The sequence below is a fragment of the Alicyclobacillus tolerans genome (assembly GCF_900142255.1).
Classification (GTDB): Bacteria; Bacillota; Bacilli; order Alicyclobacillales; family Alicyclobacillaceae; genus Alicyclobacillus_I; species Alicyclobacillus_I tolerans.
The window spans coordinates 57,672-114,651 of record NZ_FRAF01000008.1 but is presented as its reverse complement, the minus strand read 5'-3'; the positions used below and the strand labels follow the sequence as shown (position 1 = coordinate 114,651).

General features: G+C 44.6%; 59 protein-coding genes, 1 tRNA gene and 1 other RNA gene (2 of these 61 only partly in view). 44 read left to right on the top strand and 17 right to left on the bottom strand.

Annotated elements, in window-relative coordinates; genetic code table 11:
- From BUA75_RS06155 to BUA75_RS06120, 8 genes are all read left to right on the top strand, one after another.
- Positions 1-713: the 3' portion of a respiratory chain complex I subunit 1 family protein gene (locus BUA75_RS06155; RefSeq protein WP_072873713.1), read on the top strand. The gene continues 226 nt to the left of window position 1, outside the view; only the last 713 of its 939 coding nucleotides appear in the window; the start codon falls outside the window, past its left edge; its stop codon occupies positions 711-713.
- 15 nt (positions 714-728) lie between these two features.
- The gene (locus BUA75_RS06150; protein ID WP_072873738.1) at positions 729-1,367 is read left to right on the top strand and encodes a hypothetical protein; all 639 of its coding nucleotides are present in this window, start codon (positions 729-731) and stop codon (positions 1,365-1,367) included.
- A 4-nt stretch (positions 1,368-1,371) separates the two neighbouring features.
- A complete protein-coding gene (locus BUA75_RS06145; protein WP_072873712.1) occupies positions 1,372-2,850 on the top strand; it encodes a hydrogenase 4 subunit F in 1,479 nt (492 codons plus the stop codon).
- Positions 2,847-4,358 carry a hydrogenase large subunit gene (locus tag BUA75_RS06140; RefSeq protein ID WP_165611958.1) on the top strand — a complete coding sequence of 504 codons (1,512 nt, stop codon included), beginning with the start codon at positions 2,847-2,849 and terminating at the stop codon, positions 4,356-4,358. The genes BUA75_RS06145 and BUA75_RS06140 overlap by 4 nt, the downstream gene beginning before the upstream one ends.
- A 30-nt stretch (positions 4,359-4,388) precedes the next feature.
- Complete coding sequence (locus tag BUA75_RS16515) at positions 4,389-4,793, top strand: 4Fe-4S binding protein (RefSeq protein WP_083574127.1); 405 nt, start codon at positions 4,389-4,391, stop codon at positions 4,791-4,793.
- Complete coding sequence (locus tag BUA75_RS06130; protein WP_072873710.1) at positions 4,756-5,253, top strand: NADH-quinone oxidoreductase subunit B family protein; 498 nt, start codon at positions 4,756-4,758, stop codon at positions 5,251-5,253. Before BUA75_RS16515 ends, BUA75_RS06130 begins: the two co-directional genes overlap by 38 nt.
- Positions 5,228-5,557: an ArsR/SmtB family transcription factor gene (locus tag BUA75_RS06125; protein WP_072873709.1), complete on the top strand. Its 330-nt coding sequence runs from the start codon at positions 5,228-5,230 to the stop codon at positions 5,555-5,557. The genes BUA75_RS06130 and BUA75_RS06125 overlap by 26 nt, the downstream gene beginning before the upstream one ends.
- Positions 5,558-5,736: 179 nt before the next feature.
- Positions 5,737-6,075, top strand: a complete 339-nt coding sequence (locus BUA75_RS06120) for a CHY zinc finger protein (protein WP_072873708.1) — start codon at positions 5,737-5,739, stop codon at positions 6,073-6,075.
- A 10-nt stretch (positions 6,076-6,085) separates the two neighbouring features.
- Here BUA75_RS06120 and BUA75_RS06115 read toward each other — a convergent pair whose 3' ends face one another.
- The gene (locus tag BUA75_RS06115) at positions 6,086-6,991 is read right to left on the bottom strand and encodes a LysR substrate-binding domain-containing protein (protein WP_072873707.1); all 906 of its coding nucleotides are present in this window, start codon (positions 6,989-6,991) and stop codon (positions 6,086-6,088) included.
- Between the two features lie 125 nt (positions 6,992-7,116).
- Here BUA75_RS06115 and BUA75_RS06110 point away from each other — a divergent pair, with 125 nt between their 5' ends.
- On the top strand, positions 7,117-8,232 hold the full coding sequence (locus tag BUA75_RS06110; RefSeq protein ID WP_072873706.1) for a TDT family transporter: 1,116 nt from the start codon (positions 7,117-7,119) through the stop codon (positions 8,230-8,232).
- A 105-nt stretch (positions 8,233-8,337) separates the two neighbouring features.
- On the opposite strand, the gene BUA75_RS06105 is transcribed toward BUA75_RS06110, so the two are convergent.
- From BUA75_RS06105 to BUA75_RS06090, 4 genes are all read right to left on the bottom strand, one after another.
- On the bottom strand, positions 8,338-9,486 hold the full coding sequence (locus BUA75_RS06105) for an MFS transporter (protein ID WP_072873705.1): 1,149 nt from the start codon (positions 9,484-9,486) through the stop codon (positions 8,338-8,340).
- A 6-nt stretch (positions 9,487-9,492) separates the two neighbouring features.
- Entirely contained in the window at positions 9,493-10,365 is an 873-nt protein-coding gene (locus tag BUA75_RS06100; protein ID WP_072873704.1) for a proline iminopeptidase-family hydrolase, read from the bottom strand.
- A 25-nt stretch (positions 10,366-10,390) separates the two neighbouring features.
- The gene (locus tag BUA75_RS06095; RefSeq protein WP_165611957.1) at positions 10,391-11,596 is read right to left on the bottom strand and encodes a glycosyltransferase family 87 protein; all 1,206 of its coding nucleotides are present in this window, start codon (positions 11,594-11,596) and stop codon (positions 10,391-10,393) included.
- 292 nt (positions 11,597-11,888) lie between these two features.
- Positions 11,889-13,115 (bottom strand): MFS transporter, encoded by a 1,227-nt coding sequence (locus BUA75_RS06090; protein WP_072873736.1) that lies wholly within the window; start codon positions 13,113-13,115, stop codon positions 11,889-11,891.
- A 210-nt stretch (positions 13,116-13,325) separates the two neighbouring features.
- Here BUA75_RS06090 and BUA75_RS06085 point away from each other — a divergent pair, with 210 nt between their 5' ends.
- The 4 genes from BUA75_RS06085 to BUA75_RS06070 all read left to right on the top strand — a co-directional run bounded on the left by BUA75_RS06085 (position 13,326) and on the right by BUA75_RS06070 (position 17,484).
- Positions 13,326-14,486: an acyl-CoA dehydrogenase family protein gene (locus BUA75_RS06085; protein WP_072873702.1), complete on the top strand. Its 1,161-nt coding sequence runs from the start codon at positions 13,326-13,328 to the stop codon at positions 14,484-14,486.
- A gap of 15 nt (positions 14,487-14,501) precedes the next feature.
- On the top strand, positions 14,502-15,695 hold the full coding sequence (locus tag BUA75_RS06080; RefSeq protein ID WP_072873701.1) for a thiolase family protein: 1,194 nt from the start codon (positions 14,502-14,504) through the stop codon (positions 15,693-15,695).
- A gap of 2 nt (positions 15,696-15,697) precedes the next feature.
- On the top strand, positions 15,698-16,516 hold the full coding sequence (locus BUA75_RS06075) for an IclR family transcriptional regulator (RefSeq protein ID WP_129583536.1): 819 nt from the start codon (positions 15,698-15,700) through the stop codon (positions 16,514-16,516).
- 122 nt (positions 16,517-16,638) lie between these two features.
- Positions 16,639-17,484 (top strand): alpha/beta hydrolase, encoded by an 846-nt coding sequence (locus BUA75_RS06070; protein WP_083574124.1) that lies wholly within the window; start codon positions 16,639-16,641, stop codon positions 17,482-17,484.
- Here the strand turns inward: BUA75_RS06070 and BUA75_RS06065 are convergent.
- Positions 17,481-19,034, bottom strand: a complete 1,554-nt coding sequence (locus tag BUA75_RS06065) for a M20/M25/M40 family metallo-hydrolase (protein WP_072873700.1) — start codon at positions 19,032-19,034, stop codon at positions 17,481-17,483. The two genes, BUA75_RS06070 and BUA75_RS06065, sit on opposite strands and share 4 nt — an antisense overlap.
- A gap of 178 nt (positions 19,035-19,212) precedes the next feature.
- Here BUA75_RS06065 and BUA75_RS06060 point away from each other — a divergent pair, with 178 nt between their 5' ends.
- The gene (locus tag BUA75_RS06060; protein WP_072873699.1) at positions 19,213-20,199 is read left to right on the top strand and encodes an aldo/keto reductase; all 987 of its coding nucleotides are present in this window, start codon (positions 19,213-19,215) and stop codon (positions 20,197-20,199) included.
- On the top strand, positions 20,196-20,729 hold the full coding sequence (locus BUA75_RS06055) for a cupin domain-containing protein (protein ID WP_072873698.1): 534 nt from the start codon (positions 20,196-20,198) through the stop codon (positions 20,727-20,729). Before BUA75_RS06060 ends, BUA75_RS06055 begins: the two co-directional genes overlap by 4 nt.
- A 52-nt stretch (positions 20,730-20,781) precedes the next feature.
- Here the strand turns inward: BUA75_RS06055 and BUA75_RS06050 are convergent, their stop codons facing one another.
- Positions 20,782-21,162, bottom strand: coding sequence for a carboxymuconolactone decarboxylase family protein (locus BUA75_RS06050; RefSeq protein WP_072873697.1), 381 nt, complete (start codon positions 21,160-21,162; stop codon positions 20,782-20,784).
- Positions 21,163-21,413: 251 nt separating this feature from the next.
- Between BUA75_RS06050 and BUA75_RS06045 the strand changes: the two genes are divergently transcribed.
- A complete protein-coding gene (locus tag BUA75_RS06045; protein WP_207549717.1) occupies positions 21,414-21,737 on the top strand; it encodes a hypothetical protein in 324 nt (107 codons plus the stop codon).
- A 172-nt stretch (positions 21,738-21,909) separates the two neighbouring features.
- Here the strand turns inward: BUA75_RS06045 and BUA75_RS06040 are convergent, their stop codons facing one another.
- Positions 21,910-22,797 carry a proline iminopeptidase-family hydrolase gene (locus BUA75_RS06040; RefSeq protein WP_072873695.1) on the bottom strand — a complete coding sequence of 296 codons (888 nt, stop codon included), beginning with the start codon at positions 22,795-22,797 and terminating at the stop codon, positions 21,910-21,912.
- 333 nt (positions 22,798-23,130) lie between these two features.
- Between BUA75_RS06040 and BUA75_RS15855 the strand changes: the two genes are divergently transcribed.
- On the top strand, positions 23,131-23,304 hold the full coding sequence (locus BUA75_RS15855; protein WP_165611956.1) for a hypothetical protein: 174 nt from the start codon (positions 23,131-23,133) through the stop codon (positions 23,302-23,304).
- A gap of 17 nt (positions 23,305-23,321) precedes the next feature.
- On the opposite strand, the gene BUA75_RS06035 is transcribed toward BUA75_RS15855, so the two are convergent.
- Entirely contained in the window at positions 23,322-24,542 is a 1,221-nt protein-coding gene (locus tag BUA75_RS06035) for a cytochrome P450 (RefSeq protein ID WP_072873694.1), read from the bottom strand.
- Between the two features lie 514 nt (positions 24,543-25,056).
- Here BUA75_RS06035 and BUA75_RS06030 point away from each other — a divergent pair.
- Positions 25,057-26,331, top strand: a complete 1,275-nt coding sequence (locus BUA75_RS06030) for a glucose-6-phosphate isomerase (RefSeq protein WP_072873693.1) — start codon at positions 25,057-25,059, stop codon at positions 26,329-26,331.
- A 42-nt stretch (positions 26,332-26,373) separates the two neighbouring features.
- Positions 26,374-27,327, top strand: a complete 954-nt coding sequence (locus BUA75_RS06025) for an ROK family protein (RefSeq protein WP_072873692.1) — start codon at positions 26,374-26,376, stop codon at positions 27,325-27,327.
- 115 nt (positions 27,328-27,442) lie between these two features.
- Here the strand turns inward: BUA75_RS06025 and BUA75_RS06020 are convergent, their stop codons facing one another.
- Positions 27,443-27,685, bottom strand: coding sequence for a YkuS family protein (locus BUA75_RS06020; protein WP_072873691.1), 243 nt, complete (start codon positions 27,683-27,685; stop codon positions 27,443-27,445).
- A gap of 168 nt (positions 27,686-27,853) precedes the next feature.
- Here BUA75_RS06020 and BUA75_RS06015 point away from each other — a divergent pair, with 168 nt between their 5' ends.
- Positions 27,854-28,036 carry a hypothetical protein gene (locus tag BUA75_RS06015; RefSeq protein ID WP_072873690.1) on the top strand — a complete coding sequence of 61 codons (183 nt, stop codon included), beginning with the start codon at positions 27,854-27,856 and terminating at the stop codon, positions 28,034-28,036.
- Between the two features lie 101 nt (positions 28,037-28,137).
- Here BUA75_RS06015 and BUA75_RS06010 read toward each other — a convergent pair whose 3' ends face one another.
- Positions 28,138-29,358: a class I SAM-dependent rRNA methyltransferase gene (locus BUA75_RS06010; RefSeq protein WP_072873689.1), complete on the bottom strand. Its 1,221-nt coding sequence runs from the start codon at positions 29,356-29,358 to the stop codon at positions 28,138-28,140.
- Positions 29,359-29,531: 173 nt separating this feature from the next.
- Here BUA75_RS06010 and BUA75_RS06005 point away from each other — a divergent pair, with 173 nt between their 5' ends.
- The 8 genes from BUA75_RS06005 (at position 29,532) to BUA75_RS05970 (ending at position 35,266) form a co-directional block, all read left to right on the top strand.
- On the top strand, positions 29,532-29,864 hold the full coding sequence (locus BUA75_RS06005) for a hypothetical protein (protein ID WP_072873688.1): 333 nt from the start codon (positions 29,532-29,534) through the stop codon (positions 29,862-29,864).
- Between the two features lie 157 nt (positions 29,865-30,021).
- Positions 30,022-30,351, top strand: coding sequence for a hypothetical protein (locus BUA75_RS06000; protein ID WP_072873687.1), 330 nt, complete (start codon positions 30,022-30,024; stop codon positions 30,349-30,351).
- Between the two features lie 36 nt (positions 30,352-30,387).
- Complete coding sequence (locus BUA75_RS05995) at positions 30,388-30,591, top strand: hypothetical protein (protein ID WP_072873686.1); 204 nt, start codon at positions 30,388-30,390, stop codon at positions 30,589-30,591.
- Between the two features lie 302 nt (positions 30,592-30,893).
- Positions 30,894-31,460: a Fur family transcriptional regulator gene (locus BUA75_RS05990; RefSeq protein WP_238413595.1), complete on the top strand. Its 567-nt coding sequence runs from the start codon at positions 30,894-30,896 to the stop codon at positions 31,458-31,460.
- Between the two features lie 207 nt (positions 31,461-31,667).
- Positions 31,668-32,648 (top strand): metal ABC transporter solute-binding protein, Zn/Mn family, encoded by a 981-nt coding sequence (locus BUA75_RS05985; protein ID WP_242650253.1) that lies wholly within the window; start codon positions 31,668-31,670, stop codon positions 32,646-32,648.
- A 14-nt stretch (positions 32,649-32,662) separates the two neighbouring features.
- Positions 32,663-33,514: a metal ABC transporter ATP-binding protein gene (locus tag BUA75_RS05980; RefSeq protein ID WP_072873685.1), complete on the top strand. Its 852-nt coding sequence runs from the start codon at positions 32,663-32,665 to the stop codon at positions 33,512-33,514.
- Positions 33,504-34,397 carry a metal ABC transporter permease gene (locus tag BUA75_RS05975; protein ID WP_072873684.1) on the top strand — a complete coding sequence of 298 codons (894 nt, stop codon included), beginning with the start codon at positions 33,504-33,506 and terminating at the stop codon, positions 34,395-34,397. The genes BUA75_RS05980 and BUA75_RS05975 overlap by 11 nt, the downstream gene beginning before the upstream one ends.
- A gap of 5 nt (positions 34,398-34,402) precedes the next feature.
- Positions 34,403-35,266, top strand: a complete 864-nt coding sequence (locus tag BUA75_RS05970; RefSeq protein ID WP_238413597.1) for a metal ABC transporter permease — start codon at positions 34,403-34,405, stop codon at positions 35,264-35,266.
- Between the two features lie 158 nt (positions 35,267-35,424).
- Here BUA75_RS05970 and BUA75_RS05965 read toward each other — a convergent pair whose 3' ends face one another.
- A complete protein-coding gene (locus BUA75_RS05965; RefSeq protein ID WP_072873683.1) occupies positions 35,425-35,967 on the bottom strand; it encodes a cupin domain-containing protein in 543 nt (180 codons plus the stop codon).
- Between the two features lie 309 nt (positions 35,968-36,276).
- Between BUA75_RS05965 and BUA75_RS05960 the strand changes: the two genes are divergently transcribed.
- From BUA75_RS05960 to BUA75_RS05945, 4 genes are all read left to right on the top strand, one after another.
- Positions 36,277-37,611 (top strand): ABC transporter substrate-binding protein, encoded by a 1,335-nt coding sequence (locus BUA75_RS05960; RefSeq protein ID WP_072873682.1) that lies wholly within the window; start codon positions 36,277-36,279, stop codon positions 37,609-37,611.
- A gap of 116 nt (positions 37,612-37,727) precedes the next feature.
- On the top strand, positions 37,728-38,642 hold the full coding sequence (locus BUA75_RS05955) for a carbohydrate ABC transporter permease (protein ID WP_238413598.1): 915 nt from the start codon (positions 37,728-37,730) through the stop codon (positions 38,640-38,642).
- Entirely contained in the window at positions 38,639-39,469 is an 831-nt protein-coding gene (locus BUA75_RS05950; protein ID WP_207549716.1) for a carbohydrate ABC transporter permease, read from the top strand. Before BUA75_RS05955 ends, BUA75_RS05950 begins: the two co-directional genes overlap by 4 nt.
- 53 nt (positions 39,470-39,522) lie before the next feature.
- Positions 39,523-41,928: a glycoside hydrolase family 2 gene (locus tag BUA75_RS05945; RefSeq protein ID WP_072873681.1), complete on the top strand. Its 2,406-nt coding sequence runs from the start codon at positions 39,523-39,525 to the stop codon at positions 41,926-41,928.
- 127 nt (positions 41,929-42,055) lie between these two features.
- On the opposite strand, the gene BUA75_RS05940 is transcribed toward BUA75_RS05945, so the two are convergent.
- Positions 42,056-43,756 (bottom strand): glycerol-3-phosphate dehydrogenase/oxidase, encoded by a 1,701-nt coding sequence (locus BUA75_RS05940; RefSeq protein ID WP_072873680.1) that lies wholly within the window; start codon positions 43,754-43,756, stop codon positions 42,056-42,058.
- 303 nt (positions 43,757-44,059) lie between these two features.
- On the opposite strand from BUA75_RS05940, the gene lipP1 reads away from it, so the two are divergent.
- Positions 44,060-44,998, top strand: coding sequence for a LipP1 family hormone-sensitive lipase (gene lipP1, locus BUA75_RS05935; RefSeq protein ID WP_072873728.1), 939 nt, complete (start codon positions 44,060-44,062; stop codon positions 44,996-44,998).
- A 15-nt stretch (positions 44,999-45,013) separates the two neighbouring features.
- Here lipP1 and BUA75_RS05930 read toward each other — a convergent pair whose 3' ends face one another.
- Positions 45,014-45,568, bottom strand: coding sequence for a glycerol-3-phosphate responsive antiterminator (locus BUA75_RS05930; RefSeq protein WP_129583532.1), 555 nt, complete (start codon positions 45,566-45,568; stop codon positions 45,014-45,016).
- Positions 45,569-45,715: 147 nt separating this feature from the next.
- Here BUA75_RS05930 and BUA75_RS05925 point away from each other — a divergent pair, with 147 nt between their 5' ends.
- From BUA75_RS05925 to mtnB, 3 genes are read left to right on the top strand one after another with little or no spacing between them, the layout of a single operon-like run.
- A complete protein-coding gene (locus tag BUA75_RS05925; protein WP_072873678.1) occupies positions 45,716-46,933 on the top strand; it encodes a 2,3-diketo-5-methylthiopentyl-1-phosphate enolase in 1,218 nt (405 codons plus the stop codon).
- On the top strand, positions 46,930-47,622 hold the full coding sequence (locus BUA75_RS05920; protein WP_072873677.1) for an MtnX-like HAD-IB family phosphatase: 693 nt from the start codon (positions 46,930-46,932) through the stop codon (positions 47,620-47,622). Before BUA75_RS05925 ends, BUA75_RS05920 begins: the two co-directional genes overlap by 4 nt.
- On the top strand, positions 47,597-48,229 hold the full coding sequence (gene mtnB / locus BUA75_RS05915; RefSeq protein WP_072873675.1) for a methylthioribulose 1-phosphate dehydratase: 633 nt from the start codon (positions 47,597-47,599) through the stop codon (positions 48,227-48,229). The genes BUA75_RS05920 and mtnB overlap by 26 nt, the downstream gene beginning before the upstream one ends.
- A 9-nt stretch (positions 48,230-48,238) precedes the next feature.
- On the opposite strand, the gene asnB is transcribed toward mtnB, so the two are convergent.
- Together asnB and BUA75_RS05905 are read right to left on the bottom strand one after the other, a co-directional pair.
- Positions 48,239-50,086 (bottom strand): asparagine synthase (glutamine-hydrolyzing), encoded by a 1,848-nt coding sequence (gene asnB / locus BUA75_RS05910; RefSeq protein ID WP_072873674.1) that lies wholly within the window; start codon positions 50,084-50,086, stop codon positions 48,239-48,241.
- A 118-nt stretch (positions 50,087-50,204) separates the two neighbouring features.
- Positions 50,205-51,071, bottom strand: a complete 867-nt coding sequence (locus tag BUA75_RS05905) for a YheC/YheD family protein (RefSeq protein WP_072873672.1) — start codon at positions 51,069-51,071, stop codon at positions 50,205-50,207.
- A gap of 123 nt (positions 51,072-51,194) precedes the next feature.
- On the opposite strand from BUA75_RS05905, the gene BUA75_RS05900 reads away from it, so the two are divergent.
- The 4 genes from BUA75_RS05900 to ffs all read left to right on the top strand — a co-directional run bounded on the left by BUA75_RS05900 (position 51,195) and on the right by ffs (position 52,187).
- Positions 51,195-51,464 carry a late competence development ComFB family protein gene (locus BUA75_RS05900; protein ID WP_072873671.1) on the top strand — a complete coding sequence of 90 codons (270 nt, stop codon included), beginning with the start codon at positions 51,195-51,197 and terminating at the stop codon, positions 51,462-51,464.
- Complete coding sequence (gene tadA, locus BUA75_RS05895) at positions 51,461-51,967, top strand: tRNA adenosine(34) deaminase TadA (protein ID WP_072873669.1); 507 nt, start codon at positions 51,461-51,463, stop codon at positions 51,965-51,967. The genes BUA75_RS05900 and tadA overlap by 4 nt, the downstream gene beginning before the upstream one ends.
- Positions 51,954-52,043: transfer RNA gene (locus tag BUA75_RS05890), tRNA-Ser, on the top strand. The genes tadA and BUA75_RS05890 overlap by 14 nt, the downstream gene beginning before the upstream one ends.
- A 44-nt stretch (positions 52,044-52,087) precedes the next feature.
- An RNA gene (gene ffs, locus BUA75_RS05885) (signal recognition particle sRNA small type) lies at positions 52,088-52,187 on the top strand.
- A 60-nt stretch (positions 52,188-52,247) separates the two neighbouring features.
- On the opposite strand, the gene BUA75_RS05880 is transcribed toward ffs, so the two are convergent.
- A complete protein-coding gene (locus BUA75_RS05880) occupies positions 52,248-53,996 on the bottom strand; it encodes a chloride channel protein (RefSeq protein ID WP_072873667.1) in 1,749 nt (582 codons plus the stop codon).
- A 119-nt stretch (positions 53,997-54,115) separates the two neighbouring features.
- Here BUA75_RS05880 and BUA75_RS05875 point away from each other — a divergent pair, with 119 nt between their 5' ends.
- The 4 genes from BUA75_RS05875 to dnaX form a co-directional block, all read left to right on the top strand.
- A complete protein-coding gene (locus BUA75_RS05875; RefSeq protein ID WP_072873665.1) occupies positions 54,116-54,532 on the top strand; it encodes a MarR family winged helix-turn-helix transcriptional regulator in 417 nt (138 codons plus the stop codon).
- Positions 54,533-54,917: 385 nt separating this feature from the next.
- A complete protein-coding gene (locus BUA75_RS15595) occupies positions 54,918-55,268 on the top strand; it encodes a hypothetical protein (protein WP_072873664.1) in 351 nt (116 codons plus the stop codon).
- A gap of 208 nt (positions 55,269-55,476) precedes the next feature.
- The gene (locus BUA75_RS05865) at positions 55,477-56,562 is read left to right on the top strand and encodes a two-component system sensor histidine kinase NtrB (RefSeq protein ID WP_072873727.1); all 1,086 of its coding nucleotides are present in this window, start codon (positions 55,477-55,479) and stop codon (positions 56,560-56,562) included.
- A 50-nt stretch (positions 56,563-56,612) separates the two neighbouring features.
- On the top strand, positions 56,613-56,980 hold the 5' portion of the coding sequence (dnaX, locus tag BUA75_RS05860) for a DNA polymerase III subunit gamma/tau (protein ID WP_072873662.1). Its footprint extends 1,354 nt past the window's final position; the window shows 368 of its 1,722 coding nt (coding positions 1-368); its start codon is at positions 56,613-56,615; the stop codon falls past the right edge of the window.

The window sequence follows — 56,980 nt, the reverse complement described above, 5'->3', positions numbered from 1 at the left end:
TGATTGCTGTTGTGGCGATGATCCCGGTGTTTATTACTCATACACTTTTATCTTTTACGGGACAGTTAATGCTTGTGGTCTATTTGTTTGGCTTGTCTCGATTTTTTACAGCACTTGCGGGAATTGATACTGGAAGTTCATTTGGAGCCATGGGCTCGAGCCGAGATATGTTTGTATCTGCATTGGCAGAACCCGTTCTTTTTATAACGTTACTTGCTATCGCCTTGCCAATGAAAACCACTAATCTTACGTTGATAACTAGCCGAGCAGTCACAGGTCATTCACCACTTTTATCACCGACATTTTATTTGGCCTTTTTGGCGTTTTTGATTTTAGTGATTACAGAAACCGGTAGAATTCCAATCGATAACCCAGATACACATTTGGAATTAACCATGATTCACGAAGGAATGATTCTCGAATATTCTGGGAAACGTTTGGGGTTGATGATGTGGAGTGCATGGATAAAGCAAGCAATCATGTTTACTTTGTTGTTAGATTTTTGTTTTCCTTGGGGGATTTCGTTGGTAGTCCATGGATCCATGCTTATAGCAAGTTTCATCATGGTTTTCTTGAAGCTCACTGTTATTGCAATTGTTATTGCGTTTGTAGAGATGTCATACGCAAAAATACGATTCTTTCGTATTCCAAGACTGTTATCAGCAGCATTTGCCCTATCTATAATTTCAATTTTAACTAATTTTTTACTCTAAGGAGAATGTATATTGATGCTTTTACAAGTATTTACGATTGTGTTAATAATGAGTACCCTAGCGTTGCTCTGGATAAAACCAATCGGAACCGCCATCAAGATTTTGTCAGTTCAATCCCTAATTCTTGGTCTTATGGCCATACTTATCGCAGTGCGAACAGATACTCCAGATTTATATATTATGGGGGGATTAACCATCCTTATGAAGTCCATCGGTATCCCATGGATTCTCTGGTATACCCTTAAAAAAATCGGAATGAAGCGGGAAACTGAAAAGCTAATCGGGCGTGAACTTTCCATACTTTGCGGGGGACTAATATTGGCCATCAGTTACATCGTGACAGGGAAATTGCATCTGTCTTCCATCAGCTTAGGTCAACAGTATTTACCCATTTCAATTGCGATGTTACTTATGGGTCTATTGATAATGATGACGCATCAAAAAGCCATTATGCAGGGAATAGGACTGGTTGTAATGGAGAACGGTTTGTTTCTAGTCGCGCTTGTCACCACATACGGGATGCCGTTTCTCGTAGATATTGGAGTCTTCCTGGATGTGTTCGTTGCTGTGATTCTCATAAGCATGCTGACTTACCGGATCGATAAAACGTTCCAAAGTACACACACAGAAAATTTGCGCAGACTTCGGGGGTGAGGAAATGGTAACCATTTTATCTTTGGTCGTACCTACAGTAACAGGGGTTCTCTCCATCTTCATCCGTCGAGCTTGGTTGCGTGAAACGATTCATTTGATTGGCAGTATTGCTACATCATTTATAGGGCTCCTATTAGTGGGCACAGTAATCATTCAAGGACCCATCACGAACTCAAATCAATTTTTTCACATTGATGCGCTCAGTGCCGTTATTTTAGCCATCATTTCGATTGTGAATTTAACCACTTCCATACATTCTATCGGCTACATAAGGCATGAACAAAAGGAAGGTCTTTTGAATGTTAGACAGACCAGGCAGTATTACATGTTGTATCACTTCTTTATTGCAACAATGGTATTTGTAGCCGTTGTCAATAATATGGGGCTTCTCTGGGTCAGTATAGAAGCAACCACAATAGTTTCGGCGTTTTTAGTGGCCATTTATCAAAAAGGAGAAGCGCTAGAGGCAACATGGAAGTATCTGATGATTTGTAGTGCGGGCATCGCTTTTGCGCTATTGGGAGTCATTATTCTCTATGCGTCGTCCATTGCTAAACTTGGAGCAAGTAATCAAGTCTTGAATTGGACAGTTTTGTCTAATTCTCATTTTGTGTTACAGCCCGATCTCGTTGCCCTGTCATTTGTTTTTATCATGGTTGGCTTCGGAACGAAAGTTGGATTGGCACCAATGCATTTTTGGCTTCCTGATGCCCATAGCCAAGCCCCTTCCCCTGTCAGTGCTCTGTTATCAGGCGTTTTACTCAATTGCGCCATGTTAGGATTAATTCGGTTTGGTATTGTTGCTGAGAATACTATCCATGGGCAATTGATTCAACATCTTTTCATTGGATTTGGTTTATTCTCTGTCGGGATTGCTTTTCCGTTCATTCTTGTGCAGAAAGATTTCAAGCGAATGCTGGCATTTTCCACGATTGAGCACATGGGGATTATTGCGGTTGCGCTAGGTATGGGTGGTCCATTAGGGTACTCTGCTGCACTGCTACAAATGTTCAATCATTCAATGGGGAAATCGATGCTTTTTTTGACTGCGGGTAATGTCAATCAGAAATATAAGTCTAAGCAAATGCCTCGAATTTTTGGAGTACTTCAAAGCATGCCTTTTACAGGGTTTGTTTTTTTAATAGGCACGCTGGCAATTACGGGTGTACCTCCATTCAATATATTTACCAGTGAATTTTCTATCTTCGTTGCGGGATTTAGAGAGGGGCATGCATGGATAACAAGTGTTCTCATTCTTTTTATTGCTTTCATTTTTGCAGCCATGATGTTCCATATGATTAAGATGATTTTTGGAGAAAACGTTCGAGAGCGGATGTCAACGGGTGAGGTCAGTCGATGGAATACCATTCCACTCGTTTTACCTTTGTTTTTTGTCGTTTTATTTGGCCTATACATGCCCACTTCATTTACACAACTGATTCACCAAGCATCGTTAATTCTTGTAGGAGGAGTTCGCGCATGAAAATATCTAGGATAATCGTGGCTCCACATGAGCTGATTCATGCATGTCGTACAGTTATCGCAAATCATGGCCGTTTTATCACGATGGTTGCCTCTGATGAGTGTGGTAGGGAGATCGATCGATTTGTTGTACGTTATATCTTTGCACATGACGGGAAATCCATGCTCAATGTGGTGGAAAGCGTGTTAACGGAAAGTAACTGTTCTTATCCTACGTTATCTTCTATGATTCCGGCTGCATCATGGGCGGAAAGAGAAGCTCATGATCTTTTCGGGATTTTTCCTGAAGGACATCCCGATTTACGTCCTTTGGTTTTACATGATGATTGGCCGGAAGGTGTATATCCATTACGAAAGGACTATGCCTTAAGAGAAAAGCAAGAACGGGATTCCTTCAGTTCGTGGTCTTATCCAAAGGTAGAAGGCGAAGGTGTGTTCGAAGTTCCTGTTGGGCCGATTCATGCAGGGGTAATTGAGCCAGGGCATTTCAGATTTCAAGTCATGGGAGATTCGGTGCTTCATCTAGAAGCGAAGCTGTTCTACACCCATCGTGGAATTGAAAAGCGTAGTGAGGGAATGTCTGTTGTCAAGGGATTGTATCTCGCTGAACGCATTTGCGGTGTGTGCAGTGTTTCTCACGCATTGTCCTACGTTCAGGCAATTGAACAAATTTCAGAAACGAGGGTTCCTGAAAGAGCCATTTTCTTGCGTGTTCTGTTTGCTGAATTGGAACGCTTATACAATCACGTTGGAGACATTGGCAACATGTGTGCGGGAATTGGATACGCATACGCAGTTAATCACGGTGCTCATTTAAAAGAACAACTGATGCAGTTGAATGACTTTATCGTTGGACATCGTTTTTTGAGAGGTTCTATTGCGTTAGGCGGCGTTACAGAAGATATCACAGAAGAGAAGCTGAGATATATTGAAACCACATTAGAACGTGTTAAGAAAGAATTCAATGAAATAGTGGAGCAGATATTGTCTCACGACATAGTGGTCAATCGTTTTTCGAATACAGGTATTTTATCTGAACGAATTGCTAGGGAACTTTCCACGGTTGGACCAACAGCTCGTGCATCTAATTACGACATCGATGTTCGCCGTGATCTGCCATATGCAGCTTATGATCAACTTGTCTTTGAGGTGCCTACATTCATGGAAGGTGATGTCATGGCCCGGTTCAAGCAAAGATTTCTTGAAGCCAGACAGTCCTTTCAAATCATTGAGCAAGTGATAAACCGTACGCCTAAAGGGGATATTCGTGTTCCTATTGGAGACTTAATACCATACTCCTTCGGCATTGGTATGACAGAATCGCCACGTGGAGAGAATGTGCATTTTGTCATGGTAGGCGAGAATAACACCATTTATCGCTACAGAGTCCGTTCTGCACCGTACGCCAATTGGCCTGCTGTACCCATTTGTGTACCTGGAAACATCATTCCGGATTTTCCGCTCATCAATAAGAGCTTTGAGCTGTGTTATGCATGTTGTGATCGGTAGTTGCCATTTGCTCTTAAGATTGTATAGGAGATGATACGGTTGATTGCAGTCTTAAAGCGGCTATGGAAACATGGGATTGGAACCATACCAAAAGATGAACTTTTGCACGTGAACGGAAGAGGAAAATTATTATTGGATGACACAAAGTGTACGGCTTGTGGTGATTGCGTTCTGGAATGTCCAAGTGAAGCATTGTCTTTACGTCGTGTTCAAAACGAGTTTGATTTCTCTATAACCTATAGCTCGTGTATTTCTTGTCGTGTATGTACAGAGGTTTGCCCAACCAATGCATTTTCGTACGCGAATGAACCTATGCCAAGTGTTCAACTACGAGATGAACTCGTCGTCCATTATACAATTAACAGAGATGAATCAGAACCGAAAGGGGAAATCGTAAGTGACCGAGATCGAAGAGAAGTTATCCTCAAGAATTAAACAATGTTTTGCTCGTTCTCTACACATTCGACATGTTGACTCCGGGTCATGTAATGGTTGTGATTTTGAGATAACAGCATTGATGAATCCGGTGTATGATATTCAGCGATTTGGCATTGATTTTGTCGCTTCCCCTCGCCATGCGGATATGCTTCTTGTTACTGGCGGTGTGACTCGAAATTTAGAAGCAGCGTTGCGAAAAACATATGAGGCTACGGCACATCCCAAAATGCTGGTAGCTATTGGGGGATGTGCATGTGGTGGAGGAATGTTTGGAGACACGTATGCACATTTAGGTGGTGTTGATAAAATATTACCTGTGTCTGTTTATGTTCCAGGGTGTCCACCACGTCCCCAAGCGATTTTAGAAGGAATATTGCACGCTATCGAGCGGGCGCATGAATTGGAATCTTCACGAAAGGGGAATGGTGCATATGCTGCAAGAACTTCAAACGTTTAAGGCAGAATTTTTTAAGGCACTGTCCAATCCATTTCGTATTCGAATTTTAGAGTTGTTACGAGATGGGGATAAGTATGTACATGAATTACAGGAGCATATGGGTGTTGATAACGCTGTCGTCTCACAACAATTGGCAGTTTTGCGCAGTAAAAACATAGTTATCGGTGTAAAAGAAGGAACAAAAGTTATGTATTCGGTGCGCGATCCGCTTGTTTTCCAATTACTCGACATCGCGAAAGAAATCTTCCAGAACAACTTAACCAACACGATACAGATGTTGCAAGAAATAGACAATCAGGAGTGATTTTTGTTGATTTAAACTACACTATGATTCTGCGTATGGATCGGAATCTTGATGATGAGACACATCTCACGTGTGAGATGGTAAGCCTTTGACTGGATAGTACCTTTTATGTCGGCGTCTGTGTTTTGGTTCTATGTTCGAAGTGGATAGATAACCTTGTTCAAAGGAGGGTCAGGTTTATGCAATATTCTTCTCACAACATAGTGGTAAAAGGGAGATTGGTAGATGAACAGACGCGTTGTGTGCATTATTCAGGACCAACTGACGTCATTGCAATTAAATTCCCGTGTTGCCAAACTTATTTTCCTTGCCATGCTTGTCATGAAGAATTGGCCGATCACGCTGCGCAAATATGGCATGCGCATCAGTTTCATGAAAAGGCTGTTCTTTGCGGCGTTTGTCATCAAGAATTAACCATTCAAGAATATTTAAACAGCCACTTCCAATGTCCATCTTGTGGAGCCTCTTTTAATCCTGGCTGTCAACTTCATTACTCGCTCTATTTTGAACAGGAATAGATTGTTGGAGTTAAAGTCTAAATTCATTTAATCGCTCGGATTGATTCAATAAAAATTCTTTAAAAACCAGCGTTGATTTTGTGTGGAAATCAGATTTTTGTGTAATGATAAAGAAATTTCTTTGAATGGGCGAAGAAGATATGTGTATTTCACGTAATGATTTCCATTCAAGTTCTCTGCGCACAACCCACTTTGAGAGCACCGTAAGTCCGAGACCCGCCGCTACGGATTCTTTAATAACTTGAGTACTGCCATATTCGACTAAGGTTGAAGGAGATATGCTGTAAGTTTGAAAGACAAAGTCTGTAATTTCTCTTGTTCCTGAACCATTTTCGCGAACAATCCAGGTCTCTTTACTGAGCTTATCTAATACAGAGTTTTTATATTGATGAATGGGGTGATCGTTCGCAGCTACAATGACTACCGTATCTTCTGCAAAAGTTTCTACTTCTACAAAGCGATGATCAATGAGCCTACCCTCAATAATACCTATATCCAAGTTTCCTTTGGAAACATGTTCAACAATTTTATGTGTATTGGCAATTTGAATGGTCGAATGAATTTTAGGATAGAGATCGCGAAACTCGGCCACAAGATAAGGCAAAACGTATTCCCCGAATGTAAAACTTGCCCCTATGTTCAGTGAACCGCTGGCTTCATTCTTCATGTCGTGAATAAGATGATTCATTTGTTTGTATAAATTCAAGATTTCTTTGGCATGATGATAGGCTATTTCTCCTGCCTTATTTAAGCGGATAAATTTATTGGTTCGATCCAATAATTTGATATCTAGGCGTTGTTCAAGAGATTGAATATGTTGGCTGATGGCAGGTTGACTGATATGAAGTTTATCTGCCGCTCGTGTGAAATTCTGTTCTTCAGCTACCGTGATAAAAGCTAACAATTGTTGATCCATGATCGAGCCTCCTGAACATACCGTATATATAATCATTTACTTATCATAACGATTCTAATAAAAAATTGTACTTATTGAAAGTAACGAATTATCATATGACGTAGTGAAGCTTGGAGGTGGACATGGTGAGTCTGATTAGACAGTTTGCTCCTAATTGGTTTACTACAGTCATGGGAATAGGGATTGTGGCAGGTTTGACGTATACTTCTCCATTTCCAATTCCTTATCAACATCAGATAGGTATGATTCTGTTTGGGATGCTGAATGTTGTTTTTTTGTTGGCTTTTCTATTTTGGATTGTACGTTGGATACTTCATACAGATGAAGCAATCAATGATTTTCGACATCCAGAACGAGCGTTATTTTACGGAGCTTTGGCAATGGGCATGAATGTGGTTGGCAATGATTATCTGCTCATAGGCACTCATCTGATTCATAGTTCTATAGCAATTGAGATAAGCAAAGTCATTTGGGTATCAGGAACTTTAGTCTCCATCTTTACAGTCATTGTCGTGCCTTATCTACTGTTTGTTGAGCATTCGGTGGAACAGCACCAGACACTTGCAACTTGGCTGATTCCTGTTGTACCTCCCATCGTAGCAGCTGCCACGGGTACGAACCTGATTCCATATTGGGGAGATATTAACACTCAATTTGCCATTACCGCAATCATTATTGCGATGTTTGGGATGACATTCTTTTTGTTTATGATGGTCAGTGCTCTCGTCTATGCAAGATTGGTGTATCATCAACGCTTAAGTGGAATAGCAGCACCTAGTTTATGGGTGGAGATTGGACCTATTGGCATGTCGATGGGGACTCTTAGTACTTTACCTCTTAAAACCCAAGCTATTTTCGCTCCCTACACCAATATTCTTCATGGCATAGGTCTGATATTTTCGATGGCTATGTGGGGAGTTGGAGTATGGTGGATCATCATTTCTGCCATGCATTCTATCTTCCATATGAGTCATCGTGGCGATGGATTGCCGTTTCATTTGGGCTGGTGGAGTTATGTATTCCCAATTGGTAGTTTTACAAGTGGCACGTACGCATTAGGTCACCTAGTTCACGATTCGTTTTTTACTTTCGCAGGCCTTATTCAACTTGCTATTCTGTGGGGATGTTTTGTTATCGTTTTTGTCCGTACAGCTTCTGGAGTTTGGAAGGGTACCTTACTTCAGTGGAAAATTTCACAGCCAAAGCCTCAAGTAGATACCCAAAACCAAAAAACTGCCTAGCTGTCATCCCTGTAAATATATGTTGAAAAGACAAAATGCCCATCCCAATTTTGTTGTTTGGAATGGGCAAGTTTTCTTTCAATCATAAAGTAACGTATGTTATTTTCAATGAGTACGAGTTGTGCGGGTGATGAAAGTGAAAAGAATAGCCAGTAAGCCAAGAATGAGCGTAATACTTACCCAACTTGTAGGTTGGCTGATGACCATTGGCCCTAAGATAACGGGAACAATAGCGACACCGATATTAGAAGCCAAGCTGTATCCAGCTGTGTTCAAACCAGCGCTTCCTGCGTTTTCCGCTCGTTTTGCAGCTTCTTCAAGTGTAAGTGTATACCATCCGTTTCCAAAGGCGCCGGCCAAAAAGAAAACGACTGAAAGAAGTCCGCTGTTGTTTTGAACATAGCCTGTCAAAACAAGAGTTATCCATAGTATGCTCAGCCAAGTGAATACAGCCAGTGTCACCATCAGTGGTTTGAGACGAGATGTGGTTTCTCCAAGTACTCCAAAAAGTGCCGCACCTACTGCCGAGCCAATAAAGGTTAAGCCTGAGAGCAGTCCCCCCAGTATTTCCGCATGGGCTACATGTAAATGAGCAAGCGCTGCGGAGGTAATACCTCCAATCATGACACTGGTAGACGAAACAACAAAGCCAATAATCCACCAATTTGAATAGGTCAGGCGTACTCGAATGGAAGATGCTCCAGTCTCGGGACGAGGAACGGATCGGACGGCAAAGAACAGCCAGATACCTATCAACGCATTTAGTGCAAATCCAAGCCATAGAGCAGTAGAGAGTCCTAGGTTGGACGATAATAATGCGCTGATACCCATGCCAAGAAAGAGAGCGCCAATGGTTAGACCAGTTCCTGCTTTGAGGCGTCGGACCCCGCTTAAGCGCAATATGGATCCAATCGGAGCGATGAGAAAAGGGTAAGCAAGTGCTGCAACGATTTGAGCCATTAAAAAAAGTGTGTAGTTATGAGCAAAAGCGCGCAATAAGAGTCCTAGACTAGAAAGAAGAATGGCTAAAGTCAAAACAGGAGCAGGCCCACTTTTGGCTGTCCATACACCCGCCGGAATGGAGCCAACCACCATAGCGTATCCATACATGGAAATAAAAAGTAAAACTGCGGAAATGGAAACATGGAGTTCGCTGGCAAGACCGGGTACAAGTGGGGCCAGCATAAACCAGGCAAAGCCAAGTACAAATGCAAATAGAACGTATGGAATAAGAACTTTTTGTCCTGAATTCATCTTTTTTCACCGCCTTTCTACTCGGTTGAGAAATTCCTTCATTTTTTTCTCATAAGATAGTAGGTCTTCATTCATTGGAGAGTGAGAGCAACCTGAGAATATATGGAATTCCGAATTCGGAGTCATAGCCGCATAAGTACCTGTGGAGGCAGGAGACGCTTCATCCCATTCTCCGCAAGTAAAAAGGGTCGGCATGGACAATGTGGACAGAATATCCGTACGATCAAAGCCTTTTAAAGTTCCAGTTGCATAAAATTCTGTCGGTCCCCACATAGTTTCGTATACTTCCAGACCAAATGCCGCGCTGGCTTCTGCAGCTTCTTCTTTTGTTCGATCCGTTTGCCGGACATGCCGTTTCTCATAAAATTTGGTAGCGTTTCGATATTCTTCTGTATCGTAATTTCCAGTCCGTTCCCCCTCAAGAAGTGCTTCCTGAATATGCGGGGGCAAAAGGCTGCGGTAATGTTCAGCATCTTCCAGCCATCTAGCCGCTGAAAGACATGGACCTGAGAAAATGCAACTAAGAATGCCTTCGGGCTGTTCCTTGAGATATTCTGCTAAGAGCATGGTTCCCCAGGAATGGCCAAGAATGTGCAACTCTTGCAGATGGAGTTCCTTGCGTAGAATCTTTAGTTCATCAACAAACCGTTCAATTCTCCACAAGTTTTTTTGCTGAGGGCGGTCTGATTGTCCACAACCTAACTGATCGTAGACCACGACCAGTCGTTCTTCTGATATCCGTTCGGCAAATGGACGAAATCCAAGATGAGAGCTGCCAGGACCGCCATGCAAAATCAATAAGGGAACCGTATTTTCTGGTCCCCACATTCGATACCAAACTCTTCCGCCTTCTACTTGTACCCATCCGCTATTATCCATAGTAGACTCCTTTCCGTACGCAACTCTACAATCTGTTTGTTCGACGAGTATTCATGGACAAATCAGTCTTCACGAATCGGTGGTTTTGAGAGAAGTTTAGCATGTTTCTCTGACGCATGGTGATTAAAGTCACTGTAAAGAGTATCATTAGTGTCCAGAACATTTGCGTATGCATAAAAAACAGTGAAGGCCAGTCTCGGGTTAAAGTATTTAATAAAAAGGTAGTGGGCAATGAGAGAAGAACGGCACTTGACCAGCCGCCTATCGCTGCTATTTTATATTTTTTCTGGGAGACTACCAGAATTAGAGCAGGCAGGGCAAAAATAAGATGCATTTCTTCAATGAGTGGCGAGAAAAGCAACGGCGTCAGGCTGGAAAGTGCAAAATGGCTAGAATGGCTGACAGGTAACTGGCGAGCAAAATGGACAATCAAAACGGCACTCGTTAGGACAAACAAATAGTAAAATGGGTACAGACTTTGTAGATTTCCGCTCAGCCAATGGTGCTTAGCGAGATCGGCCAATACGCCCAAGATAGATTGGTTGTATGGGGCGGGACCGTTTTTCATGCTATTTTGACCAAAGGTAACAAATTCACCAACATAGTGTAGAAGCGTGGACCATCCTACGTAAAAAGAACTCCAGATGGTCAATAGAAGTGAGAATAACAATGTATAAGCGCCTAGTCTCCATTGTTTTTGTAGCAAAAAGTATAATAATACAGCGGCTGGTGTCACTTTCCAGACAATAGTCAGTGCTAGAAATAGAGCCGCAATCCAAGTTTTTTTTCGATAGTAATGAAAATAGAAGGCAAGCGCTAGACAGGTTAACAATATACTGTTGACATTGCCAGCAGCAATATCAATTTGGACAGGTGTCAATAAGAAACTAGCGGCAATCCAAAAGAACAGATTGGGCCAGCGAAGATGCGGAAGCATCATTTTGAGCGTTAGATATACGGCAAGACAGTAAGAAAGAATGGAAATGACGATCCAGATACGGGCTGACCAAATCCAAGGAAGATGCCCCATGAATGCCCAAAATACAGCAAATTGTGGTGGATAGACGTATTGATTGTGGATGTTATACGGAAATCCATGCTGAATAGCAAATTGTTGTTCAGAAGCGATTTGGTAAAGTTTTGGCCATTGGTGAGCCGGATGATGCAAAATGGCCTGAAAAGCTGTGTAAAAAAAGGCATAGTCGTAATGTACCAGTCGGCTAACTGACATACCCTTCCATTCAAGCCAAGTGGAAAGGATGAGCAGGACAAAAATAAATGTATAGAATCCGGTCTTTAGGAAAGACCTCGTCGCTGGTGGACGATAAGATAGTTGGTATTGTATAAGATTATGCAGTTTCAATAGAATTTTCATCCTTCCCTAACATTCCCCGGCAACTAGATCTGTTTTTTTCACAGGAGCTTGAACCAGTATAAAGAATGATCAGGGACTGACGGTTAAAAAGTTTTCACTGATTCTTGATGAACTTGTGAAGGATTCACTCCCCATCTACGAGATAGGGCTATTCGCTTAATGGCATGTTCTCCAATGATTGTGTTGAGGGTAAGTTTTTTACAGTGAATTGATGGCGTAGAATATAGCCGATAAGAGTGGTCAGGAGCAAAAGCAAACCTGTCACCCAGAAGACGCTATGTACGCTGTAGGCCCCTGCCAGAGCTCCTCCAACCAGCGGCCCTAACATGGTACCCACTTGATTCGCTGTCTGGTTCAGACTAAAAGCGCGACCACGAAAATCTACGGCTGTTGATTTGACAACCAATCCATTGAGCGCCGGATAGACAGCGCAGAAAAAAGCTCCATATATAAAACGAACCACAGAAAAACCCCAGATATTATGAAATGGAATCTGTGCCAAGTTTCCTAATGCACCACCTAGTAATCCAATCCAAAGGATTTTCAAAAAACCTGTCTTTTCTGACCATCTTCCCCATCTGGGGGCAAAAACAACACTGGCGATACCAGTCAATGAGAAGACAATTCCAGCTAGTAAAGAGGCGTTTTTGACGGAACCGCCAATTTGCACAATGTAAAGCGGCAGAACAGGCTCAATGGTCATAATAGAAAAGGATGTAAGAACAGTCAGAAGCATAACCAGAACCAACGGTCGATTACGCATAGCGAGACCAACCGACTGGAAAGTGGATTGTTTATCTTTGGCGGGAGTAAAGCTGGTCTCATGAACCCAAAAAATGACAAGCAGTGTAGATAGCAGAACCATGATACCAGCGCTTGCAAAAGCAATGCGATTGTTAAAAATCCGAGCTATGGCGCCGCCCAATAATGGACCAAGAATGCCTCCTGTTGAAGAAGCAGTAGAAATCATGGCCAACGAATAACCTACTTTGTGCTCAGGAGTACTCGTTCCCACCAGAGCGATTGCTCCGGGAATATATCCGGACAGAAGCCCCATTAGCACGCGTAAGACAAGCAATTCATAGGGATTCTGAACAAATGACATCAGAACATAGAGAACGGCCAATGAAATGCCAGCACGAACAATCATGGGCTTTCTTCCATAGCGATCGGCCAAAGTACCCCAAAATGGAGCAGAAAGTGCTCCGGCAAAAAAAGCAGCGCTATAGAGCATGCCAGACCACAGTTCAGTATGGTGATGGACTCCAATTTGCAGCAAGAAAAGTGGAAGAAACGGAATGACCATGGAGTAACTGGCTGAAGTGACCAAGCAACCAATCCAAAGCAATAGAAGGTTGCGTTGCCAACTTTCCATATATCTCAATTTTTGCATGAACAGCGCCTCTTTTATGTAAGGAATGTCTGGATTGAGGGTTTGTGCTTATCTTACCCTTTCGGCATTCGAAAGAAAAGATGATTTACATTGACTGCGCTTTCATTGAAAGTTATCATCATTTTAAAGATGAAACATTATTTCATATATGAAACTAATATGAGAGCTTTATTCAATGGGGAGGCTTAACGAATGGATTTTCAACTTCCTGAGGATTTAATCTTAATGAGGGAGACCGTAAGAGATTTTGTTCGTCACGAAGTAGAACCGTATGCAATGCAGATTGAAGAAGAGGACAAGGTACCGGACAGCATATTGGAAAAAACCAAGCGAATGGGGCTCTTTGGACTGAGTATTCCCGAAGAATACGGCGGGATGGGCCTGAGTATGCTTGGGGAATGTGCGGTATTTGAAGAATTGGGTGCCACCATCAACGGTTTTACCACAATTATTGGCGCTCATAACGGCATCGGTTCAGTGGGCATTGTTGAATTTGGCAACGAGCAACAAAAGCAGCGTTATTTGCCTCGCATGGCGAGTGGGGAGTGGCTTGGAGCGTTTGCGTTGACTGAACCCCAAGCTGGTTCCAATGCAGCAGCGATTCGAACACGAGCTGTCAAAAAAGGTGATCGTTATGTGATCAATGGCCAGAAAATATACATCACCAATGCTCCTTATGCGCAGGTATTTACCGTTATGGCTGTTACCGATCCGGAAAAAGGCGCCAAAGGTATTACCTCTTTCATTGTGGAACGAAGTTTTCCCGGGTTTCAGGTAGGCAGTGTAGAAAAGAAAATGGGTTTGCATGGTTCTCATACAGCACAAATCTATTTTGAAGATATGGAAGTTCCTGAAGAAAATGTTTTGGGACATGAAGGAGAAGGGTATATTAACGCACTTAAAATTTTGGCTAACGGACGTGCTGGATTGGCAGCTCGCTGTCTTGGTTCATGCCAGTACCTGTTAGATAGAAGTGTGGCCTACGCTCATGAGCGCCATCAGTTTGGGAAACCAATTTTTGAACAGCAAATTATTCAGCATTATTTAGCTGACATGGCTACACAAATTGAAACACTTAGATGGATGACCTATCGAGTAGCTTGGATGGCTGATCAAGGACAAAATGTAGTTAAAGAAGCTGCGATGTTAAAGTTGTATGGATCAGAAGTGTACAATCGGGTGGCCGATTTGGCGGTTCAAATTCACGGTGGAATTGGTTATATTGCGGAATATCCGATTGAACGTTTTTATCGTGACGCTCGAATTACGCGCATTTACGAAGGGACGTCAGAAATTCAGAAAAATATTATTGCTAGTGAACTACATAAAGCATATCAAAAACAGAACGATTGAGAGGAGAATCGTTGAGTGGAAAATGTTTGGCTAGTAGGTTATGTGCGTACACCCATAGGAAGACAAGGTGGAGCGCTGAGCCGTGTTCGTCCAGATGATCTCGCTGCTCATGTCATCGCAGGCGTATTGCAAAAAAGTGGTGTTTCACCTGAAGAGGTGGAAGAAGTTTTCTTTGGCTGCGCCAATCAGGCGGGGGAAGATAATCGAAATGTTGCTCGTATGGCCGGATTGTTAGCTGGGTTACCAGAAACGGTACCTGGCGTAACAGTCAATCGGTTGTGTGCTTCTGGACTTGAGGCGTTTATTCAGGCGGCACGAGCCATTCAATTGGGAGACTTGGATGTAGCGATTGCGGGTGGTGTCGAGTCGATGACGCGAGCGCCTCTGGTTCTGCCTAAACCAGATATGGAATTTGTACGTGGCAATCAAACGCTTTGGGATACAACTTTAGGGTGGCGTATGGCCAATCCTCGTTTCCCTTATCCAACCGAGAGTATGGGTGAGACTGCAGAGAATGTAGCCGAAAAATATGGCATCTCTCGTGAGGAACAGGATCAGTTTGCTTTGGAGAGTCAATCCAAAGCGAAAAAAGCGCAAGATCATGGTGTTTTTGCAGAAGAAATTTTACCAGTTACGGTAAGACAGGGTAAAGAAACTTGGGTTGTGGATACAGATGAACATCCAAGGCCGCAGACGACGCTAGAAAGTTTAAGTAAACTTAAACCCGCTTTTCGTGAGGGAGGAACAGTTACCGCTGGCAATGCATCAGGGATTAACGATGGAGCGGCAGCGCTTTTACTTGTATCTGAGCGGCGTGGCAGGGAATTGGGATTGCGTCCGATAGTGCGCTATGTAGCAGCTGCTTCTGCTGGCGTAAGTCCAAGATATATGGGGATAGGTCCAGTGCCGGCAACAGAAAAGGCGCTCAAAAAGGCTGGATTGAAAGTTGAGGATTTAGACAAAATTGAGCTCAATGAGGCGTTTGCAGCTCAGTCATTAGCTTGCATCCAACAATTAAATTTACCACCGGAGCGTGTCAATGTGCATGGTGGTGCAATTGCACTTGGCCATCCACTAGGTTGTTCAGGGGCGCGTCTGGTAGGTACGTTGGCTATGGAGTTGTCAAGAACGGGAGGGCGATATGGCTTAGCAACATTGTGTGTAGGTGTTGGTCAGGGACTGGCTGCCATTGTGGAGAGACCGGAATAGTGATGGATAGAGAGGAAATGAAATCGGTTGAGAATACTGAAAACTCAGCAACGACGGATGTAGCCTATGAGGTGCCATCTGTTGCACTTGCCATGTCTATCTTAAAATTGCTTAGCCGATATAAGACACAATCTTGTACACTGACAGAAATCTCTAAACGTACCCATGCAAGTAAAACAACTTGTTTGCGCGTTTTGCGAACTCTGGCGCGGGGAGATTTTATCCGTTACGACAAGGTATCGCGCTGCTATAGTCTTGGAGCTTATTTAATTCCGCTAGGCAATCGCGCGTCGCAAATGGTCAGTGGCGTTTCAGAAGTCATGTTGGAATTGCCACGTTTGGCAGAAAAAGTTGGCGAGACAGTGATGCTTCTTGAACGTCTTCCAGAAGATGCTGTCATTGTCTTGGCCAAAGCTGCACCGTCTAGCGAGGTGGCTCGCGCAGATGTGTCGATAGGCCAATTATTTGCTGGGCTTGGTGGAGCATTTGGTCGCTGTTTTCTAGCCTATGATGCACCGTCAGCCTGGCGTAAACATTGGATGAAAATGACTGCTACTGGCGATCGCGTTGCAAAAATGTGGTCCTCGCAGGAGACTTTTTATGAGGCTCTGGAAACAACCAGACGTGTAGGTGCCGCAGTTTCTCATGGTGAAATGGCTGCAGGTTTTTCATCCGTGGCGGTGCCTCTGTTCGCTTCGGATGGCAGTGTAGCGCTTGTGCTTGCTGTACTTCTCTTAACGAGTCAATATCAAGAAGAACGAGGCAAAGCCATGATTCGAATTTTGCAACAGACGGCGGAACGATGGCGAGGCTTGTTTTAAGTAAGATAGAGTGAAGCAACTTTAACGGATCTCTCGTTGATCAACTGTCCATATTGAAAGATTTGGTAGGGCAAAGATATTTAATGTTGAGAGATAAGCTCCTTGATAAGGAGAGATGAAACTTGGAAAAACGAACTGAATTGCTGCGCGTGCATCCTGGTGCGCGTGCGGTTGTTCTCATTGTTCATGGCATGGGAGAGTATGCGGAACGCTACGGTTGGCTCGTTGACCAGTTATATCATGCACAATATACCGTTTGGGTGGGCGATTTGCCGGGACATGGGGGATTTGGCATTCTTGGTCACTTAGAAGATTTCAGAGAATATTTACTTGTCTTGGAAAACGATTTACTGCGCTTGCAGGCACAATTTCCTAAATTACCTATTGTCCTTTTCGGTCACAGCATGGGTGGTTTGATCGTTCTTCGCTATTTGCAAGAATTACAGAAACCAACTGCCTTAAGTGCTGTCACGCTCAGTTCTCCTGCTCTGGATGTGGCCATTCCGATTTCCAAATTGACTTTACGCCTAGCTGGAGTGCTCAGTTCTACCATGCCCCGCCTGCGTTTATCGACACGTATTCAAGCTAAGGATGTCACTCGCAATTTAGAAATTCAGCATGCTTACACCAACGAACAGAGAGTGTTGAAAAAAGCAAGCGTTCGTTTTCTCCATGAGTTTTTTAAGGCAATGGATACCTGTAGAAGGAAGGATATAAAGCTAGAGATTCCAGTTCTCTGGATGCAGGCAGGCGCCGATCGCGTTGTTTCTGTTATAGCCAGCCGCGCTGGCTTTGAGCGGTTGCAGGCGGCTGACAAGACTTATCGCGAGTACCCTGACTGTTACCATGAGTTGTTTAATGAACCGAATCGTTTGGAAATTTTTCACGACTGGCTTCGTTGGCTGGAAGAGCATATACCAGGAGCTCAAATCCATAGAGAGACTTATCCTTCGCCGTTACCTTCCTAATGCGTTTCTAGTGATTGGACAATGTGTGCCAACAGTTTTGGGAGCGTCTCAAAAGTATAGACTGCGTCAACAGATTCATCGGGACGATGAGCGCCAACACCGCTTGTACCTATCATAAATGTGGCAGTCTGTAAGGTCGTCCCTGGTGAAGCGTAGGATTGGGCAGGAAAATTCTTTGCAAACGTTTCATCCTCCCAGTCTGGGGACTGACTGAGAAAACTAAGATCGGAAATATAAGGAAAGTAAGTGCGGCAAAAGTAAGGGATTTTTGTTTCTCTAGAAAACTGTTCCACAATCGGCCAGAATCGATTTTGCATCAAGGAAGGCGTATTGACTCTGGGAATCAGTCCGTTGGCAAAATAGACAACGATGAGCGGTCCCTTAAAATTTCCACGTTGAATTAAAAAATCTACCATCAATCGACAACGCTCCCGCAATTCTACACTGAGAGTCAACGATTCACTGTAACGTAGGGTATCTGAGCGAACTTCTTCAGAGGCGTGATTCCAAATGTTTTCATAAGTATAGACGGGTATTTTTTCTGGGAGTACTTGACTGGCTTGCAAGGAATGTAAATGTAGTATTGTGTTATTCATTTCTTCCTCGATTAGCTCAGAGATTCGTTTGAGTTGTTCGGAGGGCGAACGAGTCATATGAAAAAGATTGTAATAAGCGCTAGCTGAGATGGCTGTTTGTACGTCGTAGAATGGTTTGTCGTCTCGCTGGTAAAGGGAAACAGGTAATGGGCAACGTTCGTTTTCTGTAGCATCTACTAAGTCTGAACAATAAACCAATTTTTGAGTAATCCTGGATAAGAGATAATTCGGATCAATTCCATGTTCTGGTTCAGCGGCATGGCTTGGCAGACCGCGTACATACACAGCAGGGAGCAATTTGCCAATACTTCCTGCATAAATGGGATACGGGTCTCCAACTTTGGGTTGTTCAGTATAATCTGTATTTAAGACCCATTGTAAATGAATGTTGTGATTGGTTGTATAGTCCTCTAACCAACGACTTAAAGTTTTGGCTCCTCGTGATCCGACTTCTTCGTCAGGTGTAGCTGCAAAAAACAAGTGCATATCTATGGATGCTTCCACCATTTTTTCAAAAACAGTACAAGCTGCTGCTACACCTGATTTCATGTCCAAAATTCCTCGCCCAAACAAGAATCTTCCACTCGAGGCACGTTTGGCTGCCGCTTCTCCAAGTGCACCTGATTTTGCAAGTTCTGTCAATTCCAACGGACGATGAGCAAGGGATTCGAAAGGACCGTAGTCATTTGTGCCAACTGTATCGGTGTGACCAAAAAGTAGCAACCCCTGTTTACCCGTACCGCTATAGTGGGCAATCAGTGTAGGACGGAAAAGCGGATCGTCCATACTGGGAATTAGAAATAGTTTTACCTTGCCTTTTTGTACTGCAGGCAGCCGTTTCAACCGATGATATAAAAATTCAATAATTGCTGTTTCGCCAGAGCTTCCGTTCACGGAGGGAATGGCGGTCAAATCGAGAGTTAATTTTCTGGTCAATGTAGATAATTCGGTCATCCCTTTTCACATCTCCTATGAGAATGAACTCCATTGTTAATATGTGTTTTCATTGTAACAGGATTAAATTGTTGTATATGAAGTGTTGTTAAGGAAAGGCTGAAGTTTGGTTGAGAGTTGGAAAAATGATAAACTTTATTTTGGTAAGTGAGTGGCTGGATATCAGGAGGAATGAAATATGAAAACACGCAAATTAGGCAATCAGGGCCTCGAAGTGTCTGAGCTTGGTCTTGGCTGTATGGGTATGTCGGATTTTTACAGTGGTAGAGATGAGGCTGAGTCCATTCGCACCTTGGAATTGTCTCTTGAGTTGGGTATCAATTTTTGGGATACAGCAGATATGTATGGTGTAGGTCAAAATGAGGAACTATTGGCAAAAGTATTAAAAACTCGACGTCAAGAGGTTGTATTAGCTACTAAATTTGGCAATGTAAGAAGCAAGGAGGGTGCTTTTCTTGGTGTTAACGGGCGTCCTGAGTATGTGAAGGAAGCGTGTGACGCTAGTCTCCGAAGGCTTGGAGTAGAGACCATCGATCTCTATTATCAACATCGAGTCGATCCTGATACGCCGATTGAAGAGACGGTAGGTGCCATGGCGGATTTAGTCAAGGCAGGGAAAGTTCGTTTTCTCGGGTTGTCTGAGGCGTCTGCCGCAACGTTACGTCGTGCTCAAGCCGTGCATCCCATTTCGGCATTGCAGACAGAGTATTCTCTTTGGAGTCGAGATGTTGAAGATGAGATACTTCCCGTTTGTCGCGAGTTAGGGATTGGTTTTGTAGCCTACAGCCCGCTTGGCCGGGGATTCTTGACAGGGCGATTCAAAACGTTCGAAGATTTGCCGAAAGATGATTACCGTCGAAATTCACCACGATTTCAGGGAGAAAACTTCCAAAAAAATTTGGATTTGGTTCACAAAATAGAATTACTCGCTCAACAAAAAGGTTGCACGCCCTCTCAACTGGCGTTAGCTTGGCTGTTGTCACGCGGAGACGATATTGTTCCTATTCCGGGAACGAAGCGTCAGGAGTATCTGCGTGAAAATGTGGCTGCAATAAACATCCAGCTTACTCCAGCGGAATTAGAAGAGATTGAACGCATTGCGCCACAAGGAGTCGCAGCCGGTGAACGTTATCCAAGCGCAACAATGAAGAGTGTGAATCGATGAAATCATCGGATGCAAATCGGATATCTTCAGAAGCTAAAGTGTATATTGATGGACTTGGCATGGTGCCTCATCCAGAGGGCGGATTTTACAAAGAAATATACCAACCTGAGCTCTGGATTGAGGCTGGGCATTGGTCAATACCCGTTCAGGGGCGTAGAAGATCGGCGACTAGTATCTATTTTTTGTTGCCATCTGGTGATGTTTCTCGATTCCATCGATTAAACGCGGATGAAATGTGGTACTTTCATGCAGGCAGTCCTGTTTGTATTGTAACTATTGATTCAGATGGAAAACGTATTGACCATCACCTTGGGCTCGATATTCAGGCAGGCCAATTCCCACAGATATTGGTGCCAAGGGGAACAATTTTTGGTGCCTATGTTATGGACGAAAATCCAAATGCTTTTGCTCTGGTGGGATGTATGGTTACACCTGGTTTTGATTTTCAGGATTTTCAATTGTTGGGTCACATTGAATTGTTGAAAAATTTTCCTTACCACCGCGATATTATTGAAAAACTCGGTGGTTAAATCATGAGGCCGATCTCGATGCTTTACGACGAGATCGGCCTCATAGCTTTGCTTATTGTATTTTTCTTGACTCGTGCTCACGCAGGACTTCTTGTATCAGAGTGGCACCTTGTGATAATGCGGCCCCTCCTCCAAATGCTGCACATACTGCAATGGTTTCTACTAATTGATCAGGGGTTGCGCCGGTTTTCAAGGCGGCATCAGCGTGATACATAATGCAATATTCGTCTTGAATTTGCATAGCTAACCCTAGAGCTATGAGATGTTTGATAGGTTCTGGGATAGTTCCGGCGGTAAAACAAGCGCTTGTAAAGGCCATATATTGTTTCCCGATATTAGGGAGTTGTTTGCGGAACCAACCGACTCCTGATTTAAAATCTTCAATCGAAGCTTGTACGTAACCATTTGATTCTAATTGTTCGCTATTATACAAAGCTGATACCTCCTGAGTTTTCCAGATAATTGATACTCTTCCCGTAGTGATAATGTTTTACACATCTGATTGATTAGCCCAAATATAAAGAGATACAAAATGATGATGCAAATGAAAGATGAACAGCCATAGATTTTATTTTACAATGCATTATCGACGGTCGGTAGGTTTATCTATATAATGCGATTAGAATCTCGATGAAAGCGAGGTGACAGGTGTTGGATGCCGAATTAAGAGAATTTCTCGTTGGTATGGAACAGCGAATAGAATATCGGTTTGATGAGATAGATAGACGACTCGATAAAGTAGAAGCTCGGTTAGAGAATGTAGAAGCTCGGTTGGAGAATTTGGAATCCAGAATGGATACTGCGGAAACCAGGATAGACCATCAGGGAAATCGTATTGACGAGTTGATAGACATTTGCTTAGCGTTGCGTCATGGACAAGAGATAATGAGTGCTCAAATACATTCTTTGAATGAACGCTTTGATAAAGTAGAGAGGTCTATGGATTTTTTTGCTGGTCGAATTGGCATTATGGAGAAAGACATATATATTCTAAAGCATGCTAATTAAACTAAAATCATGGTTTGAATTTGTCTAAAATTTACTTAATTATCTCAAGTGATTTTGGATTTTAACAAAGCAATCAGCTTATATGAGATAGTCCACCCCCTCATCGATAATGGATTCAAACCCATGTAAAATAGTAAAACCCCGGCATAACCGGGAAAGTTTGTCAGTAATACTAATTTTCCTCTACTTTTGAGATGAATTGCTGAATAGCTGAGAAATAGGATTCTGCATCATCCCACATTGCCAAATGGCTACCATTTTCACAAATATGTGATTGTGCATTTGGCATGCGCCGGGCCATTTCTATTAAATCATTCGGATTCATAGTATCGTAACGAGCACCTATTACTAGACATGGTGTGTGGATATGAGCGAGATCTTCCCAACGGTTCCAATCCTTAAAATTTCCGGTAATTACAAATTCATTAGGTCCCTGCATGGTATTGTAAACTTGGTTGTTCATGAGAGCAAATCCATGCTGAACATCACTGGGCCAGGGATCCAGGCGGCATAGGTGTTTACGGTAAAGGGATTTGAATAATAAATCCTGGTATTCCGGGGCATCATATTCACCCTTATTTTCGTAGTATTCAAGATTTTTTTGTACTTCTATGGGCAATTGTTTGCGTAGTATATGGATATAATCCATATACGATTGAATGCTGGCTACCATGTTGGATATGATGAGTCCCTTGAGGTGATGGCCGTGATGCAAAGCATATTCAATAGCCAAAAATCCACCCCAAGACTGACCGCATAAGTAAAAATGATCTAGACCGAGAGCTGTTCTTACCTCTTCGACTTCTTCGCAAAATCTCTCTACATTCCAAAGTGAGATATCATCCGGTTGATCGGAACAATAAGAACCGAGTTGGTCATAAAAATAAATTTCTATGCCTGCAGGCGGGAGGTAATTTTCAAAAATTTTCATATATGTATGTGTTGAACCGGGTCCTCCATGTAGTAAAAGCATTTTGATGGGACTCTCTCCAACTCTGCGTGTCCATACATGATATCCGTTAGAAAGTTGAATAATTTTAGATGATGCGTATCGTGACATGTTCTTGCTCCTTTCATGTGTAAACAAAATTCATTTTTGGATTGAGAATCAAGAAGCACGTATATAGTGTTTGTACTCTTATTTTAAGCTAAGGAGAGATTAAATATTTAAAATTTTATAAAAATTATTACAAAAAGTGATATATGTAAGTATATATAACAAATGTGTATGGATGAACGAAGGAAATCAGAACTAAAAGAAATAAATAGCTTAAAATTGTTAGTTTATCTAACAAATACAGATGACAGGTTGATATCATTTCCCCTAAACTAAAGATAAACATTGAATAAATAGCCATTTTTATATGCGAACGTTTGAAAAAGGGTGTTCATGATGATGGAGACAAAAGTATTTCAGACGGTGGTTCTCTCGCATACGGATGAGGCGCAAAATCAGCTCCTGCTACGCATGTTGCAGGAGCGTGTGGCCAAATCAGAAATTCGAATTGTAGATGTGAAACGCTTAAAAAAAGAACTAGTTATTACCTATCGCGTGTTACAACCATAACTCGATATCGGGAATTTTCATGGCAAGTTAGGAAGAAATTGTATTGGTAGTTTTTCTACACCAAAAAAGAAATTATGTTGGATAGGGGTTAGTCCATGTCCAGGTATTAAGTGAATACTTTCCATTGTCTTGTTAAATTTAGGAAGAACAATGCTGGCTAACTGACGTACAAGAAAGGAAGCTAAACAAGCATGAATGCCACTTCCGAATGAAAGGTGAGGATTGGGTTGGCGTTTCGGCTGAAACTTCTCACCTTGTTCAAAAACTTCGTCGTCACGATTGGCGGAACCTATCCAGACAACGACTCTGGCTCCACGAAGAATGCTAAGTCTATTGATTTGTACATCATGGATGGCGTAACGTGTAGTAGCCAACATGGGAGGATAATAACGCAATAATTCTTCAATCATGGTTCCTAGAATTTGTGGTTCTTGGCGCAGCATTTCTTGCAAATAGGGCTCTTCAACCCAGCGACGCATGACGTTTCCCAAAAACAGGGTCGCGCTTTGTAGACCGGCAGTCAACATAAGCAAACAGAATTCTGTCGCTTCATTGATGTTCAATGCTTCGCTTTGAGTGTCATGAGTAACGAGCATTGTCAACAAATCATCTTGAGGTTTGCCAAGTCGATCCTTAAGTTGAGATTGGAAATAATCTAAAGTATCTTTGCGTGCTTGATTCTGGATCATGCGAATTTCATTAATTTTTGCAGCGTCTATATCCCAATGCGGATTTGCGTGTAATTGTTTTGCCCAACGTCTGATATTTGGCCAGTCTGATTCAGGAATACCCAGTAATCGAGCGATCACCATGAAAGGTAAAGGTTCGGCGATATCGTGAATAAATTCCATTTCTCCACGTGGTACAGTATGAAGAAGCAAGGTGTCTACACTGGACTCTAATTGAGATAAGCGTGTTTCTAAAAATTGAGGATTCAAGATTTTTTCGATACGAGATCGTAACTGTGTATGCGTTGGCGGATCTTTTGAAATTAAACTAACCATCAAGGGTACTTGTTGATCGGGACGAAGAGAAGAAAAATTTTCGTTGTCTGTCAATATTCTTTTGACATCCTGATAACGGAAAATATCCCAAGCTTCTCTGGCGTTGTCATATCGAACGGCGTTGATTTCCCTCATTCGTTGAAAAAAAGGAAATGGGTTGATACGAGCTTCTTGACTTGATAGTCCGTTCACTGGTTGTAATCCTAACGGTCTTTGCAAAATATCTGTAGACATCTTGTATCGTCTCCCTTGATTTAGATATGGGTCGTGTGATGTGAATTCTGAGGAATCATTGGCCCCAAGTTCCACTTTAGTTTGCGAACCATTTCTAAGTTCATACAAACCGTTCTCAAATAATTGCGTCCCAAAAGACGTGTAGCACCATGCATATTGCTCTAGAAGAAGGGACATGATAAGTGGCGTAAGGGACGGTGATGAGTGATGATAAAAGATATCACTTCCAACAGCACGAAAACTTCGAGTTGAGGGTGTGGTAGCTAAAAAATCACTAGTGCAGGACCTTACAACATGATGTAGCGGCCCCTCTGTCCATAGACAGACGGGGTCGCTACTCCTGTTTCATCCTTTTATGCGCATGTCTTGGCTCTACGTTAGCGTGGTAAGAATGAAATCCTTAGGATACACTGGAAACATATTTTTCAGTTGTCCATGTGGTATACATCCAATGGAACTGGCTAAATGAAAATGGAACAGCGGATTGATCCGCTATTGAGAGGGGATGCCAAAAATGATTCGACTTGACAAAACTCCAGTTGAAAAATGGGTGACCAACACTCAGCTGACACAATTCATGTCGATTGGTGAACTGGCACACAAACAGTTGTGGGATATGAATGTACATAAGGGCAGCAAAGGTTGGTTGCATTGGCCAGCAGAAGATCATCATCGATTGATGCAACAAATGGAAGCTATCGCCCAACGCTTTCGAGCCATATCCGATGTTACAGTGGTCATCGGCATTGGTGGTAGCTATTTAGGAGCGCGGGCCGCTTTATCCATGATGCAATCCAATTTTGCAAGTGAAGCTGATCAAATGCGTGTACTTTTTGCAGGAAACCAGCTCAGTGAATCGTATATTGGAGATTTGCTTTCTATATTAGATGAGCATGAGGTTACCGTGGTTGTTATTTCTAAGTCAGGAGGAACATTGGAACCGTCCGCCGCTTTTCATACTTTGCGAGATTATCTGGAGAAAAGATATGGTAAAGGAGCAGCTGAGCGCATATGCGCCGTAACAGATCCGGAGAGCGGCACATTACGTCAGTTTGCGGGCGATCGCGGTTATGTGACATTGCCGATTCCAAGGGATATTGGTGGACGTTACTCCGTACTTACGGCAGTGGGTTTATTACCCATGATGATTGCAGGTCTGCCAGTAAATGAAGTCATGGCAGGGGCAGCAGAAGCGTATGATGAGCTTCGCCAGCAGACGATTCTTGAGAATCCTGCTTATGTATATGCTATGATCCGGCATTTCCTGTATCTCCAGGGCTTTGCCGCAGAAGCGCTTGTGACTTATGAACCGCAGGCAGCACATTTTGCTGGCTGGTGGCAGCAACTATTCGGTGAAAGTCAAGGCAAAGATGGGATAGGACTTTTCCCAACGATGCTGCAATATACGACGGATTTACACTCTATGGGCCAATATGTCCAGGATGCGCGAAAAATGTTGTTGGAGACCGTATTAGATGTTCATTTTACAGATACGGCGCATTCTATTACACTTCCAGGAGAACTAGATGAAAAGAGTAACTATATGTCTGGTAAGTCATTTTCTGAACTACAACAGGTAGCTGTAGCTTCTGTTATTAAAGCACATACAGATGCAGGTGTTCCGAATCTGTTGTTGCATGCGGAGGGTAATCGACCAAGATTGTTTGGAGAGTTGGTATATTTCTTTGAAATAGCCTGCTCATTTGGTGGATATTTACTTGGCATCAATGGTTTTGATCAGCCAGGAGTTGAAGCTTATAAGCAAGAAATGCGTCGTCGTTTAGTATAATAATGTTCCGTAAACATTATTTTGGGAGAATGGGGTAGCTGAATGAGCGAGCAAGTTGTCCTCGGAGTGGATGTTGGGGGAACCAATGTAAAGGCGGCTATAGTATCGGTATCAGGCGAAGTGATGACAGCCGTCAGCTATCCGACTGATGCGGAAGATGGACCTGAACGTTTTGTACAACGTTTATACGAGCAGTTTATCAAGTTGTTGCAAAAATCGGGATGCCAACTAACAGATGTTTTGTCAGTCGGCGTGGGGTTGGCTGGATTTCTTGATGTGGAGCATGGATATATAGAAGAAGCCGTCAATTTACATTGGCGGAATGTAGCTATTGTTCAGTTGCTTTCTGAATCACTTCATCTGCCTATTTACCTTGACAATGATGCCAATATAGCTGCATTGGGCGAAGCGTGGCAAGGGGCAGGGCAAAACGCAAAGAGCGTTTTGTGTGTAACTCTAGGTACGGGTGTCGGCGGCGGTATCGTATTAGATGGACAAATTTATCGAGGTGTCTCTACTATGGCTGGAGAAATTGGCCATATTACCGTAAAGCCGGGCGGACCTTTGTGTAACTGCGGGCGCCATGGTTGTTTAGAGACGCTTGCCTCTGCTACAGCTCTGGTGAACATGGGAGTGGCGCATGGGCTACATTCACCTTCAGGTGGCACGGCGAACGCTGAAGAAATCTTTGCTTTGGCAAAGGCAGGTCATCGTGATGCTCAGCAAGTCATTCAAGAACTGGTGAATTGGCTCGGCGTAGGGCTTGGAATCGCAGCCAATTTGCTCAATCCTGATAAAATTGTGATTGCAGGAGGTTTGGTGAATGCAGGAGATGCGCTTATGGATCCTCTGCGGGCATCTTTTGCGGCGAACGCGTTGCAACGTGTCTATCGTTCTTGCGAGTTACTACCCGCCACACTCGGTTCACGCGCTGGAATGCTAGGGGCAGCGCGTCTAGCCATTCAGGGAGCGGCTTTAGAGAATTCGGTTTTGTAAGGAAAACTAAAAGGTCTGAGATTAGAATCGAGATCGAAAAAATGACTATAGAAGTGCAAAAGGAAGGCAGCCTATCCACTCTGGGATAAGCTGCCTTTCCTGTGGCAAAAGCCCATTAAAAATAACTTTGTACACGATGATAGACTTCTTCAGGTGATAGACCGTCAGCAGAAATAATGGGGATGTTCTGGGTGACGCTTTGCATACCCATCAGGTTCTTGTCGCAACCGTTGACCACCATGACTGCAGCATCTTGGGCTTTGCTGTCACTGGTTTTTGCGTCAATGACCTGACAGCCTTGCGCACTGAGGTACTGTTTCACGGGAGTCAATCCTTGTTCCACAGCCACTTTTTTCATGTGCACCCTCCTCATCGACCACATTCTTTCCAAAAGTCACGTCTTCATCGTGACAACCCCAGTTTGCCTTACTTAAAGAGGATTATGCGCTCTTTTTTAGGTACTATCTCTGGCGGCCCTTCTTGTTGTAGAATAATCAGGACTCGGCTAATGACGGGGGGCGCTTATATGAAACACGAACATTGGGAGTTTGATTCTGAATGTCCACGTTGTGGAAAAATAAACCACGTGTCGGCTCCAGTAGGTGAACATGTGGTGCGCGTTCATTGTCAGCATTGTACGCACGGTTATGAGTATACGCATATTGTGCGAGAGCACACTGTGGTAGAAGATGAAGAGGAAGAAGCATAAATGTAGCATCAAGTTATTCAAAATGAACTGGATTGCAAATTGGGAATAGGATGAACGGGCGGTTGTTTAGGCAAACCGCCCGCATTCGTTTTCATGTAGCTTCACGCTTTACGAGAGGTCACCTGGTACACGGCAAACTTTAAATAGTTGCCCTCCGGTAGGGCAGCTAAATATGGATGATCCGGTCCTGCACCACGAAACTCTATTTGCCGGAGGATTTTATGAGCATCTGTAGCAGCCTCAAGTACCACTTGTTGGAAAATATCGGAGGATACATGGTAAGAGCAACTGCAAGTCAAGAGAAATCCACCTTCTCTCAACAGTCGCATGCCACGCAAATTGATTTCCTTATAACCGCGAAGCGCCCCGTTCACTGCTTGCCTGGATTTTGCAAAAGCGGGGGGATCGAGCAAAACTACGTCAAATTCTTGGCCATCCTGTTCTAGTTTGCGCAGAAAGTCAAACGCATTGGCCTCCACAAGTTCTGCGCGCTCTGCCCAGCCATTGAGAGTAAGATTTCTTCTGGCGGCTTCAAGAGCATGATGGGAGATGTCAACTGCCGTCACATGGCTGGCACCATATGCCAGTGCATGAACGGTAAAAGCTCCGGTATGACAAAAACAATCAAGCATACGCGCACCTTGTGGCGCGAAATCAGACGGTTGAACGTAGGGGCGGATAGCCCGGCGATTCTCGCGTTGATCGAAGAAATGACCCGTCTTCTGACCGCCAAGTACGTCAACTTCCAATCTCAGTCCATTTTCTAAGATTTCAACAGGTCCCTCCAAATGGCCATAAGCCATTTGATTTTCCAACGAGAGCCCCTCTAATCGCCTTACACTCGCATCATTGCGCCAAACAATTGCGCGGGGTTGACAAACATTTTGTAGAGCAGACAAAATCAAATCTCGCCTCAAATCCATTCCGGCTGTCAGTAACTGTACAGTAAGAACGTCCTTATAAACGTCTACAATTAAACCTGGAAGGCCGTCTGCCTCTCCATAAACTAAACGATACCCTTCGCTGTCATCGCGAAGCAATTGTTGGCGAAGCTGTTTGGCTCTCAGCAAACGTTTTATGAAATACTCTTCGTCAATGACTTCTTGAGGATTGTAACTCAGTACTCTGGCGAAGATTTGTGATTGGGGATTGACATAAGCAGCGGCTAAAAAAACACCCTGATGATTGTATACATGAGCATATTTACCAGGATATGGTTCGCCTTCCCATTTTTCAACTTCCGAACGAAATATCCATGGATTTCCTGCCTCCAATCGCTTTCGCCGATCTCTACGCAGAAATAGTTTTAATCCGACATTCAATCTTTTCACGCTCCGTATGAAGAATATGTTTCATGCTCTCATGTTTGGCCCGCAAACGCAAACCATTCGCCAAACTCCTCCAGCATGGATAACGATTGCTCGAGGATACTATGGACAAAGAATGTGTTTTTCTGTGGGGACTGTACAGGACTTCTAAACGAGGAGGAATTCATTTGAGCACTGAGGAGCATCATACGACTTTGTCCGATCTCGGTTTTCATTTTCGCGCAGAGGATTTGCCAATTATCAACAGCTATACAGGGGATTGGTCAGTTGTTCCGGAAGGACATCCGGCTAACAACTATTGGGCCGTAGATATCACAGGCAAAGGACATCCGATTCCTGGACATGGCAGTCCTCAGCAGGTGTTGGAAGAAGCCGTGGAACGAGGGTGGCCCATAGCCTATGTCGCACCTTACGGTCATTATGTTGAGGGTAAGGATGACGGTATTCAACTGCACGATTGGATTGTGGAGGGTAGGCAAAAGCAACGGCAGAAAAGATAAATTTGTCATCAAGAGTGTTTGATATGTAATAATTAGTATCTATTAACATCATTCTCTAGTCCACGAACTCCGCAAATCATTGTACAATATCCTCAAGAATGGGGACGGGTGTAGTCTTATTTATGCATCGGTCGAACCAAACCAAGGGAGCTTAGCAATGGTTTCGATGCTTCAGTTGCAAGTTACAGATCCGGGCACCTATTGGACGGAGCGCGAGCGCCGTCTTCTCGAGGTGCTCCTTTTACGTGTTTGTGCGCATGTCAATTATCGTGTACTGGGCGTACCTCTGCGTATTCGCCCCGCCAAAATAGATGCTATCCATCTCTTGTTGAACTATGAGCTATGGTTTGAGAGAATGTTATTGGATGAAGAAATTATACGATTTGAGGAAGAGCTTGCGCGCGATCTCGATCAGACATTGGAGATGTGTGAAATTCAACATATTTCTGTATTGCTCAAGGCTCAAACCGGATCGTCCACAGCCTGAGGCGGAGAACGTAAGTCAAGGCTAGGAGGAAAATCAATGAAGCTACATATTTCTATATTTGAGATGCCTGATGGTATGATTTTGGCCACTTGCGCAGAGATTCCTATGTGTCGAGTGTTACGTCAGAATAAAGGGCACGCTATTACTGATTGTAAACGGTTGATTCAGCAATTTTTGCGTGAACGTGAGGCGGAAGGCAGACCTTTTGTGCCGGAAATGCGTGAGATTGAAATTTCCTGATAAAAGCGGGCTCGCCTTTCCGGGCATTCGCCCCGACCCTCCGTAGAACTTCGACATACAGTAAAGCATCCCAAGGAAAAGGAGATGCTACTGATATGTATGGAGTATTCGGAGGTTATACTCGTTGGGCTGTTGTGTTTTTGATTATCTTTGTTCTTTTCTTCCTGTTTGTTCCTGCTGCAGCGGGTGCGGCTGCTTATTAAAAAAGTTTAAATCGTCGAATTTGTCTTATGATTCAACAATGGGGCTTCGGTAATTCATATTGAGACGGATGTAGCCTCGCTGAGATTGAGATTGACGACATGAAAAAGTCTCCATTTCCACAATTTAAAGTGGAATTGGAGGCTTTTTCAAATTTTAAGCTTGTGGCCGTTTCTGGTTATCGTCAATATTTCGTGTTAGAGTGTAAATTAGAAGCGTATGGGCGGGTGGTGCAAATGAATCGAAGTCAAGAAGTACTCCAACAGCTTAAAGACGCAGGATATAAATTTACAGGTAAAAGACAGATGGTCATTGACTATTTTGTCAATCATGAAGACAAATTTCTTACCGCGAAAGACGTATATGAAAATGTACGAGAGACGTATCCAAACGTGAGCTACGATACTATTTATCGAACGCTGACTTTACTTCGGGAACTTGGTGTGCTGGAGGAGATGGAGTTTAGCGAAGACGCGATGCGTTATCGGTTGACCTGTGATAAACACCATCACCATCACCTGGTTTGTTTGGAATGTGGAAGTATCACACCTCTCGAAGATTGCCCAATGAGTTGGCTCCCTGAGCTTCCCAATGGATTTCGGGTAGTGAACCATCGATTTGAAGTGTATGGCATATGCGCAGCCTGCCAAGCCAAGAAGAGTGAATAAATTGCAGCTTTTGTGGCCTCTGGTCCAGTTGAATGGACAGAGGCTTTTTAGTGTCGTTTGCAAATTCCTTGCCTTATAGGAATAGGTGTTTTCGTTAATTCGTAACCATTCCTATTTACAAATCGAAATGGTCTTGATATACTCCAATTCGGAATGATTTCAATTACGATTTAGGGGTATCCTAGTAAGATAAGGAGAGACATGGAGATGAAAATTCAAAGCATAATGAAAAGCAAGCGGCAAGGGTTCTTTATATCATCCGTGCTGTTGGGTAGCGTTCTGGTGCTGAGCGGTTGTGGTACGCAGTCACCCTCGATATCGAGTTCTTCTGCTCATGGCTCAGCAACCAGTCCAACTCAACAAACTATTACAGCAGTTGGAGCAGAAAATGAGTATGCCAACGTTATCTCTGAGATTGGTGGCCGTTATGTCTCTGTTACGGCTATCATGAGTAATCCCAATACCGATCCGCATACGTTTGAAGCCAGTCCACAAGTGGCTGCTGAAATTGCGAACGCGCAATTGATTGTACAGAACGGACTGGGATACGACAGTTTTATGAATAAATTAGAATCAGCTTCTCCAAACGCCAACCGCAAAGTGATAGAGGTGCAAAATTTGCTGGGTTTGCCGAATCAAACGTCAAACCCCCATCTTTGGTATAATCCGTCCACCATGCCGCGCGTAGCCGCAGCTATTGCTGCTGATTTAGAACAGCTGATGCCTGCGCACAAGAAATACTTTGAAGATAATGTGAAAAAATTTGACGCTTCATTGCAACCTTGGTATAACGCAATAAAGCAACTTAAAATAAAATACGCCGGATCGCCCGTAGCTGTGACAGAGCCTGTTGCTGACTATATGTTGCAGGCCGCAGGAATGGACATCCGTACCCCCTGGTCCCTACAGGCTGCCATCATGAATGGTACGGATCCAGCGCCGCAAGATGTTCAGACAGAACAAAACCTGTTGAAATATCACCAAGTGAAAGTGTTTCTCTACAATCAACAGGTGGTCGATCCGCTCACTCAATCATTATTAACTCTTGCTGAGCAGCATCATGTGCCAGTTGTTGGTGTCTATGAAACGATGCCGCCAGGGTACTCATATGCCTCCTGGATGCTGAAGGAAGTCAAAGATTTGCAAAAAGCGCTTGTCTATCATCAATCTACACAAACTCTGTCTTGATGAGGAGGATACCTATGTATCTCCGTTCGGTAGCGAATACTGCACCAGATCCAGTTTTGACGGTCAAGCAGGTGAGTGTACGGTTTGGTTCTCGCAGGGTACTGGATAACATCTCCCTGGAACTTCAGGCAGGAGATTTTGTTGGACTGATTGGTCCAAACGGAGCCGGGAAAACCACTTTGCTCAAAGTGATTCTTGGACTTCAGCCACCTGATGCCGGCAAGGTTGAAATGGAGGGCAAGGTCATTCATCGTGGCAATTCAAGAGTGGGATATGTGCCGCAGAAAATTTCACTCGATCCCGATACCCCCATGTCGGCGCGAGATTTGGTGGCTCTTGGTCTTGATGGACACCGCTGGGGCATACCGCTGCCCAGTCGCAAACGGTGGGCTGCTGTGGACGAAGCACTCGCAGCGGTTGATGCTTTGCGTTATGCAAACGCACCTGTTGGAAAGTTATCTGGCGGTGAACAACAGCGTCTGCTGATTGCCCAAGCCCTGTTGACTCAACCCAAATTATTGTTGCTAGACGAGCCGCTCTCCAATCTGGATATTCGCAGCGCTCATGAAGTTGTTCGATTGGTGTCGCGAATTTCCAGAGAACAGAATTTGGCTATCCTGTTAGTAGCTCACGATATGAATCCGTTGCTAGGAGCGATGGATAAAATTGTATATTTGGCAGAGGGCAGAGCGGCTATGGGTTCCGTGGATGAGGTTGTTCAAAGTCATGTGCTCAGTCAACTGTATGGATATGATGTTGAAGTTATTCGTGTTCAAGGCAGAATTTTAGTGGTTGGGGGAGAAGCCCCATTGCCAGTTAATCAATCAATTTCAGTATGGGACGAGGCGCTTACTCATGTTGAATAGCCTCTGGCATACCCTGTTTGCACCTGGTTTCTTTTCCAGTTCGGCTGTTTGGCGGGCACTTTCTATGAGTGCTGCAGTTGCAGTTGTTTCAGGTATGGTAGGTGTTTTTGCAGTCGTTCGCGGTCAATCGTTCGCCGGTCATGCGCTAGGAGATTTTGGAACAACAGGTGCTTCAGGTGCTTTTCTGGCAGGGCTGAATGCCGTTTGGGGTTTTCTGGGTGTTGGTTTGATTGCCGGTGCCATCATGGATACTCTGGGAAAACGTGCTAAAGAACGTGATATTGCAACAGGTGTCGTTCTTTCATTGATTTTGGGGATTGGCGCGCTTTTTCTCTATTTTGATACTACCTATCGAAATACAACCGGTGCACCCATGACCATTCTTTTCGGTTCCGTATTCTTGGTCGATCCGTCGCTTTTGCCTTTTGTACTTTGCTTTGATGGATTAGCAGTGTTGCTATTATTTATCATTTATCGCCCCTTGCTTTTTAGTTCATTGAATGTGGATTTGGCACGTGCAAAAGGTGTGCCGGCGCGTCTCATCAGTATTCTCTTCATGTCAGCTTTAGCCATGGCTGTCGAACAATCTGCCATTGTAGTTGGAGCTTTGCTCAGCACGGCGTTACTCATTGGCCCAGCAGCTATAGCCATTCGCTTTACCCATCGTCCTGGAAAAGCAATGCTAGTTGCCAGTATGATAGGTATTTTTTCAAGTTGGATGGGAATTTTGTTGGCTTATGACAGCTATAATTGGCCGCCTGTCAACCGAGGTTGGCCGGTCAGCTTTTTTATTGCCAGTATTATTCTCTTGCTTTATATCCTTTCTCATCTGCGTTTGCGTATGGGAACACGTCGCGGGAAGAAAGTCCTACAAGAGGGGTGAAGGTTATGTGGTCCGTGTGGCATTTTCTTTTCGCTCCGGGTGTTTTTCGCGATCCGTTTATGCTTAGCACTTGGGAAGGGGCAAGTATAGTAGCGGTATTGGCAGGGATGATTGGTTTTTTTGTCATTCTGCGCGGTACGGCTTTTGCATCGCACGCATTGCCGAAAGGAGGATTTGCGGGAGCTGCCGCCGCTGCCCTGCTTGGAATCAATACGCTTTGGGGATTGACGGTATTTAGTGTATCTGGTGCTTTAGCTATAGGTTGGTTGGGACGGCGTGGACGCCATGATGTGGTCATTGCCTTAATACTCGTTTTTTTGCTTGGCTCAGGGGCCTTGTTTTTAAATCTTAGTGATATGTACGCTCCAGAAATCTATTCTCTCCTATTTGGTGAGATACTGGGTATCACTCCGGCTGAAGTACGCGATACAGCTATCATTGGATTGGTGTCCATCATTATCCTTCTCTTGGTTTATCGTCCCTTGCTCTATGTATCTGTATTACCAGAGTCTGCTCAAGCACGTGGTTTATCTGTTCGTAGGATGGAGATGGTTTTTCTTTTTCTCGTAGGGTTGACCTCAGCGGTCACGGTTCCTATTGTGGGGGCTTTATTGACTTTTTCTCTCATGGTGGCTCCAGCTGCAGCAGCTAGCTATTTGGCGAAGCGGCCAGGCATGGCCATGATTTTATCGGTCGTCATTTCATTGGCATCCGTATGGTTATCGATTTTGTTATCCTTTGATACAGGCTGGCCAGTAGGTTTTTTTGTGGCCTCACTTTCTGCTTTTGCCTATTTTCTGGCTCGATTTGCTACAGCTCGCCGCCGGGCCATCTTTCCCAAAGCACACCGTCAGCCTGCTGAGATGTGAAGGGATGTGGATATAAAACAGCAGATGACTTGCATCTATAGAAAACACAGCGTCCGGAACCATCAGCAAAGAGAGTGCCGGGCGCTGTGTGGATAGTTGCCCATGCTTTTTCTTCCGACACTCTCATTGTATGTTCTTTTCAGATCGGATGTGAATGATTAGTTACGGATAAAAGATGGATCTTCAAAAGGTGTGGCAATCCAGCCTGACTCTTCTACAAAAAGGCGCACAGCGACAACTTTCTTTTCCTCAGTCAATGTAAAGAAGTGGGGATTGCCTTCAGGCACAGAGATAACGTCACCCGCCTTTAGAAACACATCAAAATAACCGACCTCACCTTTTCCTTTGATAATAAAAACTCCACTGCCGGAGACAATGGCTCGCACCTCATCTTCTGCGTGAGTATGGACTTGTTCAAACTTTTGTAAGAGGGAAGGTAAATCTGGTGTGCTTTCGGAGAGTGAGATAACATCCCACCAACGATATCCGCGCGTGTTTGCCAGATGCTGAATATCTTCTGCGAAAGCCTCTAGTATAGCGGCTTTATCGCCATCGTCCAATTGAAATTGGTTGCGTAATTCTGCGGGAAGTTTTTCTGTGTTCCAGTGTGTATAGAAAACACCGTTGCTTTCAAGAAACGATTGTACTTCTCGTTCTTTCTGAATGGTTTCACCTGAGTTTCTGACATGTATGGTTGCCATAATGGGGTATTGGCCTCCTTAGGAATCTTGGGAATCTAAGTTTTCGCTTTATGATAAAGGTGTGTTTGGCGAATGTCCAGAAGAAGTGAACCCTTACTTTGAATTTATCAGATTCTATTGACAACAGTAAAAAATGAGGTAAAATGCTCTCAACTGAAAGAAAGCGTTTTCTGATGGATGGATTGTTTTTGCAAGAAGTGTGGTTTCGAAACCATATCCATAACAGGAGATGTCTTATTTGCGATGTGAACTCGAAACCATGAAATTAATGGTAATTATTTTTGTGAACAAGTATGAAGGGGGATTTGTATGAAAAAAAAATTACGTTGGTTGAGTGTTGGATCTGCGTCGTTAGGTCTTCTCGGCTTGGTAACAGGTTGTGGATCGGCATCAAATGGTTCTGGCGGACAGGGTGGAGGAAATGCTCACTCGCCTATTCAATTGACAGTTATGAGCTGGAATGTGGCTGCCAATACGTTGCAGGAAGATGCCAAGTTGTATGAACAATCCCATCCCAATGTGCAAATTCACGTGATAGTCGAAGACAGTCCTACCAATACCTATACTAAATTGAACACGGAATTAGCCTCTGGTTCTGGTGTGCCGGATATTATGAGTATCGAGTCCAGTATGGCGCCAAGTTTTCTGAACAAGTTTCCACAGTCTTTTTTAAACATTACCAATCAGATTAAGAATATTGAAGGCGATTTTCCAGAAGCCAAATGGGCGGCTCTTACCTATAACGGACAAATATACGGAATTCCCTGGGATATTGGGTCGAGTATGGTTTTTTACCGTCGCGATTTGTTTAAAGAAGCGGGTATTCATGTGAAAGATATAAAGACTTGGAACGACTATATCCAAGCAGGCTTGAAACTCAAGCAACACTTTGGAGACAAAGTTAAGTTGACCGCTTGGGGAAGCGGATCGACCGGGCTTTTTAAAATGATGATGAATGAACAGGGCAAATTTATTTTTAACAAGCAAGGACAAATTACTGTCAACGACGCTGCCGGTGTCAGAGCATTAACCACGATGAAAAAAATGTACCAGGATGGTCTCTTGGATGTGGTACCTTACGCGAATGCTTGGAACGATACCATACAGTTATTTGTCAACAACCAGATAGCTACAGCACCAGCCGCCATTTGGTATGTGGGCACAATTGAGCAGTCGGCTCCCAATCAGGCTGGTAAATGGGGAGTTTTCCCCACTCCGGCGTTTAGTGCCAATGGGAATCACGCAGCCAATCTTGGTGGATCGAATTTGCTCATTTCCAAAAACACTCCTCATCCCAGAACCGCACTCTCGTTTGCTGAATTTTGTATGACGAATCGACAGGCTCTGAATGTTTCGATGAAATATGGTATTTTCCCGTCTTATGAGCCCTATTATCAAAATAATCCACTGATCTCTCAGTCGCTGTCATTCTTTGGTGGACAAAAAGTTTTCCAAATGGCTGCTAACGAAGTCCCCAATATTTCTCCTGCTTACCATACGGCAAATTTTGAAGCAGCCCACAGTATTCTACTGAACGTTTTCCAACAGGCTGTGCTACAAAATGAACCAGCGGCGCAAGCGTTGAATAACGCCGCGCAACAGATAGCCAACCAGACGGGGGCGAAAATAGCTTCTGGCTCTTGATGAGTTGAGAAATCTTTTTATCATCAACAGGCGCGATGCCAAGCGTTGTTTGCAGTCCATGAGCTTTCAACGCTTGGTCAGCGTCTTCAAGAAGGCAATCTAAAGGAGAGGATGATATGGCGATTGATACCTCACATTCCACAAGACTCCGTATGGAAAAGGAGTTTAAGCAGAAGCGTTGGTTGGCGGCCCCCTATCTGTTTCTTCTACCGTTTCTCATAGTGTTTACCATTTTTTTAGTGGGTCCCATTCTCTATGCCGCATGGGTCAGTCTTTCCAGTTGGCAGGGTGGCGCATTGGTTTTCCGCGGTTTATTCCAGTATCAGAAGCTTTTTTCCGATACAGAGTTCTGGCACGCTTTGTTGAACGTCGTTGTGATTCTTGTCATTCAAGTACCTGTTATGCTGATTTTGGCTGCTATTTTTGCCTCGCTTTTAAATTCCCGGAGGCTTAAATTCCGAGCCTTTTTTCAGCTTGGTTTTTTTGTTCCCATTCTCATTGACATGGTAGCTTACTCACTCATTTTTTCTTTTTTGCTCGAAAAGCATGGCATTATCAATCATATTTTAGGAATCTTTGGTGTGGCGCCCATCGATTGGCTCCTTCATCCAGTTGCTGCTAAAGTAGCCATCATGATAGCCCTCACTTGGCATTGGACAGGGTACAATGTAGTCATTTTGCTGGGCGGTATGCAGAGTATACCGCATGAAGTGTATGAGGCCTCGCGTGTAGACGGAGCTGGCTCAATTCGTCAATGGTGGTCCATCACCATTCCCATGCTTTTACCCATTCTCGTATTTGAATCTGTTCTCTCCACCATTGGAACACTGCAATTGTTTGTAGAACCGTTTATTTTGACTTCTGGCGGCCCAGATAATGCTACCATGACGCCTGTTCTGTACCTCTACCAAGTTGCTTTTCAACAATTTCATTTTGGATATGCGTCCGCAGTGGCGTTTGTTTTAGCGATTTTGATTGGTATTTTGTCACTCCTTCAATTTCGCGTCGCAAGAGGAGGGGATGCTTGGTGATTCGGCGAATGTTTGCGGATTTATTTTTGCATGCAGTCGTAATCCTCGGATTTATTGCTTCTGTCTATCCTATCTATTGGATGTTTATCTCATCTACACATTCAACGGAGCAAATCCTTAGCGGAGATCACAATCTATGGATAGGTTCAGCGCTGGCGGCGAATTTTCAGGCACTTATCCACAACACCGATGTCAATATCTTTCAAGCGATTGGCAACAGTCTCTTTATTGCGGTTTTCTCTACAGCCATTGCTGTGGTTCTCTCTGCAATGGCCGGTTATGCGTTTGCCATCTACCGATTTCGAGCCTCTCGAACATTGTTTATTGTCATTATGATTTCCTTGATGATCCCGTCGCAAGTGACGCTTGTGCCGCTCTTCATTTTGATGAGCCATTTGCATCTCATCAATACTTGGTGGGCTATCATTCTTCCGGCGTTGGTCAATGTATTCGGCGTATTTCTAATGCGCCAGGCATTTGCAGGTTTCCCGGGCGAGTTATTAGATGCTGCACGTATAGATGGACTGAGTGAAGGCCGTATTTTCTGGCAAATCGTTATGCCACTGATGAGACCCACCCTTTCTGCTTTAGCCATTATCGCCTTTTTAGCATCCTGGACAAATCTGCTTTGGCCCCTGGTTGTCCTGAATACTTCATCTGCTTACACCATTCCTGTGGCACTGAGTACGCTAGAAAACTCAATGACCATTCCTAATTATGGCGAGGTTATGCTAGCTGCCAGTCTGGCCACTGTACCCATGCTTGTCTTGTTTTTGTTTTTACGACGCAATTTTGTATCGGGAATTATGGCTGGTTTCAATCGATAAGAACTTTGTGCGCCCAGGTGCGGCGCCAAGGAATATATGGAGGAATGCACATCATGTTGTACAGTTCACTTCGTCCGCGCCTAGGTAAAAGAAGCGTTTACGCGCTCCAAGACGACTGGAAATTTACAGAAATCACGTCCAATCATCCACATTCGTATAGATCTGATCCATCAGAAGCTCGTCAACAAATAGACGTTTATTCACGAACTTTAGATGCAAAACATTGGCAAACCGTCCGTCTTCCTCATTCCCCCAACTTAGTGCCTAGCAATGGAATTCCTGAAAATGACACTCGCGGAGTATATCTGTATCAAAAATGTTTCAGGTTTACTGCGCAACTTGACCAGCGTGTTTTTCTCGTTTTTGAGGGAGCTATGACGGTGGCTGATGTTCAAGTCAACCAGACGTATATAGGCCGGCATTTAGGCGGCTATACAGCTTTCTCGTGGGACATTACAGACGCACTTTCTCCTTCCGGTATGCAGGAGATTCTCGTCCGTCTCGACAGTCGACCGCAACCAGATATCCCTCCAGAAGGTGGACTTATCGATTATCGCATCTTTGGAGGACTTTATCGCAATGTTTATTTGTTGGTGACTTCTGACGATCACGTTGAACATCTTCAATGGACAACGCTTGGTTGGCAGAATGGGAACGCTCTTGTTGAGGTAGAAGCGAAAATTCATCTATCGCCAGTTTCCCGATTAACAAATGAGCGATTACAGTTGGAGTTAAACATTAGCAATCAGGATGGAAGTCTTCTGCAACAGGAAATTCACCCCGTTGCCGTCAACGGATCGGACGAAGCAAACGAAATCGTATCGATGAAATGGGAAATAATCGTTCAACAGGCGCAACCTTGGTCGCCCCATCAACCGCATCTTTACAACGTTGGCTTTCGGCTTTTGAATAGAGCAGGAAGTGTGCTTGATGATGGTGAGATGCGCGTTGGTTTTCGTACCCTTGCCTTAGAAAACGGGCAGTTGCTATTGAATGGTCAACCGATAAAACTGATTGGTTTTAACCGCCATCAGTCGTTTCCTTACATAGGTTATGCTGCTCCGAAGCGCTTGCAGCGTCAAGACGTGTGGATTTTGAAGCACGAACTCGGCGCCAACTACGTTCGCACTTCCCATTATCCACAGGATCCCGCATTTTTTGACGCTTGTGACGAATTGGGACTGCTTGTTTTCACAGAGATCCCCGGTTGGCAACATGTAGGAGATGAACATTGGCAGGCTATAGCCAAACAGCATTTAGTTGAGATGATTGAACGCCATCGTCACCATCCCTGCATTTTCATGTGGGGAGTACGCATTAATGAATCTGCAGATAGTGACGAATTTTATATAGAAACAAATAAAATAGCGCGAGCACTTGACCCAAGTCGATGGACGGGCGGTGTTCGAAATTTCCGTAAAAGCCATTTTATAGAAGATATCTTTACGTTTAATGATTTTTCCATGGGGGTATTGCCAAGTGTTCAAAAACCGCAATTGATCACAGAGTATCTCGGACATATGTACCCGACCAAACTCATGGATAATGAAACGCGGTTGATTCAGCATGCCCTTCATCATGCCAAAATTTTAAACGAAGTGTACCAGCGTGAAGATCTTGTTGGAGCTTCTGCTTGGTGCGCTTTTGATTATCCGACGTCGCCATTTTTCGGAGGGGGACAGCAAATCTGCCATCATGGTGTGATGGATCAATTTCGTTTCCCCAAGTTTGCCGCAGCAGTTTATCGAAGTCAAAAGCCTCCTGAAGAAGAAATTGTTCTGGAGCCAGCTACTTATCTCACCTTTGAATCGGCTGATCATTCGCAGTTAATCCAAGCGCTGGATACCTTCGATGACATGGAAACAGTACTTCAATCTGCAGCTTATACCGCCAAAATTTATGTATTCAGCAACTGTAATTCTTTAGAGGTTGAGTTTAATGGTCAGACGATGGGAAGGTTGATGCCGCAAGAGAAGGAATTTCCTTCTTTACAGTATCCACCTTTTGTCATTCCCTTGCAAGCCTATCGACTGTATGGAACCTTGCGGCTTCGTGGCTATCTTGACCAAAAAGTCGTAGTCGAGCGCACTCTGCACACACCTTTACCCGCCAGTCGGTTACGATTGCATGCGGATCATACGGTTCTCCATGCAGATGGCGTGGATATGACGCGAATTTGGGTAGAAGCTGTGGATAAGAATGGGATGCGTTCTCCTTATCTACAAAGGGTAGTCTCTTTTTCCTTGGAGGCTGTGGATAGCCACCCAGCGCAAGGTAGTTCAGAAGGAGGACAACTCTTGGGCGATAATCCAGGTGTGCTTGAGGCAGGGCGTGCAGCGCTCTATTTTCGTGCAGGTTGTTATCCAGGGCGCTTCCGAGTGCATGTTCAATCACCCGGTCTGCAGGGTGATTCGCTCGACTTATCCACTGAATCGCAACCCTTTCTACCGCGCCTGTAGATAGGGGGTGAATGGGGAAGACAACAAAAGTTATCCACAGCTTTTTGGGGATAAACCCGCAAAAGTTGTGGATAACCCTGTGAACAAACTGGGGGTAAAATTGAAAAACGCCAGATAAACAGCAATTTTAGAGTGCTGAAGCAGCTGTGGACAATGCTTTCTCGACAGGCTTCTCAAGAGCTTCCCGAGCCTCAAGAATTCGATCTTGTAGACGTTGCTTTTCCTCAAGTACTCTATCATCTGACCACTGTAATCGTTTGGCCATGAAATCCACAACAGAATGTTGATAACTGAGAACCAAGTTCATATTGAAATAGAGGCTACCTGTGCGGCGGATAAAAAAGTCTTCCGCACGGCAGACCATTTCTTCTTCCAATCCGTATTGTAGTGCCGCATAAATGTCTTTGGGGATTGCAAGACCAGCATCTAACGGCTCATTGCGCAGCCAGTTGAAAACCCGTTCGACATTTTTCCCATAGCGTTCTACTAATTGGCGCGCTTCTTGGCTACTTAACCCCAACAGCTCGCCTTCTCTCGTCATCGTATGGACAAAGTCGTTCCATTCGCTGGATTGATGAAATTCACCACCTGAGAGGCGCAAATGTTCGGTTTGGCAGCCAGGATATGTTTGTCCTGTTACTTGGCCAATTCGCTGAACCACAATATCTACGACTTTTTCAGCCATTTTTCGATAACCGGTCAATTTACCGCCAGCAATCGTAATTAGTCCGCTTGATGATTGAAAAATCTCATCTTTACGGGAAATTTCAGACGGATTTTTTCCGTCTTCATGAATTAATGGCCGGATGCCAGCCCAACTGGATTCCACATCTTCAGGCAACAGACGCACAGAAGGAAACATAGTATTGACCGCTTCCAACAAATAATCGCGATCGGCCAGAGTCATTCTGGGATACATTACATCGCCCGTATAGTTGGTGTCGGTGGTGCCAATATAGGTTTTGCCCGATCTCGGTATGGCAAAAATCATTCGTCCGTCTGGAACGTCAAAATAGACGGGGTTGGAAAGAGGGAAGCGGCTTGCATCAACAACAATGTGGACACCCTTAGTCCAGTGCAGGGTTTTGCCCTGCTTGGAATGATCCCAATCACGAATTTCGTCAACCCAAGGCCCTGTGGCGTTGATGATGACACGAGCACGGATGTCGAAGGAGTGATGAGGTTGAAGTTCGTCCTGGACGTGTATGCCCAACAGTTGCCCGTTCTCTTTGATGAGTTGCAGAGCTTTACAGTAGTTGATGGCAACACCGCCCAGCTGTACGGCTTTTTTTAAAACTTCAAGCGTCAAGCGAGCGTCATCCGTTCGATATTCAACATAATAACCAGCACCCTTGAGACCGTCGGGATTAAGCAAGGGTTCTTTGGCCAATGCTTCCTCTCGGCTTAACATCTGCCGGCGCTCCGTACGCTTGACACCTGCCAGGTAGTCATAAAGTCGAATTCCAAAAGAGGCTGCTAGCTTGCCATAGGTGCCTCCTTCCATAAGGGGAAGCAACATCCACTCTGGACGCGTCACATGCGGAGCATTCTCGTAAACAACGGCCCGTTCCCTACCGACTTCAGCTACCAGACCGATTTCCAGTTGTTTGAGATAACGCAATCCACCATGAATCAGTTTGGTGGAGCGATTGGATGTTCCAGCAGCGAAATCTTGCATTTCAATCAGTGCTGCTTTCAGTCCTCTGCTGACGGCGTCAAGGAGAATGCCTGCCCCGGTAATGCCGCCACCGATAATAAGAACGTCCCATTCATTCGCCTGCATTTTATGCAGTAGTTGGGGGCGGAGTTCTGTTTCCCAAATAGCCATGAATATCCCTCTCTTTCTGGGCATTTTTGTTATCTATGAAAAAGCAAAAACACGCCTAACCCTGCGCATCGTAACGCAGTGTGGCGTGTCTCCGAATCTCCATTCGCCCTATCAACTTATAATTAAATTATAACGCAAGGAATTTAAGGCAACAAGTGTACTTCTTCTGTCCACAAATCTTGGTTGCTGTGTCATACTACAAATGGAGTCGACCGTTTGTTTGTGAAAACAAGCTTGAAAACGGGATACCAAGAGCCTCCGCCAGTAAGAGGAGTTGGCTCAAGCACAGAGAGGATGGTTCACATGCCGTTGCACCCAGCCTTCGAAAAAATGTTGCAGCAAATGAAAGAACTTGGCGCTCCGCCCATTTCTTCACTGACTCCTGAGCAATTTCGCAAGAACAGTGCGCAGTCGTTTGCATTGCTGCGTAAACCAGGCTTGCCTGTAGCACATGTAGAGGACAGAATTATAGCTGTTTATGGCAATCGTCAAACACCGATTCGCATTTACACTCCAGAAGGAGAAGGGCCTTTTCCGGCACTCATTTATATTCATGGTGGTGGCTGGGTTTTTGGTGAGCTTGATCAATTTGATAATCTTTGTCGCATGTTTACGCATACTGCAGGTTGTGTCACTATTTCTGTGGATTATGGTCTCGCTCCTGAGTACAAATTTCCTCATCCAGTAGAAGAATGTTACGCGGTGAGTCAATGGGTATTTGAACATGCTGATGAGTTTAAGATACGTAAGGATAAAATTGCTATTGGCGGGGATAGCGCAGGAGGTAATCTGTCTGCAGTTGTTTGTCAAGTTGCGCGCGATCGCGGGGGTTCTATGCCCAGTCTGCAGGTCCTTCTCTATCCATCCGTAGATTTACTTGGTGAAACCGAGTCCAAACGACTCAATAGTACTGGATATCTGCTCGATATCGATTCCATGATGTATTTCCGCAAACAATATCTGAATTCTATGGAGGATGCTTCTCATCCCATGGCTTCGCCTCTCTTGGCTGAAGATCTGCGCCATCTGCCACCAGCGATTGTCATTACAGCAGAGTACGATCCTCTTCGCGATGAAGGAGAGGCTTATGCGTCTGCTTTAGAAAAAGCAGGTGTGCCTGCTAAAGTGAAGCGTTTTGAAGGAATGATTCACGGCTTTTTGACACTCGATCATCTGGTTCCTGAAGTCCGTGCGCAAATGCAAGAAGTAGCAGAAATGCTCAAAACAGAATTTACAGATTAATTTTTCGCAAGTCCCTTAATGGGGCGTTGATGATGGGTCCAGCCAGAGTTTTTTATTGGAAGTCGTGACGGCCAAAGCACCGTGCTCAAGCGCTGTGACGACTTCCGCCTGGCTGCGGATAAAACCTCCGGCTAATACAGGTCGACCCGTGCGTTGCCTCACTTCCTCTAATAAATGGGGCACAATTCCGGGAAGAACTTCGATATAATCAGGTTGAGAGTTGGCCAGGATGCGATAAGAAGTCTCCAAGGAGTGCGAGTCAATCAGAAAAATACGCTGAATGGCCGTGACGTTGTGTTTTCTGGCAATCAAAACGGTCTGGGCATGTGTGCTAATGAGGCCGTCAGGTCGGATATTCTGGCAAAGAAACTGTGCGGCTGCTTCATCATGCTTGAGGCCTTGAACGAGATCGGCATGAAGCCAAAGTTGTTTTGCGTGTTTGTGAGCAAGGGTAACCAATGATTGTAACTGTGATAAGTGCACGTTCATTAAAATAATGACCGGGCAGGGATGGACGAGCAATTGTTCGTAATCCTTGATACTGCGCGCGGCGAGAATGACTTTTGGCATCATCAAGTGTATTCACATCCCTTTTTAGACAAGTCACTGTTATTATCCCGAATTTTTTCGAAAAGTCTATCGGATTTATGTATGAATTTTCGTACAATATAGAGGGGTATATTTTTTCGAGAGCGGATGGGCAGACATCAGGGAGGAATGAGTTTGGCATTCGTAGTAGCAACGTACCGTGTTGAAGCGGCACGGGATAGTTTAGAAAAAATAGCGGAAGGTATAGCCATTGGACTTACTGTAGGTAGTTGGACAGATTTGCCAGCTACCCAACAAGCGGAAGTGGCGAGTCGTTGTGGAAGCGTTGAAGAAATTCGTGTTTTGGAGGAAACATCTCAAGGGACTTTGGCGGAAATCAAGATTGGTTATCCGGAAGAAAATCTGACGGACAGCTTGGCATCATTGTTGGTTACTGTATTTGGAAAATTGTCGATGGATGGGAATGTGCGCCTGCAAGCGCTTGAAATTCCTGACAGTTATCGTCGGCGTTTTCCTGGACCTCAATTTGGTGCGGCAGGTATACGTCAATTGATTGGAGTCGAGCGGCGTCCGCTCATCATGAGTATTTTCAAGTCGTGTAATGGCCAGTCGTTATCAGAATTGGCCCATGCGTTTCGGGAACAGGCTTTGGGATGCGTAGATTACGTGAAAGATGATGAAATTTTCTTTGATGAATCGCTGGCGCCTTCTATAGAACGTGTGCGACGTTACGGGGAAATCGCCAGAGAAGTAGCGGAGATGACTGGACAGCGTACGCGCTATGCGGTTAACTTGACGGGGACATTACCAGAGCTATTCGAGAAGGCAGAACGTCTTGTAGAGGCCGGAGCGGATGCGCTTTTGCTCAATGTATTTGCTTATGGACTAGACGTGTTGGCTGCTCTTGCGCGTAATCCGAATATCAAGATTCCCATTTTTGCTCATCCTGCCGTTTCAGGTGCAATATACAGTTCTCCTCGCACAGGTATTGCGGCTCCTGTTTTGCTTGGCGACTTGTTGCGCCTGGCAGGAGCAGATGTGGTTTTGTATCCTTCTGCCTATGGCAGTGTCACACTGGATGCTGAGACCTGCCGTACTCTAGTAGAGCGTTTGCGCCAACCTTCTGACATTCATCGTTCCGTGTTGCCTGGGCCAGCCGCTGGTTTGCATCCTGGCATGGTGGCACAACTGTATCGTGATTTGCAAAATGAGTGCATCATGGCTGCTGGCGGGGGAATACAAGGGCACCCAGATGGCATTGCAGCAGGAGGGCGGGCATTTCGTCAGGCTATTGACGCTATGGAAGCGGGCGAACAACTGGAAGATGCAGCATTGCGTCACAGAGAATTGGCACGAGCGTTGCAACGATGGGGAGTGAAGGCATGATTTCTGAGATCTCGATTCTTTGCGATTTTGACGGTACACTTTCTCTGCGTGATATGGTGGCCACTATCGCGTTGGAGTTTGCCCCGCATACATCGCGTCCTTTGATAGAGGCTGTGCAAGCGAGAGAGATCTCTGTTCGGGAAGGTGTCAGCGAGATGTTTCGCAACATCCCGGCTTCCAAATATTCCGAAGTGGTTAAATTCTCCAGAGAGAGAACAGTCTTGCGTCCTGGTGCGTTTGCCATGGTGGATTACGCCATGCAGCAAGGTTGGAATTTCTCTGTTGTAAGCGGCGGGTTTGACTTTTTTGTACGTCCGGCGCTTTTGCCCGTGGCTTCTTTTATTCGCATTTATTGCAATCGATTGCGCGAGAAAAAAGGCATGCTAGAAGTCGTCTGGCCTTATGGTTGCGATGAATCGTGTGATGGTGGTTGTGGATTATGCAAGGTCTCATTACTGCGCCAGCATCAAAAAGAAGGCCGGAAAATCCTGTTGATTGGTGATGGCGTGACAGATGTGAAAGCGGCAAGATTGGCGGACTACGTTTTTGCCCGAAGTGTTCTGGCGGAGATTTTGAGAGAAGAAGGTGTGCCTTTTACCCCTTATGAGACGTTTCACGATATCATTCGTGCGTTAAGTGACAATGCTTCGGAGGTACATCAATATGTATCCATTCAATCAAGCTGTTGAATCTCTTTTGGAGATCGCTCACCGTTGCGCTCAAAAAGGTTGGCTCCCGGCAACCAGTGGCAATTTATCAGTCCGTTTGAACGGTCACCCGCTTTCTATGGCCATTACTCGTAGCGGATGTGACAAGGCGTGTTTAAAAACTGAGGATATTATTGTTGTGGATGAGAGAATGCAAGTTATGTCCGGTTATGCTGGCAAACCGTCTGCAGAAACGTCTGTACACGTTGGGCTCTATGAAAAATTCCCGGATATTGCTTGTATTCTGCATGTCCATACTATTTTTAATAATTTGCTGAGTGAAAGGTATTTTTCAATTTCCGAAGGTACAGGACATATTTCTTTCGCCCAGCATGAGCTCTTGAAGGCGCTTGGTCATTGGGAGGAAAAAGCCTCCATCAACATTCCTATCGTTCCAAATTATGCAAATCTTGAGCGGTTGGGACAAGCAGTCACAGAAGCTGCGTATCGCGATGTACCTGGGGTACTGGTGCACCGCCACGGAATATATGCTTATGGAGAATCTCCCGAGGCGGCGCTTCGTCATTTAGAAGCATTTGAGTTTTTGTTTGAATATCATTGGCGCCTCAATCAAGCAGCATCGTCATAAGAGCCAGATTTAAGCGAGTTGAATTCGATAGGTACGCAACCAATCATCCACTTCCATGAGATAGTGAAACATTTGTGGAATAGCCATAATCTGACCAAACCAGGGTCGATGTGGCATAGCCTGACGGCTTGCGGATACCCATTCGTCAACTGCCGTCATGGATAGCAGTGGGCGAAGAGGTGAGTCAGGTTCTGCTATACGTTCCAGAAAACGTGATCGAACCAATTCCACATAATCCGGGTGGGGAGTAGATGGATATGGGCTTTTTTTGCGGTGCAAAGCATCTTCTGGCAGATAGCCTTCCATGGCCTTACGCAGAATGCCTTTCACTTCGTCACCAGCCGTTTTTAGTTTCCAAGGAATGTTAAACACATACTCGACCAGACGGTGATCGCAGAAAGGTACGCGGACTTCAAGTCCACAGCCCATACTCATACGATCTTTGCGGTCAAGCAAGGTTGGCAGGAAACGGGTGATGGAGAGATAGGAGATTTCCCGAATCCGCGCCTCTTCAGAACTTTCACCAGGCAAGCGTGGGACTTCCGACAATGCTTCCTCATATCGACGTTGAACGTAAGCTTCGGGATTGAGCCAGGCTCGGGTCTCGTCGCTTAGCATGCCAACCCGGCGTGATAGTTGCAATGCCCAAGGGAATGTGTGGGCTTGCAGACTTTCAGCACGATGAAACCAGGGATAACCGCCAAACACTTCGTCTGCAGATTCGCCTGAAAGGGCTACGGTAAATTGCTCTTTTATTCGCTTGCAAAACAAGAAGAGGGAAGTATCAATGTCGGCCATCCCAGGAACATCGCGAGCTGGCAGAGTTTGATGGAGATTGGCAGCGAGATCGGGCGTATCAAAAACTTCTGGGTGATGGACGGTCCCAAGAAATTGCGATACTTTCAAAGCCCATGGAGCATCAAGACTTTTTTGAAATTCGTTAGCTTGGAAGTGTTTCTCCATCTCTGCAAACTCAATAGAGAAAGTGTGTAAAGGTTCTTTGCCATGCTTCTGAAAATATTGTGCGGCAATCGCTGTAACGACAGAAGAGTCGAGTCCGCCGGAAAGAAAAGTAGCTACAGGCACATCGGAGACGAGCTGCCGTTCTACCGTATCTACCAGTAAATCGTGAACGCGCCTGGCTGTGGTCTCTTCGTCTTCTTCATGCGTCCAACTGTTCAATTTCCAATACGCCTGTATATGCCATTCATTGTTGCGGATACGTGCCACGTGACCGGGACGCAACTCTTGAACGTTCTCAAAAATGCCATGTCCAGGTGTACGCGCTGGGCCGACAGCCAGAATTTCAGCTAGGCCTTCGGCGCCTATACGACGCGGGAATTCAGGGTGGGCCAGAATCGCTTTAAGCTCAGAACCAAACAGGACACCTTGGCCAAGTTGAGCAAAGAACAGCGGTTTGACTCCTAGCCGATCGCGACCTAAAAGCAATTCCTGGGATTGATTATCCCAAACGGCAAAGGCAAAAATGCCATTGAATTTCTCAGTGGCTGCTAATCCCCATTCTGCTATAGCGTGTAGAACCACTTCGGTATCCGAATACGACTCGAACGTATGGCCCTTAGCCAGTAACTCGTCGCGCAGTTCTGCAGTGTTATAGAGTTCGCCATTATAAACCAGCACCATTGTGCGTTCTCCAAAACGGCGTAGCATCGGTTGCGTTCCGCCTGCCGGATCGACCACAATCAGGCGACGGTGCGCCAATCCGCAGTGTGTGCTAAACCAGTCACCTCTGGTATCTGGTCCGCGCGAGGTAAGCGTTTCGCCCATGCCCACGACCCATTCGCGGTGCAACGAAACATCGCGAGTCCAATCTACCCATCCTGCTATTCCACACACATTTGTCCGCCTCCTATTTTGTTGTCTCAACAGTGGACGCTGCTCTATCACTCGTTCATCCACATACGTCTCAGCCTATGCGCCTAGGACAAAAAATGATACTGCATCAAAGTTTGTATCAAGGTGTTTGCTCAGTCATTTGTTGTAGTTCGGTCATCCATATTTGCAACCACTCATTCGCCTGAGCTAAACGGCGGGCGCTGCTGCGCTGTTCAATTCGCTGATAGATACGGCCATCAGCGAGTGGTGCAAACAATTCATGACTGGGTCCACCAAGATTGTCGTTGGTGTTGACTTCAAAAAGCCACAGGCTTCCGTCATATCCGAGTCCCCAATCTATGCCTACTTCCTCGAAGCTATAGACGCTATCAAGGAGAGTACAAATTTGTCTGCTGAAAGTTCTCAAGTTTTGTAAAATTTTCTGTTCTATCGGCGGATTTTCAAAGAGGGATTGCAGAAGTTGTGGGACTTCGTGCACTTCGCCCCCGCTTGCAGCAATGTTGGATACTATACTTTCGTGTCCGCCTACTCGTGCAGCCATGGCGGCATACATCCAAGTGCCACTTTTGTGTCTCTGCATCAGTACGCGAATATCAAACATGCGATTATTCCAAGTTACAACAGGAGCAGCCTGCTGTATAATGGATGCCAATGGAAGCCGCTTACGCACTGTCCACCAGGATCCAAACGCTGTGGCACGCCAGACGGTGGGTTGACCTAGGGTGCGGATACAGTAGAGTTGATTGGGAAAATGGTCAACTCGTGTAATAGATTGTCCGCCCCAGGTGTTTACAGGCTTGATGTAAAAAGACTCGTAACGTTGACAAAAGTAAAAAAAATGTTCTTTTGTAAACTGTTTGCTTTCTGGCAGCATGGGAACCATGGGTGGGTACTGTTTGAGGAGGTTATACATACTCCATTTATCTAAAAATTTTCGTGTTTCATCAAAACGGATATCATCTGTTTGCTCAAGAGGGGTGTCCATACCGATCGCCTCGCCTGCAACAAAATGGTCTGTTGCAGTGTATGCGACATACGAACCGCTAGCGCATCGGTGATTTGAAAAAGAATGAGAAATAGGATGCACTTGAAAATGGGGGGTTAAGCCATGCTGGTCAATGTAACAGAACTTTTAGTTCGACATGCCATGAGTGAAATGGAATGGCGGCGGCGTCTGCCTTGTGATTGCGAGCAGTGCCGTGATGATGTTATGGCTTTAGCGCTTAACCAATTGTCACCACGTTATGTTTCGACCGATCGCGGTGAAGCCTATGTCAAAGCACAGTACATGAATTCACAGTTGCAAATGGATATTGTTCGAGAATTGGCGGTTTCACTTCAACGTGTAGCCAATAATCCTCGCCATACGGGGTCATGAAAATAAATCCAGATAAGGAATGTGTGGAACGTTCTCCTGAAGCCTGGATGCGTCTCGCACTTTCTTTGGCTGAGGAAGCGGCTAGTCTTGGCGAGGTCCCGATTGGCGCCCTACTGGTATATAATGGACAACTGGTTGCTGCTGCGTACAATTTGCGAGAGACTTGGCGGGATCCAACTGCACATGCGGAAATGTTGGCTTTGCGTCAAGCTTCCTTGCGACTCGGTGGTTGGCGACTTTCAGCATCTACTCTTTATGTCACCCTGGAGCCTTGTGCGATGTGTGCGGGTGCTATTTTGCAGGCTCGAGTTGGACAGGTCTACTATGGTGCACAAGATACAAAAGCTGGCGCATTAGAGTCTGTTTGCCAGTTGTACCAAGTGAAAGGCTGGAACCATTACCCTCAAGTTACAGGTGGCATTCTTGCTGAAGAATGTGGTATATTACTGAAAGACTTCTTTGCACAAGTCCGTTCTCGTCAGAAGACGCGGAGAGATGTCTGAGTGGTCGAAAGAGCTCGCCTCGAAAGCGAGTAGGCCTGCAAGGGTCTCGTGGGTTCGAATCCCACTCTCTCCGCCATAAACTTCAACAAGCAAGAATACGCGCTTTCTCACCAAAGGCTGAACTGGGTCCCGCGCGGCGGAAACTTTCGAACCGTGTCAGGTCCTGACGGAAGCAGCACTAAGAAAGACCTTTCGGGTGACGCGGGGTCACCTGGTTTGGCTTTTGGTGAGAGTGCGCGTTTTGCCATCCACTCCAAAAAATCCCCATATTCAAACAGATTTAATTTTGAAAAATAGAAAAAACACGTTTTCTTTCAGTTTCTTCTTCGTATTCTTTCCTGCGTAAATCCATCAACTTTTGGATGGTCAAAAAACCTTCAATCTGGTGATCTTCTTTGTTGATGACTTTTACCCAATCACAGTGAGATATAAGCATTTGTTGCATAGCCACCTTGGCTGTATCGTTATTACGTACGTACGGCGCATCGTTTATGATTTCAAGTACCTTTTGCTGAGGGGTTATTGATGCGCGATACAATATTTCACAGGCAAGCACTATTCCAACTGGATGTCCGTCATCATCTAATACGGTGAACCAAGTTTTCGTATCGTAATGGCTAAGGAGATTCATTGTAATTGTCGTGAGATACGCATCTCCATGAATGGTATTATTTGGTATATAACAAATTTCCTTACAATCGTGCATCTCAAGCGGATCAGTTTTATATTCCCGGGTCAAATGCAGTCCACGACGCACGATTTTTTCCGTCAAGATGGAACGCGGAAGAATCCACGAGGAAAAGCCTGTGGAAATGCTTGAAGTTACCAGAAGCGGTAACAAGGCTCCTAAGTTATGGGTCAATTCCAGCGGGAAAATGATACTAGTGAAAGGTGTGCGTGTGACACCAGAAAAAGTGGCAGACATACCAAGCAAAACCCATACTCCTGGATGTTGAGCATGAAAAACATAGCCTGCAACCCCGCCTAAGCTTCCTCCAATGATGAGGATAGGAGCTAGGATTCCGCCAGAAGTTCCAGAGCCAAGAGAAATGACCCAAATTATTGTCTTTACAATCAGAAGTCCAATGAGTGTATAAAGAGTTAATTTCATATTCAGCATTGCTGAAATACTGTCATAACCTACGCCTAAGGAGCGAGGTGAAATCCACCCACCTAGTCCTATAAATACCGCACCAATCGCAGGCCACCACATCCAGTGTATAGGGAGTTTGCGAAAAAAATCTTCTACACCATAGATAGCTCGCGTTAAGAGAATAGCCAATAAACTTCCCATTAGACCAATGACAAATGACACGGCTAGTAAATTCCAACTCGTATGATGGAGAATAGGCATGGCAAAGAGAGGACCTGGTCCTAGGATAAGCATACGTATAGCGTCAGCAACAGAACTTGCAATTGCAATGGGAACCAAGCTGCGAGGTTTAAATTCAAATACCAAGAGCTCAATGGCAAAGAGAACAGATGACACGGGAGCAGCAAATGTAGCAGACATGCCCCCAGCAGCTCCAGCTACCAAAAGAATGCGTCTCTCTACGGGAGATAATTTGAACAATTGACTAAACAAAGAACCGAAGGAACCTCCAGTCATGATAATAGGTCCTTCTGCTCCGAAAGGTCCGCCTGTTCCGATGGAGATCGCTGCAGAAATAGGTTTCCAAAAGGCAACTCTCGGAGATATTTTACTTTCGTTGATAATCATGGCTTCGATAGCTTCAGGAATTCCGTGTCCACGAATTTTTTCTGAACCATAACGGGCGATGATTCCAATGACAAGTGCGCCAAGTATGGGAGGAACGATTATCCAAGCATGTAATGAGTTATGAGTAGGAGTAGCATAAGCGAAGGAGAATCGATGAAAAAAAGATAAATTTGTAAAAAAGTAAATCATTTTCAGTAAAACAACAGCAATCCATGCACATATGGCACCAATGATGAGAGCGGCGATAGATAAACGGATGATTTGTGTATTGGTAGTAAAATCACCTGTTTGCTTCGTTTTAAAAAACATTTGTTGTTTCTCCCTTCAAGTCATTCGAGATTCATGGGGAGCTTCCACAAAACTTAAGACCGTATATTTTATATCGCTATACGATATAAAATGCAAGATTGAATGACGGAGTTGGTTATATGAATAGGGAGCCTACAAAAGAGGATTATCAAGAACTAGCAGAATTTCGTTATCGTTTGAGAAAATTTTTACATTTTAGTGAAACGGCTGCTCTGCAAGTTGGTATTACACCAAGCCAACATCAATTACTGCTCGCCATTGCAGGTTATCCGCATCGAAATTGGATGACTCCAACAGAAATTGCTGAGAGGCTTTTAGTTCGTCATCATAGTGCGTTAGGACTGATACAGAGATGTGAAAAAATAGGTTTGGTCAGACGGTTTTCGCATCCAACAGACAAGCGAAGTATAGGCATTGAGTTAACGAAAAAGGGACAAGACATTCTTTGTCAATTAACGCTGTTACATCAAGCTGAATTGAAGAAACTCGGTATTACACATCGTTATTTAGATTTAGATGAATTCGGGGATTCTTGAGTAGCCCATGACGGTTTGGGTATAACTTGCGATTTAAGTTTTTCTGGAGATTGAAACTTTCTTCTTGGGAAGGTACAGGACAAATACCGCCACATTCCATATGCCAACTGACATATTCTTCACTATGTCAAAAATGAAAGGGTGAAGTCAGCATGTATGGAGTATTTGGTGGATACACCCGCTGGGCTGTCGTATTTCTAATTATTTTTGTTCTCTTCTTCCTGCTCGTACCTGTATATACCACAACCTGCACAACAACACCTGTATATTGAGAATGAAAATGGGATCGGCAAAACAGTCTCTCTGGGCAGGGATGTTGTCGATCCATTTTCCATGAGTCTGTTAGGTATTCGTTTTTACTTTATTCATACGGAGGTGAGAAAGCATGTGCAATCGCAGTGATTGTGCAAACAATATAGGTAAATGGGTACGTTTTCAGACGCCATGGGGCTCTCATCGTGGCATTATAACAGCAGTGAATCAGAATGCTGTTTTAGTGAGAGTACCTAGGCAATATGCTCCAATTGGATTGGCAAATTGCACCCAGCCGACGGAGGGTGACGATGCCAAGAAACTCGATATCGCACTCGCTCAATGGGGATATGGAGCTGGTTATGGGCCTGGATATGGCTACGGCCCTGGTTGGGGACGTCCAGGTTATGGAGTATGGTATGGCGGCTGGTGGTGGTGGTGGCTCGCCTTCGCCTGGATTTTCCTATTGGCGTTTTTATGGTAGACGAGTCAGAAAAACACAGAATGAATATATTTGAAAATTCTACAGCTAGCAAAAGGGCGAAGGCGCCCTTTTTTTATGCCTATCCATCAAGGGAACTGTCGGAATCTGTCGCAATTCAACTATTTTTGTCCTATGGGAGGATTTCATAGGAATCGTGGCAAAATACGCTGTGTGCAAGAATTCCTACAAGATGGATGGGGGCTTATTGGTGAGCCGAACTGAGGTAAAGCAACAGGCGTCAGTTCCACAGGTTTGTCCGTCTCTAGAGTTGCTCAACGCTGCTGTCATTTTTCTTTCTACCTCTGAGGAAGTACGCTTTTACAACGTTGCAGCCTGCAAATTGTTCGATCACGCTGAACTCTTGGCTCCTCCAGTTCCACTCAGGGAATGTTTGACTTCCCAATCGGATGAATATCAGATGTTAGCGCATTGCGTTCGAGAGCAGCGCATATTGCGCGATACCATAGTCACTTGGGAGCGAAATGGTCAACTTCTCTATCTACTGCTTGATAGTTTCCCTTTCCTGTCGGAAAGTGGAGATTACCTAGGATTATTTATAACCATGAAAGATTTGGGTGATTTTGGCGTACTCGATCAACATTTACAAAGGGCGGAGAAACTAGCCACAATAGGAAAAGTAGCTGCTGGTATTGCCCATGAGATACGCAATCCATTGACTACTGTAAAAGGATTTTTGCAAATTCTTGAAAGCCGGCAAGAGGCAAGTGGGCGGGAAGATGAGCATAGTCTTACCGAAATGATGCTCTCTGAAATTCAAAAGGTTGATGAACTGGTTCAAGAGTTGTTGCTCTTGGCACGTCCACATCATTTGGATATGGAATTTTTCTGCATGAGCGATTTGATAGAAGAACTGCGTGGTCATGTGGTTTCAGAGGCCGACAGAATGGGGATTGAATCTCATTTCGAAATAGAAGATAAACTGTTTCTGCAAGCGGATCGACAAATGATTTTGCGTCTGCTTCACCATCTCATAAAAAATGCTTTGGAAGCTATGGATGCTGGCGGAAAATTGACAGTATTGGTTAAAAATCAATCGCCATGGTGTGAAATGTATATTTCAGATACAGGGCCGGGCATTCCTTATTACCAGATCGACAAAATTTTTGATGCTTTTTATACCACGAAAGAGAAAGGGACAGGACTCGGTTTGCCTATTTGTCAACGTATAGTGGCCGATCACGGTGGAGATATTCGCGTCTCCTCCAAAGGTTTCGGATCCACGTTCTGCGTACGTTTACCACTCGCCAAAGAGGAAATCATACCATCTGCCTAATTGTTCTGTTTCTCCTGCTGTGATACCTTTATCACGAAGGAGGGGAGGTTGTGGATTATCAAACGCTTTATCGTGCCTGGCGGCCTCAGCAGTTTGCTGATATGGTTGGGCAGTCGCATGTCCGCACCACTCTCCGCAACGCTCTGCTGCAAGACAAGGTGGCGCATGCGTATTTGTTCTGCGGTCCGCGTGGCACTGGCAAGACAAGTACAGCAAAGATTCTAGCCAAGGCGGTTAACTGTCTTCATTCAATAGAAGGTGAGCCTTGTAATGCTTGTCAAGCCTGCTTGTCGATTGCAGAGGGAGTAGCAGTCGATGTTGAAGAGATTGATGCAGCCTCCAATCGCGGTGTTGATGAAATCCGCTCCTTACGAGACAAAGTGCACTATGCACCTGCATATTTGAAGCGCAAGGTCTA

Coding starts and splice junctions, on each gene's coding strand:
- BUA75_RS06150 (WP_072873738.1), top strand. CDS start 729: ATGCTTTTACAAGTATTTACGATTGTGTTAATAATGAGTACCCTAGCG.
- BUA75_RS06145 (WP_072873712.1), top strand. CDS start 1,372: ATGGTAACCATTTTATCTTTGGTCGTACCTACAGTAACAGGGGTTCTC.
- BUA75_RS06140 (WP_165611958.1), top strand. CDS start 2,847: ATGAAAATATCTAGGATAATCGTGGCTCCACATGAGCTGATTCATGCA.
- BUA75_RS16515 (WP_083574127.1), top strand. CDS start 4,389: ATGATACGGTTGATTGCAGTCTTAAAGCGGCTATGGAAACATGGGATT.
- BUA75_RS06125 (WP_072873709.1), top strand. CDS start 5,228: ATGCTGCAAGAACTTCAAACGTTTAAGGCAGAATTTTTTAAGGCACTG.
- BUA75_RS06120 (WP_072873708.1), top strand. CDS start 5,737: ATGCAATATTCTTCTCACAACATAGTGGTAAAAGGGAGATTGGTAGAT.
- BUA75_RS06115 (WP_072873707.1), bottom strand. CDS start 6,991: ATGGATCAACAATTGTTAGCTTTTATCACGGTAGCTGAAGAACAGAAT.
- BUA75_RS06105 (WP_072873705.1), bottom strand. CDS start 9,486: ATGAATTCAGGACAAAAAGTTCTTATTCCATACGTTCTATTTGCATTT.
- BUA75_RS06100 (WP_072873704.1), bottom strand. CDS start 10,365: ATGGATAATAGCGGATGGGTACAAGTAGAAGGCGGAAGAGTTTGGTAT.
- BUA75_RS06095 (WP_165611957.1), bottom strand. CDS start 11,596: ATGTCAGTTAGCCGACTGGTACATTACGACTATGCCTTTTTTTACACA.
- BUA75_RS06090 (WP_072873736.1), bottom strand. CDS start 13,115: ATGGAAAGTTGGCAACGCAACCTTCTATTGCTTTGGATTGGTTGCTTG.
- BUA75_RS06085 (WP_072873702.1), top strand. CDS start 13,326: ATGGATTTTCAACTTCCTGAGGATTTAATCTTAATGAGGGAGACCGTA.
- BUA75_RS06075 (WP_129583536.1), top strand. CDS start 15,698: ATGGATAGAGAGGAAATGAAATCGGTTGAGAATACTGAAAACTCAGCA.
- BUA75_RS06065 (WP_072873700.1), bottom strand. CDS start 19,034: ATGACCGAATTATCTACATTGACCAGAAAATTAACTCTCGATTTGACC.
- BUA75_RS06060 (WP_072873699.1), top strand. CDS start 19,213: ATGAAAACACGCAAATTAGGCAATCAGGGCCTCGAAGTGTCTGAGCTT.
- BUA75_RS06055 (WP_072873698.1), top strand. CDS start 20,196: ATGAAATCATCGGATGCAAATCGGATATCTTCAGAAGCTAAAGTGTAT.
- BUA75_RS06045 (WP_207549717.1), top strand. CDS start 21,414: ATGGAACAGCGAATAGAATATCGGTTTGATGAGATAGATAGACGACTC.
- BUA75_RS06040 (WP_072873695.1), bottom strand. CDS start 22,797: ATGTCACGATACGCATCATCTAAAATTATTCAACTTTCTAACGGATAT.
- BUA75_RS15855 (WP_165611956.1), top strand. CDS start 23,131: ATGATGGAGACAAAAGTATTTCAGACGGTGGTTCTCTCGCATACGGAT.
- BUA75_RS06035 (WP_072873694.1), bottom strand. CDS start 24,542: ATGTCTACAGATATTTTGCAAAGACCGTTAGGATTACAACCAGTGAAC.
- BUA75_RS06030 (WP_072873693.1), top strand. CDS start 25,057: ATGATTCGACTTGACAAAACTCCAGTTGAAAAATGGGTGACCAACACT.
- BUA75_RS06025 (WP_072873692.1), top strand. CDS start 26,374: ATGAGCGAGCAAGTTGTCCTCGGAGTGGATGTTGGGGGAACCAATGTA.
- BUA75_RS06020 (WP_072873691.1), bottom strand. CDS start 27,685: ATGAAAAAAGTGGCTGTGGAACAAGGATTGACTCCCGTGAAACAGTAC.
- BUA75_RS06015 (WP_072873690.1), top strand. CDS start 27,854: ATGAAACACGAACATTGGGAGTTTGATTCTGAATGTCCACGTTGTGGA.
- BUA75_RS06000 (WP_072873687.1), top strand. CDS start 30,022: ATGGTTTCGATGCTTCAGTTGCAAGTTACAGATCCGGGCACCTATTGG.
- BUA75_RS05995 (WP_072873686.1), top strand. CDS start 30,388: ATGAAGCTACATATTTCTATATTTGAGATGCCTGATGGTATGATTTTG.
- BUA75_RS05990 (WP_238413595.1), top strand. CDS start 30,894: ATGAAAAAGTCTCCATTTCCACAATTTAAAGTGGAATTGGAGGCTTTT.
- BUA75_RS05985 (WP_242650253.1), top strand. CDS start 31,668: ATGAAAATTCAAAGCATAATGAAAAGCAAGCGGCAAGGGTTCTTTATA.
- BUA75_RS05980 (WP_072873685.1), top strand. CDS start 32,663: ATGTATCTCCGTTCGGTAGCGAATACTGCACCAGATCCAGTTTTGACG.
- BUA75_RS05975 (WP_072873684.1), top strand. CDS start 33,504: ATGTTGAATAGCCTCTGGCATACCCTGTTTGCACCTGGTTTCTTTTCC.
- BUA75_RS05970 (WP_238413597.1), top strand. CDS start 34,403: ATGTGGTCCGTGTGGCATTTTCTTTTCGCTCCGGGTGTTTTTCGCGAT.
- BUA75_RS05965 (WP_072873683.1), bottom strand. CDS start 35,967: ATGGCAACCATACATGTCAGAAACTCAGGTGAAACCATTCAGAAAGAA.
- BUA75_RS05960 (WP_072873682.1), top strand. CDS start 36,277: ATGAAAAAAAAATTACGTTGGTTGAGTGTTGGATCTGCGTCGTTAGGT.
- BUA75_RS05955 (WP_238413598.1), top strand. CDS start 37,728: ATGGCGATTGATACCTCACATTCCACAAGACTCCGTATGGAAAAGGAG.
- BUA75_RS05945 (WP_072873681.1), top strand. CDS start 39,523: ATGTTGTACAGTTCACTTCGTCCGCGCCTAGGTAAAAGAAGCGTTTAC.
- BUA75_RS05940 (WP_072873680.1), bottom strand. CDS start 43,756: ATGGCTATTTGGGAAACAGAACTCCGCCCCCAACTACTGCATAAAATG.
- lipP1 (WP_072873728.1), top strand. CDS start 44,060: ATGCCGTTGCACCCAGCCTTCGAAAAAATGTTGCAGCAAATGAAAGAA.
- BUA75_RS05930 (WP_129583532.1), bottom strand. CDS start 45,568: ATGCCAAAAGTCATTCTCGCCGCGCGCAGTATCAAGGATTACGAACAA.
- BUA75_RS05925 (WP_072873678.1), top strand. CDS start 45,716: ATGAGTTTGGCATTCGTAGTAGCAACGTACCGTGTTGAAGCGGCACGG.
- BUA75_RS05920 (WP_072873677.1), top strand. CDS start 46,930: ATGATTTCTGAGATCTCGATTCTTTGCGATTTTGACGGTACACTTTCT.
- mtnB (WP_072873675.1), top strand. CDS start 47,597: ATGTATCCATTCAATCAAGCTGTTGAATCTCTTTTGGAGATCGCTCAC.
- BUA75_RS05905 (WP_072873672.1), bottom strand. CDS start 51,071: ATGGACACCCCTCTTGAGCAAACAGATGATATCCGTTTTGATGAAACA.
- BUA75_RS05900 (WP_072873671.1), top strand. CDS start 51,195: ATGCTGGTCAATGTAACAGAACTTTTAGTTCGACATGCCATGAGTGAA.
- tadA (WP_072873669.1), top strand. CDS start 51,461: ATGAAAATAAATCCAGATAAGGAATGTGTGGAACGTTCTCCTGAAGCC.
- BUA75_RS05880 (WP_072873667.1), bottom strand. CDS start 53,996: ATGTTTTTTAAAACGAAGCAAACAGGTGATTTTACTACCAATACACAA.
- BUA75_RS05875 (WP_072873665.1), top strand. CDS start 54,116: ATGAATAGGGAGCCTACAAAAGAGGATTATCAAGAACTAGCAGAATTT.
- BUA75_RS15595 (WP_072873664.1), top strand. CDS start 54,918: ATGTGCAATCGCAGTGATTGTGCAAACAATATAGGTAAATGGGTACGT.